Source organism: Pseudoxanthomonas sp. LjRoot206, assembly GCF_056175725.1.
Window position 1 is genome coordinate 1 of record NZ_JBGFFI010000008.1, and the last position, 53,800, is coordinate 53,800.

At 68.2% G+C, this 53,800-nt stretch carries 49 protein-coding genes; 32 read left to right on the forward strand and 17 right to left on the reverse strand.

Translation table 11 applies throughout. From position 1 onward, the window contains the following. From dapE to map, 5 genes are all read right to left on the reverse strand, one after another. A partial coding sequence (gene dapE, locus AC04MD_RS19505; protein WP_475498867.1) for a succinyl-diaminopimelate desuccinylase occupies positions 1–1,137 on the reverse strand: 1,137 nt, incomplete at its 3' end. After that, on the reverse strand, positions 1,134–1,496 hold the full coding sequence (locus AC04MD_RS19510) for a Spx/MgsR family RNA polymerase-binding regulatory protein (RefSeq protein ID WP_475498868.1): 363 nt from the start codon (positions 1,494–1,496) through the stop codon (positions 1,134–1,136). The genes dapE and AC04MD_RS19510, both read right to left, overlap by 4 nt. Before the next feature lie 124 nt (positions 1,497–1,620). After that, positions 1,621–2,472, reverse strand: a complete 852-nt coding sequence (dapD, locus tag AC04MD_RS19515; RefSeq protein WP_475498869.1) for a 2,3,4,5-tetrahydropyridine-2,6-dicarboxylate N-succinyltransferase — start codon at positions 2,470–2,472, stop codon at positions 1,621–1,623. A 21-nt stretch (positions 2,473–2,493) separates the two neighbouring features. After that, on the reverse strand, positions 2,494–5,124 hold the full coding sequence (glnD, locus tag AC04MD_RS19520; RefSeq protein ID WP_475498870.1) for a [protein-PII] uridylyltransferase: 2,631 nt from the start codon (positions 5,122–5,124) through the stop codon (positions 2,494–2,496). Beyond that, positions 5,121–5,897, reverse strand: a complete 777-nt coding sequence (map, locus tag AC04MD_RS19525) for a type I methionyl aminopeptidase (protein WP_475498871.1) — start codon at positions 5,895–5,897, stop codon at positions 5,121–5,123. Before map ends, glnD begins: the two co-directional genes overlap by 4 nt. A 321-nt stretch (positions 5,898–6,218) precedes the next feature. Between map and rpsB the strand changes: the two genes are divergently transcribed. The 3 genes from rpsB (at position 6,219) to AC04MD_RS19540 (ending at position 9,805) form a co-directional block, all read left to right on the forward strand. After that, a complete protein-coding gene (gene rpsB, locus AC04MD_RS19530; protein WP_475498872.1) occupies positions 6,219–7,022 on the forward strand; it encodes a 30S ribosomal protein S2 in 804 nt (267 codons plus the stop codon). 197 nt (positions 7,023–7,219) lie between these two features. Continuing rightward, complete coding sequence (tsf, locus tag AC04MD_RS19535) at positions 7,220–8,098, forward strand: translation elongation factor Ts (protein WP_192269573.1); 879 nt, start codon at positions 7,220–7,222, stop codon at positions 8,096–8,098. 216 nt (positions 8,099–8,314) lie between these two features. Continuing rightward, positions 8,315–9,805 carry an HDOD domain-containing protein gene (locus AC04MD_RS19540; RefSeq protein ID WP_475498873.1) on the forward strand — a complete coding sequence of 497 codons (1,491 nt, stop codon included), beginning with the start codon at positions 8,315–8,317 and terminating at the stop codon, positions 9,803–9,805. A gap of 21 nt (positions 9,806–9,826) precedes the next feature. Here AC04MD_RS19540 and AC04MD_RS19545 read toward each other — a convergent pair whose 3' ends face one another. Next, positions 9,827–10,522: an AIM24 family protein gene (locus AC04MD_RS19545; RefSeq protein WP_475498874.1), complete on the reverse strand. Its 696-nt coding sequence runs from the start codon at positions 10,520–10,522 to the stop codon at positions 9,827–9,829. Positions 10,523–10,587: 65 nt separating this feature from the next. Between AC04MD_RS19545 and AC04MD_RS19550 the strand changes: the two genes are divergently transcribed. The 22 genes from AC04MD_RS19550 (at position 10,588) to AC04MD_RS19655 (ending at position 33,374) form a co-directional block, all read left to right on the forward strand. Next, the gene (locus AC04MD_RS19550; RefSeq protein WP_475498875.1) at positions 10,588–10,947 is read left to right on the forward strand and encodes a cupin domain-containing protein; all 360 of its coding nucleotides are present in this window, start codon (positions 10,588–10,590) and stop codon (positions 10,945–10,947) included. Between the two features lie 53 nt (positions 10,948–11,000). Continuing rightward, the gene (gene pyrH, locus AC04MD_RS19555) at positions 11,001–11,726 is read left to right on the forward strand and encodes a UMP kinase (protein WP_475498876.1); all 726 of its coding nucleotides are present in this window, start codon (positions 11,001–11,003) and stop codon (positions 11,724–11,726) included. A 172-nt stretch (positions 11,727–11,898) separates the two neighbouring features. Then, the gene (locus tag AC04MD_RS19560; RefSeq protein WP_475498877.1) at positions 11,899–12,828 is read left to right on the forward strand and encodes a cation diffusion facilitator family transporter; all 930 of its coding nucleotides are present in this window, start codon (positions 11,899–11,901) and stop codon (positions 12,826–12,828) included. Between the two features lie 77 nt (positions 12,829–12,905). After that, entirely contained in the window at positions 12,906–13,463 is a 558-nt protein-coding gene (gene frr, locus AC04MD_RS19565; protein ID WP_475498878.1) for a ribosome recycling factor, read from the forward strand. A gap of 8 nt (positions 13,464–13,471) precedes the next feature. Beyond that, a complete protein-coding gene (gene uppS, locus AC04MD_RS19570; protein WP_475498879.1) occupies positions 13,472–14,230 on the forward strand; it encodes a polyprenyl diphosphate synthase in 759 nt (252 codons plus the stop codon). Between the two features lie 13 nt (positions 14,231–14,243). Then, on the forward strand, positions 14,244–15,104 hold the full coding sequence (locus AC04MD_RS19575) for a phosphatidate cytidylyltransferase (RefSeq protein WP_475498880.1): 861 nt from the start codon (positions 14,244–14,246) through the stop codon (positions 15,102–15,104). 2 nt (positions 15,105–15,106) lie between these two features. Beyond that, complete coding sequence (gene dxr, locus AC04MD_RS19580) at positions 15,107–16,294, forward strand: 1-deoxy-D-xylulose-5-phosphate reductoisomerase (protein ID WP_475498881.1); 1,188 nt, start codon at positions 15,107–15,109, stop codon at positions 16,292–16,294. A gap of 13 nt (positions 16,295–16,307) precedes the next feature. Beyond that, complete coding sequence (gene rseP, locus AC04MD_RS19585) at positions 16,308–17,681, forward strand: RIP metalloprotease RseP (RefSeq protein WP_475498882.1); 1,374 nt, start codon at positions 16,308–16,310, stop codon at positions 17,679–17,681. Between the two features lie 122 nt (positions 17,682–17,803). Continuing rightward, a complete protein-coding gene (gene bamA, locus AC04MD_RS19590; protein ID WP_475498883.1) occupies positions 17,804–20,281 on the forward strand; it encodes an outer membrane protein assembly factor BamA in 2,478 nt (825 codons plus the stop codon). A gap of 116 nt (positions 20,282–20,397) precedes the next feature. Further along, complete coding sequence (gene lpxD, locus AC04MD_RS19595) at positions 20,398–21,417, forward strand: UDP-3-O-(3-hydroxymyristoyl)glucosamine N-acyltransferase (protein WP_475498884.1); 1,020 nt, start codon at positions 20,398–20,400, stop codon at positions 21,415–21,417. Then, on the forward strand, positions 21,417–21,872 hold the full coding sequence (gene fabZ, locus AC04MD_RS19600; RefSeq protein ID WP_192311511.1) for a 3-hydroxyacyl-ACP dehydratase FabZ: 456 nt from the start codon (positions 21,417–21,419) through the stop codon (positions 21,870–21,872). Before lpxD ends, fabZ begins: the two co-directional genes overlap by 1 nt. 1 nt (position 21,873) lies before the next feature. Then, complete coding sequence (gene lpxA / locus AC04MD_RS19605; RefSeq protein WP_475498885.1) at positions 21,874–22,662, forward strand: acyl-ACP--UDP-N-acetylglucosamine O-acyltransferase; 789 nt, start codon at positions 21,874–21,876, stop codon at positions 22,660–22,662. Then, positions 22,662–23,864, forward strand: coding sequence for a lipid-A-disaccharide synthase (gene lpxB / locus AC04MD_RS19610; RefSeq protein ID WP_475498886.1), 1,203 nt, complete (start codon positions 22,662–22,664; stop codon positions 23,862–23,864). Before lpxA ends, lpxB begins: the two co-directional genes overlap by 1 nt. Before the next feature lie 147 nt (positions 23,865–24,011). Beyond that, positions 24,012–24,617, forward strand: coding sequence for a ribonuclease HII (gene rnhB / locus AC04MD_RS19615; protein WP_475498887.1), 606 nt, complete (start codon positions 24,012–24,014; stop codon positions 24,615–24,617). 151 nt (positions 24,618–24,768) lie between these two features. Beyond that, positions 24,769–25,176, forward strand: coding sequence for a hypothetical protein (locus AC04MD_RS19620; RefSeq protein WP_475498888.1), 408 nt, complete (start codon positions 24,769–24,771; stop codon positions 25,174–25,176). A 199-nt stretch (positions 25,177–25,375) separates the two neighbouring features. Continuing rightward, entirely contained in the window at positions 25,376–28,933 is a 3,558-nt protein-coding gene (gene dnaE / locus AC04MD_RS19625) for a DNA polymerase III subunit alpha (RefSeq protein ID WP_475498889.1), read from the forward strand. Positions 28,934–29,029: 96 nt separating this feature from the next. Then, complete coding sequence (locus tag AC04MD_RS19630; protein WP_475498890.1) at positions 29,030–29,989, forward strand: acetyl-CoA carboxylase carboxyltransferase subunit alpha; 960 nt, start codon at positions 29,030–29,032, stop codon at positions 29,987–29,989. A gap of 46 nt (positions 29,990–30,035) precedes the next feature. After that, the gene (locus AC04MD_RS19635) at positions 30,036–30,746 is read left to right on the forward strand and encodes a transglycosylase domain-containing protein (RefSeq protein WP_475498891.1); all 711 of its coding nucleotides are present in this window, start codon (positions 30,036–30,038) and stop codon (positions 30,744–30,746) included. A 196-nt stretch (positions 30,747–30,942) separates the two neighbouring features. After that, entirely contained in the window at positions 30,943–31,347 is a 405-nt protein-coding gene (locus tag AC04MD_RS19640) for a roadblock/LC7 domain-containing protein (protein ID WP_475498892.1), read from the forward strand. Positions 31,348–31,416: 69 nt separating this feature from the next. Beyond that, positions 31,417–31,776: a roadblock/LC7 domain-containing protein gene (locus tag AC04MD_RS19645; protein WP_475498893.1), complete on the forward strand. Its 360-nt coding sequence runs from the start codon at positions 31,417–31,419 to the stop codon at positions 31,774–31,776. A gap of 106 nt (positions 31,777–31,882) precedes the next feature. After that, positions 31,883–32,821 carry a hypothetical protein gene (locus AC04MD_RS19650; protein ID WP_475498894.1) on the forward strand — a complete coding sequence of 313 codons (939 nt, stop codon included), beginning with the start codon at positions 31,883–31,885 and terminating at the stop codon, positions 32,819–32,821. Continuing rightward, positions 32,814–33,374, forward strand: a complete 561-nt coding sequence (locus AC04MD_RS19655; protein ID WP_475498895.1) for a GTP-binding protein — start codon at positions 32,814–32,816, stop codon at positions 33,372–33,374. Before AC04MD_RS19650 ends, AC04MD_RS19655 begins: the two co-directional genes overlap by 8 nt. A gap of 45 nt (positions 33,375–33,419) precedes the next feature. Here AC04MD_RS19655 and AC04MD_RS19660 read toward each other — a convergent pair whose 3' ends face one another. Beyond that, entirely contained in the window at positions 33,420–36,245 is a 2,826-nt protein-coding gene (locus AC04MD_RS19660; protein WP_475498896.1) for a di-heme oxidoredictase family protein, read from the reverse strand. A gap of 241 nt (positions 36,246–36,486) precedes the next feature. Here AC04MD_RS19660 and AC04MD_RS19665 point away from each other — a divergent pair, with 241 nt between their 5' ends. Beyond that, entirely contained in the window at positions 36,487–37,239 is a 753-nt protein-coding gene (locus tag AC04MD_RS19665) for a tetratricopeptide repeat protein (protein WP_475498897.1), read from the forward strand. A gap of 6 nt (positions 37,240–37,245) precedes the next feature. On the opposite strand, the gene lepB is transcribed toward AC04MD_RS19665, so the two are convergent. The 3 genes from lepB to AC04MD_RS19680 all read right to left on the reverse strand — a co-directional run bounded on the left by lepB (position 37,246) and on the right by AC04MD_RS19680 (position 38,885). Beyond that, complete coding sequence (gene lepB, locus AC04MD_RS19670) at positions 37,246–37,602, reverse strand: signal peptidase I (RefSeq protein WP_475498913.1); 357 nt, start codon at positions 37,600–37,602, stop codon at positions 37,246–37,248. Positions 37,603–37,608: 6 nt separating this feature from the next. After that, entirely contained in the window at positions 37,609–37,797 is a 189-nt protein-coding gene (locus AC04MD_RS19675) for a hypothetical protein (RefSeq protein ID WP_475498898.1), read from the reverse strand. 125 nt (positions 37,798–37,922) lie between these two features. Then, entirely contained in the window at positions 37,923–38,885 is a 963-nt protein-coding gene (locus tag AC04MD_RS19680; RefSeq protein ID WP_475498899.1) for a GAF domain-containing protein, read from the reverse strand. 125 nt (positions 38,886–39,010) lie between these two features. Here AC04MD_RS19680 and tilS point away from each other — a divergent pair, with 125 nt between their 5' ends. The 3 genes from tilS to AC04MD_RS19695 are packed head-to-tail and all read left to right on the forward strand — an operon-like array spanning position 39,011 to position 41,489. Next, positions 39,011–40,312, forward strand: coding sequence for a tRNA lysidine(34) synthetase TilS (tilS, locus tag AC04MD_RS19685; protein ID WP_475498900.1), 1,302 nt, complete (start codon positions 39,011–39,013; stop codon positions 40,310–40,312). A gap of 48 nt (positions 40,313–40,360) precedes the next feature. Next, positions 40,361–40,621, forward strand: coding sequence for an exodeoxyribonuclease VII small subunit (locus AC04MD_RS19690; RefSeq protein WP_475498901.1), 261 nt, complete (start codon positions 40,361–40,363; stop codon positions 40,619–40,621). Beyond that, positions 40,611–41,489, forward strand: coding sequence for a polyprenyl synthetase family protein (locus tag AC04MD_RS19695; RefSeq protein ID WP_475498902.1), 879 nt, complete (start codon positions 40,611–40,613; stop codon positions 41,487–41,489). The genes AC04MD_RS19690 and AC04MD_RS19695 overlap by 11 nt, the downstream gene beginning before the upstream one ends. A gap of 58 nt (positions 41,490–41,547) precedes the next feature. On the opposite strand, the gene AC04MD_RS19700 is transcribed toward AC04MD_RS19695, so the two are convergent. Both AC04MD_RS19700 and pmbA read right to left on the reverse strand, forming a co-directional pair. After that, positions 41,548–41,925: a DUF4870 domain-containing protein gene (locus AC04MD_RS19700; protein WP_475498903.1), complete on the reverse strand. Its 378-nt coding sequence runs from the start codon at positions 41,923–41,925 to the stop codon at positions 41,548–41,550. A gap of 125 nt (positions 41,926–42,050) precedes the next feature. Further along, a complete protein-coding gene (gene pmbA / locus AC04MD_RS19705) occupies positions 42,051–43,409 on the reverse strand; it encodes a metalloprotease PmbA (protein WP_475498904.1) in 1,359 nt (452 codons plus the stop codon). 98 nt (positions 43,410–43,507) lie between these two features. On the opposite strand from pmbA, the gene yjgA reads away from it, so the two are divergent. Then, a complete protein-coding gene (yjgA, locus tag AC04MD_RS19710) occupies positions 43,508–44,062 on the forward strand; it encodes a ribosome biogenesis factor YjgA (RefSeq protein ID WP_475498905.1) in 555 nt (184 codons plus the stop codon). Positions 44,063–44,198: 136 nt separating this feature from the next. Here yjgA and tldD read toward each other — a convergent pair whose 3' ends face one another. The 4 genes from tldD to AC04MD_RS19730 form a co-directional block, all read right to left on the reverse strand. Then, positions 44,199–45,641 (reverse strand): metalloprotease TldD, encoded by a 1,443-nt coding sequence (tldD, locus tag AC04MD_RS19715; RefSeq protein ID WP_475498906.1) that lies wholly within the window; start codon positions 45,639–45,641, stop codon positions 44,199–44,201. Positions 45,642–45,699: 58 nt separating this feature from the next. Further along, positions 45,700–49,536 carry a YhdP family protein gene (locus AC04MD_RS19720; RefSeq protein WP_475498907.1) on the reverse strand — a complete coding sequence of 1,279 codons (3,837 nt, stop codon included), beginning with the start codon at positions 49,534–49,536 and terminating at the stop codon, positions 45,700–45,702. Between the two features lie 105 nt (positions 49,537–49,641). Continuing rightward, a complete protein-coding gene (gene rng / locus AC04MD_RS19725; RefSeq protein ID WP_475498908.1) occupies positions 49,642–51,129 on the reverse strand; it encodes a ribonuclease G in 1,488 nt (495 codons plus the stop codon). 12 nt (positions 51,130–51,141) lie between these two features. After that, the gene (locus tag AC04MD_RS19730) at positions 51,142–51,738 is read right to left on the reverse strand and encodes a Maf family protein (protein ID WP_475498909.1); all 597 of its coding nucleotides are present in this window, start codon (positions 51,736–51,738) and stop codon (positions 51,142–51,144) included. Positions 51,739–51,896: 158 nt separating this feature from the next. Between AC04MD_RS19730 and AC04MD_RS19735 the strand changes: the two genes are divergently transcribed. Together AC04MD_RS19735 and AC04MD_RS19740 are read left to right on the forward strand one after the other, a co-directional pair. After that, positions 51,897–52,643 (forward strand): SIMPL domain-containing protein, encoded by a 747-nt coding sequence (locus AC04MD_RS19735; protein WP_475498910.1) that lies wholly within the window; start codon positions 51,897–51,899, stop codon positions 52,641–52,643. 211 nt (positions 52,644–52,854) lie between these two features. After that, a complete protein-coding gene (locus AC04MD_RS19740; RefSeq protein WP_475498911.1) occupies positions 52,855–53,523 on the forward strand; it encodes an energy transducer TonB in 669 nt (222 codons plus the stop codon). A gap of 64 nt (positions 53,524–53,587) precedes the next feature. Here AC04MD_RS19740 and AC04MD_RS19745 read toward each other — a convergent pair. Next, positions 53,588–53,800: integrase core domain-containing protein (locus AC04MD_RS19745; protein ID WP_475498912.1), on the reverse strand; the 213-nt coding region annotated here is incomplete at its 5' end.

Consider the following 53,800-nt stretch of genomic DNA (forward strand, 5'->3'; position numbering starts at 1 on the left):
AGCGCGGACCGGCAGCATCAGCCGCTCAAGCAGCTTCTGATACAGGCCAGGCAGCGCCTCGAGATCCGTCACGCGGATATTTTCGTCGACCTTGTGGATGCTGGCGTTGACCGGTCCAACCTCGATGCATTCCGCACCCAGCGGTGCGATGAAGCGCGCATCGGACGTACCGCCGGCCGTGCTCTCCTCCGCCGGCGCACCGGCGAATTCACCGAGCACCGCGCGTGCGGTGGCGCGCAGATGGCCTTCGGGCGTGTAGAACGGCTCGCCACCGCGCAGCCACTGGATGCTGTATTCCAGGCCGTGCTTGCGGAAAATACCTTCGATCTCCTGCTCCAGCCGTTCCGCTGTCCAGCTCGGATTGAAGCGCAGGTTGAACACCAGTTGCAGTTCGCCGGGGATGACGTTGCTCGCGCCGGTGCCGGCATTGATGTTGGAGATCTGCAGGCTGGTCGGCGGGAAGGTCTCGTAGCCCTCGTCCCATTGGCGCGCGGCCAGTTCGTCCAGCGCAGGCAGCGCCTTGTGGATGGGGTTGAGCGCCTTGTGCGGATAGGCCACGTGACCCTGCACGCCGTGCACCTGCAAGGTGCCGGTCAGCGTGCCGCGGCGACCCACGCGCAACAGGTCACCCAGTGCTTCCTTCGAGGACGGCTCGCCGGTGATGCACCAGTCGATCTTCTGCCCACGCTCGCGGAACAGTTCGGCGACCTTCTTCACGCCATCGTGCGCAGGCCCTTCCTCGTCCGACGTGACCAGCAGCGCGACCGTGCCAGGATGATCCGGATACGCATCGACGAAGCGCTCCAGCGCGATCGTGCACGCGGCCACGCTGCACTTCATGTCGGCGGTGCCGCGCCCGTACAACACGCCATCGCGCACGGTGGGCACGAACGGATCGCTGGTCCAGGCGGACAGCGGTCCCGGCGGCACCACGTCGGTGTGACCGAGCAACACCAGCACCGGCGAGCCTGACCCATGCGTCGCCCACAGATTGTCGGTGTCGCCGAAGCGCAGGTGTTCGCACTGGAAGCCCCACTGGGCCAGCCGCGTCGCCAGCACCTGCTGGCAGCCCGCATCGTCCGGCGTCACCGAATGACGGCGGATCAGCTCGCTGGAGAGTTCGACGACATCGCTCACGACCCGGCTCCGAACTGCTTCTTGAAGCCATTGTCGCTGAAGCCCTGTGAAAAGCCCGCCACGCCGCCGATGACGACAGGACGGCGGATCAGCTGCGGATACTCCTTCAGCAGCAATTTCCACTCTGCATCGGAGCCCGGCGTCTTGCGGTTCTCCGGCAACTGCCGCCAGGTCGTCGACGACTTGTTGATCAGCGTGTCCCAGCCGCCCGCCTTGTCCGCCCACTCCTTCAGCGTCTCCGGTGTCTGCCGGTTGTCGCGGTAGTCGACGAATTCGTACGCGACACCGAAGCGGTCCAGCCACTTCGTCGCTTTCTTGCAGGTGTCGCAGTTCTTCAGGCCATACAACGTGGTCGTCATGATGCTCCAGAGATTTGTAGGAGCGCGCCATGCGCGCGATGCTTTTCCGACGTGAGCCGGACATGCCGCAGGAGCATCGCGTGCATGGCGCGCTCCTACAAGACGCACGGACTCGACCCGCCGGTCAGTCCGCCAGACCGCGCAGCAGCTCGTTGACGCTGGTCTTGCTGCGGGTCTTCTCGTCGACCTGCTTGACGATCACCGCGCAGTACAGCGAGTGCGAGCCGTCGGCGGCCGGCAGCGAGCCCGACACTACCACGCTGCCCGGCGGCACGTAGCCGTAGGTGATTTCCTTGGTCATGCGGTTGTAGATACGCGTGGACTGGCCGATGAACACGCCCATGCCGATCACGCTGTGGTGGCCAACCACGACGCCTTCGACGACTTCCGAGCGCGCACCGATGAAGCAGTGGTCCTCGATGATGGTCGGGCTGGCCTGCAGCGGTTCCAGCACGCCGCCGATGCCGGCGCCGCCGGACAGGTGGCAATGCTTGCCGATCTGCGCGCACGAACCGACCGTCGCCCAGGTGTCGACCATCGTGCCTTCACCGACATACGCACCGATATTGACGAAGCTCGGCATCAGCACCACGTCCTTGCCGAAGTACGTGCCACGGCGCGCGATGGCGCCCGGGACGACGCGCACGCCGAGCTTGCGGAAATCGTTCTCGTCGAACGCGCCGAAGCGCGCTTCCACCTTGTCCCAGAACGGCGCGGGATAGGCTTCGACCAGTTCCATCTCGTTGACGCGGAAGTACAGCAACACGGCTTTCTTCAGCCACTCGTTGACCTTCCAGCCGCCCTTGCCGTCGGGCTCGGCGACGCGCAGCTTGCCGCTCTCCAGGCCGTCGATGGCCAGTTCGACGGCGGTGCGGGTGGAGCCTTCGATCTCCGCCGGCGTCAGCTCGGCGCGGCGCTCGAACGCGCTCTCGATGGTGGACTTCAGTTCTTCGGTCTTGCTGGCTTTGCGGGTCATCAAACGGTCTGCCGGATCGGATCAGGGGGGAGTGTCGAGGCCGGCGCGCAGCGCATCGCGCAGCGCGTCCTGCTGGGAAGTGTCGGTGAGCGGCTGGTCGTGCTCGTCGGTGATCTGGAACACGTCCTCCGCGCGCTCGCCGAAGGTCGCGATGCGCGCGTCGTGCACGCGCAATCCCTGCCGGCGCAGCACCTGGGCCACGTCCGACAGCAGGCCGGGACGGTCGGGCGCGACCAGGCCGAGGACGGTGCGACGCCCATCAGGCGTCGTGCCGAACTCGATGCGCGGTGCGAACCGGAAATGCTTAAGCTGCCGCGGCACGGCACGGCGCGAGGTGCGCACGCTGTCGAGCGGACGCGCCAGCGCCTCACCCAGCGTGCGCTCGACGTCATCGGGGTCGCGCGGCGCATACGCATCGGCCGGCAGCACTTCGAACGTATCGAAGATCGCGCCTTGCGGCCCCACCAGCACGCGTGCCTGGTGGATGGCGAAGCCCATGCGGTCGAGCGTGGCGAGGATGGCGGCGAACAGGCCGTCACGGTCGGGCGAATGCACGAACACTTCCATGGCGTCCGCATCGTCGGCGATGCGGCGCGCGCGCACCCGCGTCTCGCCGGTGGTCGCGCCGCGGATGGCATGCGTCTGCCAGGCCAGCTGTTCGGGACGGAAACGCAGGAAGCTCTCTTCCGGCATGGTAGTGAACAACGCATCCGCCTGCGCCGCCGACAGCCCCTGCAGTTCCAGCATGGCGCGCACGCTGCCGCGCGCCTCGTCCAGCCGTTCGTCCACCGCCACCGGATTTTCCAGGCCCTCGCGCAGCACGCGGCGCGCGGCGAAATACAGGTCCGCCAGCAACCGGTCCTTCCACGCGTTCCACAGCTTGGGACTGGTGCCGGCGATGTCGGCGCAGGTCAGCAGGTACAGGTAGTCGAGGCGCTCGCGGTCCTCGACCAGCGCGGCGAAAGCATGGATGACGTCGGGATCGGAAATGTCCTGCTTCTGCGCCGTCACCGACATGCGCAGGTGTTGCTCTACCAGCCAGGCCACGAGCGCGGTGTCGGCCTCGCTGAGCGCATGTGCCGCGCAGAACTCGCGCGCATCCACCGCGCCCAGTTCCGAATGGTCACCGCCGCGACCTTTGGCGATGTCGTGGAACAGGCCCGCCAGCAGCAGCAGCTCCGGCTTGCGCAGGCGCGGCCAGACCTCGTGCGCGATGGAGAAGCGCTCGTCCGCACGGCCCGCGGCGAAGGCGGCGATGTTCCGCAGCACCATCAGCGTGTGCTGGTCGACCGTGTAAACATGGAACAGGTCGAACTGCATGCGCCCGGACACGCGCGCGAACGCCGGGATCCACTGCCCCAGCACGCCGAGCCGGGCCATGCGGGTGAGGGTTTCCACCGCGCGCGGACCGCGCAGCAGGGCCATGAAGGCATCGCGCTGCGCACGCGTGGCATCGGGATAGGCGGACAGCTTCGGCAGCGACTCCGCCAGCGCGCGTGCGGTGCGCGAATGCAGGCCGCGTACCTGCGGATGCGCTGCCCATGCAGCGAACAGCGCGAATACCTGGCCGACGTCGTTCGCCGGCCAGCCCTCCCGGCGCGCGGCGAGGTAGCCGCGGCGCAGTGCGAACTGCTCGTCCAGCGGCTCGGGCAGCGCCTCGCCGTCGAACTGTTCCTCGAAGCGTTGCAGCAGGCGGTCGCTGATCCGCCGCACGATGGCGGCGCTGCGGTAGAAACCCTGCATCATCTTCTCGACGCCCAGGCTCTCCGCGTCGTCGACGAAGCCGAGCCGCTGCGCCAGCATCTTCTGGTAGTCGAAACGCAGGCGTTCTTCCGGGCGTCCCGCGACCCGGTGCAGGCCGTAGCGCAGGCGACCCAGTGCGCGGCGCTCGCGCGCCAGTGCGATCGCTTCGTCGGGACCCAGATGGCCCAGCCCTACCAGGGCTTCCAGGTCGCGCACGCCGAACGTACGCAACGCCATCCAGCCCAGCGTATGCAGGTCGCGCAGGCCGCCAGGGCCTTCCTTGATGTTGGGTTCGAGGTTGTCGGACGTGTCGCCGAACCGCGCGTGGCGGATGCGCTGCTCCTCGCGCTTGGCGACGAAGAAATCGCGCGGCGGCCAGACCCGTGCCGGGCCGATGGCGTCGATCAGCAGGCCTTCGTCGACCGGCTCGCCGACGATCAGCCGCTCCTCGATGAGCGCGGTCGTCACACTCTGGTCGGCGGCGGCCGCAGCCGTGCATTCGCCTGCGGAGCGCACACTGTGGCTGATCGGCAGCCCGGCATCCCACAGCAGCGCGAACAGGCGCGCGACCGCACCGTGGTGCGCCTGCTGGACGTCCGCCGCAGCCAGCACCAGCACGTCGACGTCGGAATGCGGGAACAGCTCGCCGCGACCGTAGCCGCCGACCGCGAACAGCGCCATCGGCGCATCTGCCGGAATACACCGCAGCCACGCGTCCTTCAGCAGGTGGTCGACCGCCCGCGCGCGCAGCGCGAGGATGCGGTCCATGCCGTCGTCTTGGTCGAAACGCTTGTCCAGCCGCGCATCGGTATGGCCGAGCGACGCGCGCGCAGCGGCCGACCAGGCCACATCCGGGCCGATGTCCGGAAGCCGCGTCGCCTGTCCGTTCGCGGCTGCAGGGGTGCTCACAGGTCGTTGTCGTCGCCGGGCACGCGGGTCAGGATCTCGACGCCGTCCTCGGTCACGGCCACCGTGTGTTCCCACTGGGCCGACAGCTTGCGGTCCTTGGTCACCACGGTCCAGCCGTCGGGCAGCACCTTCGTGTGCCGCGCGCCCTCGTTGATCATCGGTTCGATGGTGAAGGTCATGCCGGGCTTCAGCACCACGCCTTCGCCGGGGCGGCCGTAGTGCAGCACCTGCGGCTCGTCGTGGTAGACCTTGCCGATGCCGTGGCCGCAGTACTCCCGGACCACGCTGAAACGCTCGCCTTCGGCGTATTGCTGGATCGCGTGACCCACGTCGCCCAAGGTGGCGCCCGGCTTTACCGCCCGGATGCCGCGGAACATGGCCTCGCGGGTCGTATCCACCAGCCGCTTCGCCATCACCGACGGCGTGCCGACCAGGTACATCCGGCTGGTGTCGCCATGCCAGCCGTCCTTGATGACGGTAACGTCGATATTGAGGATGTCGCCGTCCTTCAGCACCTTACCCTCGCTGGGAATGCCGTGGCAGATGACGTTGTTGACCGAGGTGCAGACGGTCGCGGGGAAGCCCTTGTAGCCCACGTTCGCCGGGATCGCCTTCTGCACGTTAACGATGTGATCGTGGCAGATGCGGTCCAGTTCGGCGGTGGTCACGCCCGGCTTCACGTGCGGGGCGACTACCTGCAGCACCTCCGCGGCCAGGCGGCCGGCGATGCGCATCTGGGCGAGGTCTTCTTGGGTCTTGAGCTGGATGGCCATTGGCCGATTATCCCCCATTTGGCGCGGCAGCTGAACGCCCCGGGGCAGTTCCACCCGGCCCGAGCGACCCCACGGTTTGCGGCGGCCCGCCCTGACCGGCTATACTCCCGCGGCTTCGCGCCCGGGCCTGCCCGGCCGGACCGCCCACGTCGGGCGACACCGACGAATCCACACCTGCTGCCCCAACCCGTGCCGGGGTGCCCTTCGCTGAAGGGTTCGGACACGGAAGCCGCAGGGAGGCCCAACCCCGGAACCCCGCCTTCACCGGCGCCGTCCTCCATTGAACCGGACGGTGGGTTCCCCTTCGATGGAGTCACTTCAATGCCCCAAGTCACCATGCGCCAGATGCTGGAAGCCGGCGTCCATTTCGGCCACCAGACCCGCTACTGGAACCCCAAGATGGCACCGTACATCTTCGGTGCCCGCGGCAAGATCCACATCATCAACCTCGAGAAGACCGTTCCGCTGTTCAACGACGCGATGAACTTCATCTCGGGCGTCGCGCAGAAGCGCGGCACCATCCTGTTCCTGGGCACCAAGCGCAGCGCGCGCGAAGCTGTGAAGGAAGAAGCCGAGCGTTGCGGCATGCCGTTCATGACCCAGCGCTGGCTGGGCGGCACGCTGACCAACTTCGCCACCGTGAAGAAGTCGGTCGCCCGCCTGAAGGAACTGGAAGCCGCTGAAACCGACGGCACGTTCGACAAGCTGGTCAAGCACGAAGTGCTGGGCCTGCGCCGCGAGCGCGAGAAGCTGCTGGCCTCGCTGGGCGGCATCAAGGAAATGAACCGCCTGCCGGACGCCCTGTTCGTCATCGACATCGGCCATGAAGACATCGCCATCAAGGAAGCCAAGAAGCTCGGCATCCCGGTGATCGCGGTGGTCGACTCGAACTACGACCCGGCCCTGGTCGACTACGCCATCCCCGGCAACGATGACGCTATTCGCGCCGTGCAGCTGTACGCCCGTGCCGCCGCCGACGCCGTGCTGGAAGGCAAGGCTGCCTCGCCGAACGCCGCCACCGTGCGCGAGGAAGAGTTCGCCGAAGGCGGCGACGACAAGGGTGCGCGTCGCGCCCCGGCCAAGAAGGCCGCCGGCAAGAAGTCCGACGAAGCCGCTGCCGAGTAATCCGGCTGCAATGCCGCCGCGCCATGCTGCGCGGCGGCCCATGTTCTTCCTTCTCCCCCCGGGAGAAGGTGCCCGAAGGGCGGATGAGGGTACGGCAAGCACGCTGGCGTTCAACGCGTCACGACTCCACCGGACCCTCACCCCAACCCCTCTCCCGACGGGAGAGGGGCTTTGCCAATCCAAACAGAGGTAATCCCGTGGAAATCACCGCTTCCCTGGTCAAGGAACTGCGCGAGCGCACCGGCGCCGGCATGATGGAGTGCAAGAAGGCGCTCACCGAGAACAACGCCGACATCGACGCCGCGGCCGAGTGGCTGCGCAAGTCGGGCCTGGCCAAGGCCGACAAGAAGGCTGACCGCGTCACCGCCGAAGGCCGCGTGGCCGTGGCCCAGGACGGCGGCAAGGCCGTGCTGGTCGAGATCAACTCCGAGACCGACTTCGTCGCCAAGGACGCCAACTTCATCGCCTTCACCGACGCCATCGCGCAGGCCGCGCTGACCTCCGGCGCCGCCGACGTGGAAGCGCTGAAGAGCGCCAAGCTGGCCTCGGGCGAGACCGTCGAGGAAGCCCGCGCCGCCGCCATCGCCAAGCTGGGCGAGAACATGCAGATCCGTCGCCTGGTCGCCATCGACAGCGCCAACAACGTCGCGGCCTACGTGCACGGCGGCAAGATCGGCGTGCTGGTCGAGGTCAAGGGCGGCGACGCCGAGCTGGCCCGCGGCCTGGCGATGCACATCGCCGCGATGAACCCCCCGCACAACAAGGCCGCCGACGTGCCGGCCGAGTTCGTGGCGAAGGAGAAGGAAATCGAGCTGGCCAAGATGTCGGACAAGGACAAGGCCAAGCCGGCCGACATCCTGGAGAAGATCATCTCCGGCAAGATCAACAAGATCGTCAACGAAGTGACCCTGTACGGCCAGCCGTACGTGCTGGACAGCGACAAGTCGGTCGAGCAGGTGGTCAAGGCCGCTGGCGCCGACGTGATCGGCTTCCAGCGCCTGGTGGTCGGCGAAGGCATCGAGAAGGTGGTGGAAGACTACGCCGCCGAAGTGATGAAGCAGGCCGGCCTGGCGTAAGCCAAGCGCTCTCCGCTTCACCGGAAAAGCCGCGGGAAACCGCGGCTTTTTCTGTTCCTGCGATGCGCCAGACCTGCGTCGTCGCGTCGCACGACCGCTCGTCGCCCGCGACTAAAGTTTGCCGTTCCTGCGCCGAAATTGTTTACAAAGCTGACATTCCGTCACGCTTTGCTGGCATGCTGCCCGCCACTTTTCTTCTGCGTAGTGCGCACCCGGATGCGTCCCGAACTCGAATCCCAGCTCTCGAACTGCCGCAACCTGCCTAGCCCGCCGGGCGTGGCGTTGCGCATCATCGAACTGGCGCAGGATCCCGAGGTGGTGATGGCGACGGCGGCCGATGCGATCGGCCTGGATGCCGCACTGAGCGCGCGCATGCTGCGCATCGCCAACTCTCCGCTCTACGCCAGCCGTCGCCGGGTGGAGAACCTGTCGCAGGCGCTGACGGTGCTGGGCCTCAACGCGACGTTGACGCTGGCGCTGGGCTTCTCGCTGGCGCGCTGCGGCAGCGGCACGCATCCGGTCGCGCAGGAACGCGTCTGGCGCCGCAGCGTGATCGCCGCACTGGCGTGCCGCCTGCTGGGCCAGCACGCCGGCATGCGCAAGGCCGAGGAACTGATGCTCGCCGGCCTGCTGCAGGACATCGGCGTGCTCGCCCTGCTGGAAGTGCTGGGCGACGACTATGCACGACTCGTCGAGCGGGCCGAAGGCAACACGGCCCTGCTGGCGGCCGAGCGCGAACTGCTCGGCTGCGACCACGCTATCGTCGGCGGCTGGCTGGCGCGGCAGTGGAACCTGCCGGCGCTGCTGCGCGAAGCGATCATGGAGAGCGAAACGCCCGCCTCCGATACGACCTTCAATGCCTGCGTCGCGGTGTCGGGGTACGTCGCCGACATCTGGATCGCAGGTACGGACGAAGCGCGCACCGAAGAGGCACACCGCCAGGCCGCACTGCAGGCGGCCACGCGCCTGGGTCTGGACTATGCCGCGTTCCTCGCACTGACCGAGGACATGATCGCCGCCCTGCCGGAGGTCTGCGCGATGTTCGACGTCCCGCCCGCGCCGCCCGCCCGCATCCAGGCCCTGCTGGACCAGGCGCGCGAGCTGCTGGTGGTACGCAACCTGCGCGAGATCCAGGAAGCCGCGCGTGCGCGCAAGGAAGCCGACGAGCACGAGGACCGTGCCCGCCGCCTGGCCGAGGAAGTCCGCCGCGATCCGCTGACCGGCGCCTACAACCGCAGCCAGCTAGAAGAAGTACTCGAGAAGGAGTTCGACGCCGCCACGCGCCATGGGTGGCCGCTGTCGATCGCCTTCATCGACCTGGACGACTTCAAGCAGGTCAACGACCGCTGGGGCCATCTGGTCGGCGACGAGGTGCTGCGCAACTTCGCCAGGTCGCTGATGCGCCACGTGCGCAGCAGCGACATCGTCGCCCGCTACGGCGGCGAGGAGTTCCTGGTGGTGCTGCCCGGCATCAACGAGGACGCGGCCGCCCACGTGGTACGCCGCATCCTGTCCGAGGTCTCCGGCGCGGCCATGGCGCACGTCAACGGCCAGCCGCTGCACATCACCTTCTCCGCCGGCCTGGCCACGCAGGGCGCGCTGGAACAGTTCCGCCACGTCGACGACCTGCTGCGTGCTGCCGACGAAGCGCTGTACGGCGCCAAGCGCCAAGGCCGCAACCGCGTCTCGGTGGGCGCCGGCGCCTGACGCGCCGACGCGGGGCTGCGGTTACTGCCGCGGCTGCAGCGCCACTTCCTCGTAAGGCTGCACGACCACCCAACCGTCACCCGCGAAGCGCAGTTGGATGCTCTCGCCCGAGCCGCGACCCAGCAGCGTGCCGAACGAAATGTCGGTGATGATTTCCGGTGTCAGGCCGCCCGACCAGGCCACCGTCGCATTGGGATCGGTGAACACCGGCCCGGTCTGCGCATTCACCGGCAGCGTCAGCGGCTCGTAGTGCGAGGTGATGGCCACGATGCCATGTCCGCTCAGGCGCACGTTGAACAGGCCGCCCGACAGCATGCCAGCGACCTTGCGCATCATGGTGATGCGGCTCTCGACGCCCGACTCCACCGCCAGTACGTCGTTGCCGTTGACGAAGATGGATTCGCCGGCCAGCCGCAGCAGGGTGATCCGCTTGCCGGCATCGGCCAGGTAGACGCGCCCCTCGCCCTCGATCTTCATCAGCTGCATGCCCTCGCCGCTGACCGCCTTCTTCAGCAGGTTGCCCAGGCCCTGCTCCAGCACGCCCTGGCGGGTGAATTTCACCGCGCCCTTGCGCGCGACCATGGCGCCGGCCTTGGCCCAGACCAGACCGTTCAGCCGCACCTCGAGCAGATGGGGGCTTTCCAGTTCGAAGGCCTCCGGACTGGCGTCCTTCTCCCGCGACGAGGCGATGAATTCCTGCAGGGTGCGCACGCTCATGGTCGTTCCTTGATGGCTGCCGAAAGGGAAGGTCATGATAACGGCCCCGATCCCAGGTGCCGCCCATGCCCCGCATCGTTGCCGTATCGCACACGCCGGATGAAACCAGCCGCGCCCCGGTCGCCGCCGACCGGCTGGTGGCAGGCCAGCCGCAGCAGGCCGTCGGCAATGCCTACTCGTCGCAGGACGAGCGGTTCCACTGCGGCGTCTGGGAGGGCGACGTGGGCGCCTGGCGCGTGCAGTACACCGAGCACGAGTTCTGCCACCTGCTCAGCGGTCGTGTGCGCCTGCGTGGCGACGGCGGTGAAGAGGTGGTGACACTGGAGGCCGGCCAGAGTTTCGTCGTGCCGGCGGGCTTCTCCGGCGTCTGGGAAGTGCTGGAAACGGCGCGCAAGCTCTACGCGATCTACGAACCCGGCGACTGAGGGACGCTCACTCGGCTAGAATTGCGCCGTTTGCCCCCACGCCGAGATCTCCCATGCCCGCACCGCTCGTCTATCGCCGCATCCTGCTCAAACTGTCCGGCGAAGCGCTGATGGGGTCCGAGGACTACGGCATCGACCCCAAGGTCATCACCCGCATCGCCCGCGAGATCATCGAGGCGCGCGACGCCGGGGCGGAAGTGGGCCTGGTGATCGGCGGCGGCAACATCTTCCGCGGCGCCGGACTGGCGGCCGGCGGCATGGACCGCGTCACCGGCGACCAGATGGGCATGCTGGCCACGGTCATCAACGCCCTGGCCATGCAGGATGCGCTGGAGAAGCTCGGCGCCAAGTGCCGCGTGATGAGCGCCATCAAGATCAACGACGTGTGCGAGGACTACATCCGCCGCCGCGCGATCCGCCACCTGGAAAAGGGCCGCATCGCGATCTTCGCGGCCGGCACCGGCAACCCGTTCTTCACCACCGACTCCGGCGCCGCGCTGCGCGCGATCGAGATCGGCGCGGACCTGCTGCTGAAGGCCACCAAGGTGGACGGCGTCTACGACAAGGACCCCAGCAAGCACGCCGATGCGGTGCGTTACGACCAGCTGACCTACGACGACGTGATCGCCCGCGACCTGCAGGTGATGGACACGGCCGCGTTCGCGCTGTGCCGCGACAGCGACGTGCCGCTGCGCATCTACGACCTGTCGGTGCCCGGCAACCTGATGCGCATCCTGCGCGGCGAACACGTTGGCACGCTGGTGAAGGGCCGCAACTGACGGCGCCGTCCCTCTGGAGCGCTCCAAAGGCGCGATGCTTCTCCGGCAACGCCGAGCAGAGCATCGCGGGCCTGGCCCGCTCCTGCAGAGCGTTCATGGGCGTCGGGGGTTTCGTGCGCCCGCTTTAGCCCTGTAATAGTGTCCGGCCGCGCCCGGCCGGCACCCTTCCGCCATGGGACACGGACACCATCACGGACACGGGGCGCACGCCCATCCACAGGCGTCGGCGACACGCGCCTTCGCGTGGGTCACCCTGATCAATCTCGCTTACACCGCCATCGAAGCGGGTTACGGTTTCCATACCAACTCGCTGGCGCTGCTGTCGGATGCGTTGCACAACCTAGGTGACGTGCTGGGACTGGCGCTGGCCTGGGGCGCCGCCGCCCTCGCCGGCCGCCGGCCACGCGGCCGACATACCTACGGCTGGCGCCGCGCGACCCTGCTTTCGCCGCTCGCCAACGCGGTCCTGCTGGTGGTGTTCTCGGGCGCGCTCGGGTGGGAAGCCTTCCGGCGGTTCAGCGCGCCACCTGAGATTCCCGCCACGCCCGTCATCGTGGTCGCCTCGCTCGGCATCCTGGTCAATCTCGGTGCCGCCTGGCTCGTGAAGGACGGCCACGCGCACGACCTGAACAAGCGCGGCGCCTTCCTGCACCTGATGGCCGATGCCGCGGTCTCGCTCGCAGCCGTGTTGGCGGGTGTCGGCATGGCCACCTTGGGCTGGGCCTGGCTCGATCCGGCCACGGCGCTGCTGATCGCGGTGGTGGTCGCGGTCGGGTCGTGGGGATTGCTGCGTGCCAGCTTCGACGCCGCGATGGACGCTGTACCGGGCCACGTGGATCCGGACGAGGTCCGCACGTTCCTGCAGGAGCAGCCCGGCGTATCGGCCGTGCACCACCTGCATATCTGGTCGCTCGGCGCCAACGAGATCGCGTTGACCGCGCATCTGGTACGGGCGCGGGAGGACGACCACGACGCCTTCATCGATGCCACCGTGCACGCGCTGGACGACCGGTTCGGCATCAACCACGCGACCCTGCAGATCGAACGCGGCGCCGGATGCGGCCACGACCTGCATGATGCGGCACCGCATCATTCGCACTGAACAGCCCGCAGGCGGTCGGCAACGGCCGCGAATCGCCCTATAATCGGTCGTTTACAGGCTTTGCAACGGAAAGGGCGATGCTCAACGACATCAAGAAAGACGCGCAGGCGCGCATGACCAAGAGCATCGAAGCGCTCCGCCACACGCTGGTGAAGGTCCGTACCGGTCGCGCGTCGACGGCCCTGGTCGAGCACCTGAAGGTCAACTACTACGGCTCGGACATGCCGCTGAGCCAGGTCGCCACGGTGACCATCTCCGATTCCCGCTCGCTGACGATCACCCCGTGGGAGAAGCAGATGGTCGGCGCGGTCGAGAAGGCCATCCTGGCCTCCGACCTGGGCCTGACCCCCAACACCGCCGGCACCACCATCCGCCTGAACCTGCCCGCCCTGACCGAGGAGCGCCGCAAGGAGCTGTCCAAGGTGGTCCATGGCGAAGGCGAAGACGCCAAGGTCGCGATCCGCAACATCCGCCGCGATGCCAACCAACAGGTCAAGGACCTGCTGAAGGACAAGCAGATCACCGAGGACGAAGAGCGCAAGACGGAAGACGAGATCCAGAAGCTCACCGACAAGTCCATCAAGGACGTCGATGACGTCGTCAAGGCCAAGGAACAGGAACTGATGGCGGTCTGAGGACTGCCATGTCCCCTGCCGTCCCCGCGTCCGTGCCCCGCCACCTGGCCGTCATCATGGACGGCAACGGGCGCTGGGCGGAACGCCGACGCCGCCCGCGCGTGATCGGCCACCGTGCCGGCGCCCGCGCGGTCAATGTCTGCATCGACTTCTGCCTGGAACGCGGTATCGGCGCGCTGACGCTGTTCGCGTTCTCCAGCGAGAACTGGGGCAGGCCGGAAGAAGAAGTCGGCGCGCTGATGAAGCTGTTCCTCAACGCGCTCGACCGTGAGGTCGACGAACTGCACCGGCGCGAGGTGCGCGTGCGCTTCATCGGCGACCGCGCGCGGTTCTCCGCCGACATCCGCTCGAGGATGGACGCCGCCGAGGCGCTGACCCGCGGCAACCAGCGCCTGCACTTGGTCATCGCCGCAAGCTACGGCGGGCGCCAGGACATCGCGCACGCGGCGCGCGCGCTGGCCGCCGATGTCGCGGCCGGCCGGCTGCGACCGGAGGACATCGACGAAGCCGCGCTCGGCGCGCACGTCGCCCTGGCCGACCTGCCGCCCCCCGACCTCTTCATCCGTACCGGCGGCGACCACCGCATCAGCAACTTCCTGCTGTGGCAGCTGGCCTACACCGAACTCTGGTTCACCGACGTGCTGTGGCCCGACCTGGACGCCGCGCTGCTGCAGCGCGCGCTGGACGAGTTCGCGCAGCGCGAGCGCCGCTTCGGCCTGACCAGCGCCCAGGTCGCCGGCAGCGCCACCGAGCAGAGCCCTGCATGAGAGCGAATCCCGCATGAGCGCGACCCGTACCCGTGTCATCGCCGCACTGGTGATGGCGCCCTTCGCCATCGGCGCGATCCTGCTGCTGCCCACCTCCTGGCTGGCCATGCTGGCCGCATTGGTATTCCTCGTCGGCCTGTGGGAATGGTTCAAGCTCGCCGAGATCGACGACACCCTGCAGCGCACGGTGCTACTGACCGCCAACCTGCTGGTGATGGTCGCCCTGGTGTGGGCGTCGCGCGGGTCGGGCGACGCCACCGACCTGGTGCCGCTGCGCCTGATGGCCCTCGTCGGCGTGGTCTGGTGGCTGCTGGCGCTGCTGTGGCTGCGTTTCTTCACCTTCGCCTCCGACCACGAGACTTGGGCGCGCGTGTTCAAGCTGGCGGCAGGCACGCTCGCCGTGGTGCCGGCCTGGTGCGCACTGGGCCTGATCCACTCGTCGCAGCCGAACGGGCATATCTGGCTGTTCGTCGCGCTGGCCATCGTGTGGGCCGCCGACAGCGGCGCCTACTTCGCGGGCCGTCACTTCGGTGGCCGCTGGTTCGGCGGCCGCAAGCTGGCGCCGCGCATCAGCCCCAACAAGACGCTCGAAGGCCTGCTTGGCGGCCTCGCCGCCGGCATGCTGGTGGCGGCGGTGGGCGCCCTGATTGCGGGTGCGGGCGTCGGCCACCTGGCCGGGGTTCTGGTCGTGGCGATCTTCACCGTGCTGTTCTCGGTGGTCGGCGACCTGTTCGAAAGCCTGCTCAAGCGGCATGTCGGCGCCAAGGATTCGGGCGACCTGATCCCCGGCCATGGCGGCGTGCTGGACCGCATCGACGGCGTGCTGGCCGCCCTGCCCATCTTCGTGCTGGGCAAGGAAGTCTTCGGATTCTGAGCATGACCGCGCATGCCCCCTGCAACGTGGCGGTCCTGGGCGCGACGGGCTCGATCGGCGCGTCCGCGCTCGACGTCATCGCACGCCATCCGGACCGCTACCGCGCCAGCGTGCTGGCCGCGGGCTGCAACGTGGACGCCCTGCTTGCCTTGTGCGTCGCGCACCGGCCCGAGCATGCGGTGATCGCCGAGGAAGGCCTGCACGCGCGCCTGCGCGATGGCTTGGCCGACGCGGGCCTCGCCACGCAGCCGCACGCCGGCATGGCAGCGCTAGATACGCTGGTCGCCGACCCCGACTGCGACGTCGTGGTGGCGGCCATCGTCGGTGCGGCCGGGCTGTCGTCGACGCTGGCCGCGGCCCGCGCCGGCAAGCGCTTGTTGCTGGCCAACAAGGAGTCGCTGGTGCTCGCCGGCGAACTGGTGACCGCCGCTGCCGACGCCGCAGGCGCCGAGATCATCCCGATCGACAGCGAGCACAACGCAATCTTCCAGTGCCTGCGTTCACGACAGGCTCAGGCCGAGGTCAGCCGCATCGTGCTGACGGCGTCGGGCGGTCCGTTCCGCGGACGCCGTCGCGCCGAGCTGGCGCAGGTCACGCGCGAGCAGGCCGTGGCCCACCCGAAGTGGTCGATGGGGCCGAAGATCTCGGTCGATTCGGCCACGTTGATGAACAAGGGCCTCGAGCTGATCGAGGCACACCACCTGTTCGGCGTCGGCCGCGAACGGCTCGACGTGCTGGTGCATCCGCAGAGTCTGGTGCACTCGCTGGTGGAATTCGTCGACGGCTCGACGCTGGCGCAGCTTGGCCTGCCCGACATGCGCACGTCGCTCGCCGTCGGCCTGGGCTGGCCCGAGCGGATTACATCCGGCGTGGGCGGGCTCGACCTGCTGAAGCATCCGCGGCTGGAATTCGAGGCGCCCGATACCGACGCCTTCCCTTGCCTGCGGCTGGCCTGGGAAGCCATGGCGGCGGGCGGCACGGCGCCGGCCGTGCTGAACGCTGCGAACGAAGTCGCAGTTTCAGCCTTTCTTCAGGGCCAAATCGGTTTCCTATCCATCCCCGCGCTGGTCGAGGACGCCCTCGCTGCGCTGCCTGCGGCGCCGGCGGATTCGCTGGAGGTCCTGCTGGCGGCGGATGCGCAGGCCCGCCGACTCACCGAACGCAACCTCGCAGGCCACCTCTCCCCATGAGCGCCGACATCCGATGAGTGAAGTGCTGGGCTCAATCTGGTGGATGATCGTGGCGCTGGGCGTGCTGGTCACGTTCCACGAGTTCGGCCACTACTGGGTGGCGCGCCGCTGCGGCGTGAAGGTGCTGCGCTTCTCGGTGGGCTTCGGCAAGCCGCTGTGGTCGCGCCGCGACCGCCACGGCACCGAGTTCGCGGTCGCCTCGATTCCGCTGGGCGGCTATGTGAAGATGCTGGACGAAGCCGAGGGCGACGTTCCCGCCTCGCAGCTCGACCAGGCCTTCAATCGCAAGTCCGTCTGGCAGCGCATCGCCGTGGTCGCCGCGGGTCCGCTGGCCAATCTCGTCCTCTGCGTGGCGTTGTTATGGGTCATGTTCGTCATCGGTCGCCCGGACTACTCGGCCACCGTGGGTCGGGCCACGGGCCTGGCGGCTCAGGCGGAACTGCAACGCGGCGACCGCATCGCCGCCATCGACGGGGCCCAGGTCCACACGGCGCTCGAAGCGCTGCAGACGCTGACCATCGCGGCCATTGACCGCCGGGACATCGCCCTGGACCTTGTCGGCAGTGACGGCGGCGAGCGCCAACGTACGCTGGCCCTTTCACGGCTGCCTGCGGACTTCAATCAGGAGAACGTCGGGGGCGCTATCGGCTTGGCGTGGGCCCACCAGACCCTTCCCGCGACGATCGGCAAGATCCGCCCCGGCACCGCAGCAAGCGGGCTCCTGGAAGTCGGCGATACGGTCACCGCCATCGACGGCCAGCCTGTCCACAGCTTTGGCGACATCAGTCCGCTCGTACAGGAATGGGGCGATCGGGGAGGCCTGGCGATGGTGGAGGTCGATCGCAAGGGAGAACGCCGCGCCCTTGAGCTGACGCCCCAGCGTCAGCGCGACGAGGCCACGGGTCAGGTGTACTGGGCGCTCGGACTTGAACCGGTGCGCAACGGAGCCCCCGCCGCATTCGACGCGACCCAGCAGCTCGGCCCTATCGCAGCCATTCCGGCCGCCTTCCGGCAAACCGGCAAGATGGTCACCGATTCCCTGGGGATGATACGGCGCATGCTGACCCGGGACGCCTCCAGCAAGAACATCTCGGGCCCCCTGACCATTGCCCAGGTCGCCAATGACAGCGCCAAGCAGGGGGTCGCCTGGTTCCTGTTCTTCTTGGCCTTGATGTCCCTCAGCCTGGCCATCATCAACCTGCTGCCGATCCCCGTCTTGGACGGTGGCCACCTGCTGTATTACCTTATTGAATTGGTCAAGGGCAGCCCCTTGAGCGAGCGCCACATGGTGGCCGGACAATATGTGGGCCTGGCGGCACTGGCGGGCCTGATGGGACTGGCGTTCTACAACGACATCCTGCGTCTCATGACGCGTCTGGTGACCTGATGCCCCTGAACTTCCACGGGCCGGCCCGCTCCAAGGTGGCCGCTCCTCTCCTTGCTGCACCCCGGACCGCTGCCCCGCAGTCCACTCCTGCCCCGCAGGAACCACCCCAACCGGATGTAATGATGACGCGACTGCCTTCCCGCCGCCTGCTTGCCCTCGCCCTGGCTTCGGCCATCGCCATGCCGGCACTGGCCCAGACGACGGAACCCGCTGCCGCGCCCGTGGCCGCCGCGCCGCTGAGCAATGGCTCGTTCACCGCGACCGACATCCGCATCGATGGCCTGCAGCGCATCTCGACCGGCACCGCGCTGACCTACCTGCCGATCGAGCGCGGCGACGTCGTCACGCCGACCAACGTCGGCGAATCGATCCGCAAGCTGTACAAGACCGGCTTCTTCGAAGACGTGAAGCTCGACCGCCAGGGCGACATCCTGGTCGTCACCGTCACCGAGCGTCCGGCCATCAACAAGCTGACGCTGACCGGCAACAAGGACATCAAGACCGAGGACCTGACCTCCGGCCTGAAGGACATCGGCCTGGCGGAGGGCGAGACCTTCGACCGCCTGAGCCTGGACCGCGTGACCCAGGAACTGGTGCGCCAGTACAACAACCGCGGCAAGTACAACGTCGAGATCACGCCGACCGTCAGCCCGCTGGACCGCAACCGCGTGGACGTCACCATCGCGGTCAAGGAAGGCAAGGCCGCCAAGATCAAGCACGTCAATGTCGTCGGCGCCGAGAAGTTCGAGACCGAAGACCTGCTGGAGAACTGGGAGTCCAAGGAATCCAGCTGGCTGTCGTGGTACCGCCGCGACGACCAGTACTCGAAGGAGAAGCTGTCCGGCGACATGGAGCGCCTGAATTCCTGGTACCTGGACCGCGGCTACGTGGACTTCAACATCGACTCCACCCAGGTGTCGATCAGTCCCGACAAGCGCGACATGTTCATCACCGCCGGCATCACCGAAGGCGAGCAGTACAAGATCTCCGACGTGAAAGTCACCGGCGACACGGTGCTGCCGAAGGAAGAGATCGAGAAGCTGGTGATCGTGAAGCCGGAGCAGACGTTCTCGCGCATCCTGCTGGAAATGACCGCGGACTCCATCACCGCCACGCTCGGCAACATCGGCCACGCGTTCGCGCAGGTCAACCCGATCCCGACCGTCGACCGCGAAAACCGCACCGTCGCGATCAATCTGCAGGTCGTGCCGGGCCCGCGCGTCAACGTGCGCCGCATCGTGTTCAAGGGCAATACGCGTACGTCCGACGAAGTCATGCGCCGCGAGATGCGCCAGTTCGAGGGCAGCTGGTTCTCGCAGGTCGCCGTCGACCGCTCGCGCGTGCGCCTGCGCCGCCTGGGCTACTTCGAGACGGTGGACGTGGAGACCACGCCGGTCCCCGGCACCAACGACCAGGTCGACGTGGTCTACACGGTGAAGGAAACCACGTCGGGCAGCTTCGTGTTCGGCCTCGGCTACTCGCAGCTGTCCGGCCTGACCACCTCGATCCAGCTGTCGCAGAACAACTTCCTCGGCGGCGGCAACCGCGTGGCCGTCGAAGCGCAGCGCAGCGACTACCTGCAGCGCTACTCTTTCTCGTACACCAATCCGTTCTTCACCGACGAAGGCATGTCGCTGGGCTACAACCTGTGGTGGCGCGAGTTCGACTACTCGGACTTCAACACCGCGCAGTACTCGACCACCAGCGCTGCGGCCCAGGGCGTGCTGGGCCTGCCGATCACCGAGAACGACACCGTCTCGCTGCTGTTCGGCATCGACAGCAACGAGATCCTGACCTTCGGCGGCTCCACCCCGCAGTCGATCATCGACTACATCGACGCCGTGGGCCAGCGCACCTTCCATGCCTGGCGCGCGGAGCTGGGCTGGGCGCGCGACACGCGCAACGACTATTTCATGCCCACCGGCGGCACCTACCAGCGCGTCTCCGCCGAGGTGGCGCTGCCCGGCTCCACCGTGCAGTACTACAAGCTCAACTACGAGTTCTCCAAGTACTGGTCGCTCAGCCCGTCGTTCGTGCTGAACACCCGCGCGGAAGTCGGTTACGGCGACAGCTACGGCTCGGACCTCTACCGCTATATCTGCCGCGTGGGCGGCTCTGACCCGCAGATCCCGGGCCAGGCGCCCTCCACCCCCTCGGCGGACGGTACCTGCGCCGATGGCGGCACGCTCGACAGGACGCTGGTCGCGAGCGGCCTGCCGTTCTTCGAGAACTTCTACGCCGGCGGTACGCGTTCGGTGCGTGGCTTCCGCGACAACACGCTGGGTCCGCGCTCGGAGGTCATCTCGGGCTACCGCGGCCAGCCGCTGGGCGGTTCACTGAAGACCACCGGCTCGGTCGAGCTGATCTTCCCGAAACTGTTCGACTCCAACGCGGCGCGCGTCTCGGCGTTCTTCGACTTCGGCAACGTGTTCGACGGCGTGGACAACTTCGACGCCGGACAGCTGCGCGCCTCCACCGGTGTCGCCCTGCTGTGGCGTGCGCCGGTCGGCCCGATCTCGATCAGCTACGCCTTCCCGATCAAGAAGGAAGACGGCGACGAACTGGAACGCCTGCAGTTCACGTTCGGCGGCGGGTTCTGACGGCGGCGCCACGCGATCCGCAGACGATGAAGGGGGGCACGAGCCCCCCTTCTGCCGTCTACCATACGCCCCCGTGGAAGCGGTTCTGGGGCGGCAGGGGCTAAACTACGCGGCCTATGACCCCTCCTTCCTTCACCTCCGGCGAGCTGGCCGATCGTTTCGGCCTGGAGCTGCGCGGCGATGCCGGCCTGCGCATCGACGGCGTGGCCACGCTCGCGCGGGCCGAAGCGGGGCAGCTCGCCTTCCTGGCCAACAGCCGCTACCGCGCCCAGCTGGCGGACAGTCGCGCCAGCCTGGTGGTGCTGCGTGCCGACGACGCCGATGAGGCCGCCGGTACCGTACTGGTCGCCAAGGATCCCTATACCGCGTTCGCCAAGATGGCCGCGCTGTTCGAGCGCAAGGCGGCCCGCGAGCCCGGCATCCACCCGAGCGCCGTCATCGATCCTACAGCCCGCGTCGCGGAGGGTGCCCATGTCGGCCCGTTCGTCGTGGTGGGCGCACGCAGCGTCGTCGGTGCAGGCAGCGTCGTCGGTCCTGGCTGCGTCATCGGCGACGACTGCGTGGTCGGCGACGGCTGCGAACTGATCGCGCGCGTCACCCTGGTCACGCGCGTCCGCCTTGGCCAGCGCGTGCTGGTCCATCCGGGCGCGGTGATCGGCGCCGACGGATTCGGTCTGGCGATGGACAGCGGGCACTGGATCAAGGTGCCGCAACTCGGCGGCGTGGTGATCGGCGACGATTGCGAGATCGGCGCCAACACCACCATCGACCGCGGTGCGCTCGACGACACGGTGCTCGAGGAAGATGTACGCCTCGATAACCAGATCCAGATCGGCCACAACGTCCGCATCGGCGCGCACACCGCGATGGCGGGCTGCAGTGCTGCGGCAGGCAGCGCGCGCATCGGCCGCTACTGCCTGATCGGCGGTGCGGCCGGCGTCCTCGGACATCTGGAGATCTGCGACCGCGTGGTGGTCACCGCCATGTCGCTGGTGACCAGTTCCATCACCGAACCCGGCGAATACTCCAGCGGCACGCCGCTCACAGACAACCGTACCTGGCGCAAGAACGCCGCCCGCTTCAAGCAACTGGACGCCCTCGCACGACGGGTGCTGGCAGCCGACAAGGAATCCTGATGACCCTAGACCTGCAACTACCGATCGACGCCACCACCATCCGCAAGCTGCTGCCGCACCGCTACCCGTTCCTGCTGGTGGACCGCGTGGTCGAGTTCGAGAAGGACAAGCGCGTGCTGGCCTACAAGAACATCACCCAGAACGAGCCGTTCTTCACCGGCCATTTCCCGGACCGCCCGATCATGCCGGGCGTGCTGATCATCGAGGCGCTGGCGCAGGCCGGTGGCCTGCTGACCCAGCTGTCGCACCAGGGCGATACCGCCGGCCGCATGTTCTACATGGTGAAGGTGGAAAACGCCCGCTTCACCCGCATGGTCGTCCCCGGCGACCGCCTGGACCTGGACGTCACCCTGAAGCGGCTGATCCGCAACATGGCTTTCTACACCGGCGTAGCCTCGGTCAACGGCGAACAGGTCGCCTGCGCCGACGTGCTGTGCGCCGAGGACACCCGCTGAGATGAGCGCCCCCACCGCCATCCATCCCAGCGCGGTCGTCGATCCTGGCGCGACGCTGGGCGAAGGCGTACGCATCGGCCCGTTCGCCTACGTCGGGCCCGAGGTGGAGATCGGCGACGGCACCGTCATCGGCCCGCACTGCACGGTCACCGGTCCGACCCGCATCGGTCGCGACAACGTGTTCACCGGCCATGCCGCCATCGGCGGCGATCCGCAGGACAAGAAGTTCAAGGGCGAGCGCGTCGAGCTGGTGATCGGCGATCGTAACCAGGTGCGAGAGTTCGTCACCCTGAATCGTGGCACCGGCACCGGTGGCGGCATCACCCGCGTCGGCAACGACAACATGCTGCTCGCCTATACGCACGTGGCGCACGACTGCATCGTGGGCAACCACTGCGTGTTCTCCAACAATTCCACGCTGGCCGGCCACGTGACCGTCGAGGACTGGGTGATCATGAGCGGCTTCGCGGGCGTGCACCAGTTCTGCCGCGTCGGCGCGCATGCCTTCATCGGCATGGGCGTGCTGCTGAGCGGCGACGTGCCCCCATTCACCATGGTCGCCGGTGACGCCGCCGGCCGGCCGCGAGGCATCAACAGCGAAGGCCTGAAACGGCGCGGCTTCGATGCCGACCGCATCGCGGCGATCAAGCGTGCCTACCGCACACTGTACGTGGCCGGCCTGCCGCTGGCAGAAGCCAAGCAGCAATTGGCCGAGCAGGCGCAGGCCAGCGACGACGTGAATGCGCTGCTGCAGTTCATCGAAAGCGGCGACCGGCCGCTGCAGCGCTGATGGACACCGTGCGGGAGACGCACAACGCGACTCCCGCGTCCGCGCCGCTGCGCATCGCGCTGTGCGCGGGCGAAGCCTCCGGTGACGGCCTGGGCGCCGGACTGATCGCCGCGCTGAAGGTTCGCTTCCCCCACGCCGAATTCGCCGGCATCGGCGGCGATGCCATGCGCGCCGCCGGTTGCGATACCTGGTTAGACGCGAACGAACTGGCGGTGATGGGGCTGGCCGAAGTGTTGCGCCACCTGCCGCGGCTGCTGCGCCTGCGCAAGGCGTTCCGCCAGCGCGTGCTGGACTGGAAACCCGACGTCTACGTCGGCATCGATGCACCGGACTTCAATCTCGGCATCGAGCGCTGGCTGAAGGAGCGCGGTGTCCGCACCGTGCATTACGTCAGTCCTTCCGTCTGGGCGTGGCGCGAGAAACGCGCCGAGAAGATCGGCCACAGCGCGGACCGCGTGCTCTGCCTGTTCCCGATGGAGCCGCCGATCTACGCGAAGCACGGCGTGGATGCGCGCTTCGTCGGCCATCCGATGGCGGACGATATCCCGCTGCAGCCGGACCGGGCCGCCGCGCGTACCGCACTCGGCCTGTCCGCCGACGCGCCGGTGCTGGCGGTGCTTCCCGGAAGCCGGCTCGGCGAGATCGGGCGGCTGGCGCCGGCTTTCTTCGACGCGGCGCGTCTGGTCGCTGCGCAGACGCCCGGGCTGCAGATCGTCGTGCCGGCCGCCAATGCCGCGTGCCGGCAGGCGCTGGAAACGCACTTCGCCGCACACGGTGCCGATGCTGCCTGGCGCCTGCTCGACGGCCGCGCGCGAGAAGCGATGATCGCCAGCGATGTCGTCCTGCTCGCCTCCGGCACCGCGACGCTGGAAGCGATGCTGTGCAAGCGGCCGATGGTGGTCGGTTACCGCATCGCACCGCTGACCTACCGCATCGTGAAAGGACTCGGCCTGCTGAAGGTGGAGCGCTACGCGCTTCCGAACGTATTGGCGGGCGAAGACATCGCGCCCGAACTGATGCAGGACGACTGCACGCCGGACAAGTTGTCTTCGGCCGTCCTGCGCTGGTTACGCGAGCCGGAGGCCGTCGACGGCCTTCAGCCCGTCTACCAGCGGCTGCATGCGCAGCTGCGCCAGGACGCCTCGGCGAGCGCGGCCAAGGCGGTGGCGGAGTTGATCGCTCCCTCTGTAGGAGCGACGTAAGTCGCGACCGCACGCCATGACTGCCGCCACTTCATCATCGCCCGCCAAACAACGCTTCTGTGCATGCAATCATGCCTGGATGGGAATCTCCATGGATGTCATTTCCGCGGTCGCGACTGACGTCGCTCCTACAGGATGCATCGCGCGATGACGTCGGCCTCACTGTTCCCGATGCCCGTCGTCCGCCTAGTCGCCGGCGTGGATGAAGCCGGTCGCGGGCCCCTGGCCGGGCCGGTCGCCGTCGCGGCAGTGATACTCGACGACGCACGTCCGATCGAAGGATTGAACGATTCCAAGCAGCTCAGCGAGGCCAAGCGTGAAGCGCTGTTCCCGTTGATCCAGGAGCGCGCCCTCGCGTGGCACGTGACCTTCGTCGAGCCCGACGAGATCGACCGGCTCAACATCCTGCAGGCGACGATGGAAGGCATGCGGCGTGCCGTCGCCGCATTGAAGACGAGGCCCGAGCTGGTCCGCATCGATGGCAACCGCGCGCCGAAGGGCCTGGACTGCATGGCGGAAACGCTGGTCGGCGGCGACGCGATCGAGCCGGCGATCATGGCGGCGTCGATCCTGGCGAAAGTGTCGCGGGACCGCCTGATGGTGCAGCTGCATGCGACGTTCCCGCAGTACGGCTTCGACGTCCACAAGGGCTATCCGACGCCCGCGCACCTGTCCGCACTGGTGCAGCATGGTCCGTGCGCGCACCACCGGCGCAGCTTCGCGCCCGTGCGCCAAGCGCTCGACCGGCGCTGACGACACGCGTCACGCCACGCGTGACCATCGGCATGGTGCCCATGGTCACGATGGCTTCCAGCAGGCGCGCACGCGCTCGCGCATGGGCACCATGGCCCTGCATCCCGCGCTCCACCACGCACGGGAGCCCTCTTCCCCCACGAGGTGCGCCATGACCCTGCTGAATGCCGTTGCTCCTTCCTCCTCCCCGCCCCACCCCGTCGACGATGCGCGCGTGCAGCTGCTGCGCAGCCTGTTGGCGGATCGCGGCTGGTCGCAGGCGTCCGCGCTGCGTACCCGCCTGCAGCAGGCGCTGGCGCTGCTGCGTGCTCCCGGCGCAGCCTCGCTGGACGAGGCCATCTGGCTGCTCGTCGCCGACGAGACCGCGCGTTACCTGGACTTCCGCCGCCTGCGTAACCTCGAAGCGCAGCTGCGCGGATGCCCACCGGACGCACTCGACTACACGCGCGCCGACTGGGAAGCCGCGCGTACGGCCGAAGCGGCGCTGGAATCGCATCTGCGGCATGTGCGCCTCGGCAGCTACGCCCCCGACCCGGTCCCGATGTTCCGCATCCACTGATCCGTCTCCATCGAATCCGGGCGCGACCCCATAGAGAGCCGCACCGACCCCACCCCGAGCCCTCGGGTTTCCCCTAGGCCGCCTTTCCCCGGGCGGCCTCTTTTTTGTCGTTTGCGGCCCGTTCCGCGACGCCGGAAAGTCAAGCCTTGCCCCACCCCACCCCCGCCGGTACGCTGCCCCGACAGCACTCCGAGCCGGCATGTCTTCCCGTTTCGTCCACCTCCACCTGCACACCGAGTTCTCGCTCGCGGATTCGATCATCCGCGTGCCCGAGAAACCGGATCACGCCGACCCGAAGAAGGCCAAACAGGCCAACCTGCTGAGCCGGGCGGTGGAACTGGGCATGCCCGCGCTGGCGGTCACCGACCGCAACAACCTGTTCGCGCTGGTGAAGTTCTACAAGGCGGCCGAAGGCGTGGGCATCAAGCCCATCGCCGGTGCCGACCTGCTGGTCGCGGATGGCAGCGACGCGCCGTGGCCGGTGACGCTGCTGTGCCGCGACCGCGACGGCTATCTGTCGCTGTCGCGCCTGCTGTCGCGTGCGTGGATGGAAGGCCATCGCACCGACGGCGTCGCCATCGACCCGGACTGGCTGCGCGCCGACCACCAGGGCCTGTTCGCGATCATGGGCCGGCAGAGCATGGCCGGCCGGCTGGCGCTGACCGGACGGCACGATCTGGCCGAACAGCATCTCGCCGACTGGCAGCGCGCCTTCGGCGACGACCTGCACCTGGAGCTGACGCGCACGCAGCGCGACGGCGAAGAAGCCTTCAACGCCTTCGCCCTGCATGCCGCCGGTACGCGCGGCCTGCCGGTGATCGCCAGCAACGATGTGCGCTTCCTGTCGCCGGACGATTTCGACGCGCACGAAGCGCGCGTCTGCATCGCGTCCGGCCGCGTGCTGGACGACCCCAAGCGCCCGCGCGACTACAGCGCCGAGCAGTACATGAAGTCGGCCGACCAGATGGCAGAGCTGTTCGCCGACGTGCCCGACGCCATCGACAACACGCTGGCGCTGGCGCAGCGCTGCAACATCGAGATGCGGCTGGGCACCTACTTCCTTCCCGCGTATCCGGTGCCGGACGAGGAGACGCTGGACAGCTGGATCCGCAGCCAGTCGCACGACGGTCTGAAGGCGCGACTGGAGAAGAATCCGCTGGCGCCCGGCCATACGCGCGAGGACTACGAGAAGCGGCTCGACTTCGAGCTCGACACCATCTGCAAGATGGGCTTCCCCGGCTACTTCCTGATCGTGGCCGACTTCATCCAGTGGGGAAAGAACCACGGCATCCCGATCGGCCCCGGCCGCGGCTCGGGCGCGGGTTCGCTGGTGGCGTGGGCGCTGCAGATCACCGATCTGGACCCGCTGCCGTACGGGCTGCTGTTCGAACGCTTCCTCAATCCGGAACGCGTATCGATGCCCGACTTCGACATCGACTTCTGCATGGACCGGCGCGATGAAGTCATCGACTACGTCGCGCGCAAGTACGGCCGCGACCGCGTCAGCCAGATCATCACCTACGGCACGATGGCGGCGAAGGCCGTGGTGCGCGACGCCGGCCGCGTGCTCGGATTCCCGTACGGCCTGGTCGACGGCGTCGCCAAGCTGATCCCGAACATCCTCGGCGTGTCGCTGAAGGACGCGATGGGCGAAGGCAGTAGCGAGGCCGCGTCACAGGAGTTGATCGACCGCTACCGCGACGAGGACGACGTCCGCGACCTGATCGACCTGGCGCGCCAGCTGGAAGACCTCACCCGCAATGCCGGCAAGCACGCCGGCGGCGTGGTGATCGCGCCGTCGCCGCTGTCGGACTTCTGCCCCCTGTTCGCCGAACACGACGAAGGCGGCCGCGGCAAGAATCCGGTCACCCAGTTCGACAAGGACGACGTCGAAGCCGTCGGCCTGGTGAAGTTCGACTTCCTGGGCCTGCGCACGCTGACGATCATCGACTGGGCGGTGAAGGCGATCAACCTGCGCCATGCGCGCGCGGGCGTGCCGCCGGTGGACATCACCACCATTCCGCTCGACGACGCCAGCGTCTACCGCGACGTGTTCGCCAACGGCAATACCGGCTCGGTGTTCCAGTTCGAATCCACCGGCATGCGGCGCGCGCTGAAGGAAGCCAAGCCCGACCGCTTCGAGGACCTGATCGCGCTGAACGCGCTGTACCGCCCGGGTCCGATGGACATGATCCCCTCGTTCGTCGAGCGCAAGCACGGCCGCGAGGAGTTCGAGTATCCCGACCCGCGCACGCGGACCATGCTGGAGGAGACCTACGGCATCATGGTCTACCAGGAGCAGGTCATGCAGATGGCGCAGATCGTCGGCGGTTACTCGCTGGGAGGCGCCGACCTGCTGCGCCGCGCGATGGGCAAGAAGGTGCCGGCCGAAATGGCCAAGCACCGCGAGATCTTCCGCGAAGGCGCCGCCAAGGGCGGCGTGGAAGAGCGCAAGGCCGACGAAATCTTCGACCTGATGGAGAAGTTCGCAGGATACGGCTTCAACAAGTCGCACGCCGCCGCGTACTCGCTGGTCGCCTACCAGACCGCGTGGCTGAAGAAGCACTACCCGTCCGAGTTCATGGCCGCCACGCTGTCGTCGGACATGGACAAGACCGAGAAGGTGGTCGGCTTCCTCGACGAAGCACGCGGACTCGGCCTGAACGTGCTGCCGCCCGACGTGAACCATTCCGATTTCATGTTCGTGGCGACCGACGCGAACACCGTGCGCTACGGCCTGGGCGCGGTGAAGGGTGTCGGCCAGGGCGTGTGCGAGAGCATCGTCGAAGCGCGCCGCGACGGTGGCGGGTTCCGCGACCTGTTCGATTTCTGCAAGCGTGTCGACTCCTCCAAGCTCAACAAGCGCGCGCTGGAAGCCCTGATCAACGCCGGCGCGCTGGATGCGCTCGGCCGCAACCGTGCATCGCTGGCGATGCAGTTGCCGGAAGTGCTGAAGGCGATCGACCAGATCAGCAAGAACCGCAGTGCCGGCATCGTCGACATGTTCGGCTCCAGCAGCGGCGGCGACGACATCCACGTGGAACTGTCGAACACCGACGAATGGCCGCTGATGCAGGTGCTGCACGGCGAGCGCGAGACGCTGGGGCACTACCTCAGCGGCCATCCGATGGACCCCTACCGTGACGACCTGCGTTCGCTGGTCGGCAGCGACCTCAGCGAACTGGACCGCATCTGGTCCAGTTCGTCCGGCGGCGACAAGAAAGGCTGGCGACCCGAGGTCAATGCGATCGTCGCGGGCCAGGTGGTCGCCATCCGTCGCAAGGGCGACAGCCAGGTCTTCGTGCAACTGGAAGACGGCCGCGGCCGCATCGAATGCAGCGCGTTTTCCGATGCGCTGGCCGAGTTCGGCGCCCTGATGACGCGCGACCGCGTGCTGGTGATCAAGGGTGGCCTGCGCGAGGACGAATTCAGCGGCGGCTACAGCCTGCGCATCCGCCAAGTGTGGGACTACACCCAGTTGTGCCAGCAGCATGCGCAACGGCTGCAACTGCGCCTGGACCTGCGCGTGCCGGGCCTGTGGGAGCGCGTCGACGCGCTGCTCGCCCGCCATCGCCCGGGCGGCACGCCGCTGCGCCTGGACCTGCTGATGGCCACGGACAGTGCGGCGATCGCCGGCATGCTGGACCTCAATGGCCAGAAGGCCGTGCGCGTGGATGCGGAACTGCTGGATGCCCTGCGCTCCATGCCCGGCGTGCGCGCGGCCAAGCCCGCGTTCAACCGGCCCTGGGCGAACTGACGCGCCGCGTGCGCGCCATCACGGCCCTACCCCCCCGTACGTGACCGCCGGACCGCTTCGGCTACACTTCCCCCCTTTCCGGCCCATGGCCCGCAGATGAATCCGAACTACCTCGATTTCGAACAGCCCATCGCCGATCTGGAAGCCAAGATCCAGGATCTGCGCGCCGCCAGCACCGGGCCGGCGGTGAATGTCGATGCCGAGGTCCATGCGCTGCAGGACAAGCTGCGCGTGCGTACGGCGCAGATCTTCCGCGACCTGTCGCCGTGGCAGGTCTCGCAGCTGGCGCGCCACCCGGCGCGGCCGTATACGCTGGACTACATCAAGGTGTTCTGCGACGAGTTCCAGGAACTGGCCGGCGACCGCGCGTTCGCCGACGACGCCGCCATCGTCGGCGGCCTGGGCCGCATCGACGGCCGCAGCGTGATGATCATCGGCCACCAGAAGGGCCGCGACACCAAGAGCAAGATCGCGCGCAACTTCGGCATGCCGCGCCCCGAGGGATACCGCAAGGCGCTGCGGCTGATGAAGATGGCCGAGCGCTTCAAGCTGCCGCTGCTGACCTTCATCGATACGCCGGGCGCGTATCCGGGCGTGGGCGCGGAAGAGCGCGGCCAGTCGGAAGCGATCGCGCGCAACCTGATGGAAATGGCCGAGCTCAAGATCCCGATCATCTGCACGGTGATCGGCGAAGGCGGCAGCGGCGGCGCGCTGGCGATCGGTGTCGGCGACCGCACGCTGATGCTGGAGTACGGCACCTACTCGGTGATCTCGCCGGAAGGCTGCGCCTCGATCCTGTGGAAGGACGCCGCCAAGGCCAAGGACGCCGCCGAACAGCTCGGCCTGACCGCCAAGCGCCTGAGCGCGTTGGGCCTGGTCGACAAGGTCGTGCGCGAACCGATCGGTGGCGCGCACCGCAATCCGCGCCAGATGGCCGTGCGCCTGAAGGCCGTGTTGCTCAACGAACTGGACGCGCTGGAACAGCTCCCGATCGAGCAACTGCTGCAAAAGCGCTACGAGCGCCTGCGCGGCTACGGCGCGTACGAAGCCGCCTGAGTCGCCACCGGGGATGGCCTGGATCAGAGCCTTCCTCGGAACCCTGATGGTCATCGTCGCACTCGTCGTGGGCCTGTGCTTCGGCCTGCATGCCTACGGCGCGTCCGGACTCCCCGACGACCTCGAACCGACCCGCTATCGCGCCACGCCCGCGCTGCGCGCGCTCTACCTGGATGTCGAGGCCGGCGGCATCGACGAGGTGCCGCGTCTGAATCCGGTCAGTGTCTGGGGCTATTGGTCTTGGCACCTCTCGGGCCGGCAACGCGAACCCCTCGGCTCCCGGCTGCGACTGCTCGGCCACGCAGGACGCGCCCTGGTGGTCCGACAGACACCGCCGGCAAACGCCGCGCGCTGGCACCTCACCAACCTGGCCGCCGCCGTCCATGTCAGCCGCCACTGGGGCCTGGAAAGGATGGTCGATACGGTGCTGGCGGAAGGCGGGTTCGGCCGCGACGCCAGGGGCATCGAACAGGCCGCGCAGGCCTGGTATGGGCGGCCGCTGGCCAACCTCGTGTCCGAGGAACACCTGCTGCTTATCGCGCTGATGAAGGGACCTTCTTACTACGACCCCTGCCGCAACCCGGAACGGTTCGCGCAGCGCTATCGCGACGTCGCTGCGCGAGCCAAAGGATTGGATCCCGACACCGCACTCCAACGCGCGCTTGTGCGGCTGCAGGCGGATCCCCCGTCCTGCGGCAGGACACGTGCGGCCGGTAGTCGAGGAACAGGCGAGGCGAGTGCCGGCAGCGCAAGGTGACCTTACTCGTCCCGAAATGCGGATTTCACTCGAATATGTGACGCAGAGCGTCATTCCTGTTCGCGCGACATCACTGTTGCTTCGACGTGGCATATAGCCCATCCGAGCCTCCCATTTGGCACGGTTCCTGCTGGAGCAGGTGCCAACAGGAGAGTTCGCCTTGCATACCGCCACCGTAGAGAAGGTTCTCAGCGTCATGGGTGACAGAAGCCGCGAGGTGCCGCAGATCGACAAGGCGCTGCTTCAACAGGAGTTCCTGCGGGCCAAGGAGCGCACGCCCGGCATCTCGATGCTGCTGCTGACCACGGCCGACGGCCGTGCCCTGGCCGAGCTCGACGAACGCGGCAGCGATCCGCGCCGGCTGGCCGCCATGACCAACTCCTTCCTCACCCTGGGCGAAACCGTGGCCAAGGAACTGGGGCTGGCATCGGCGGACTACGCCACCATCGCCACCCGCCAGGGAAACATGGTGCTGATCCGCATGGACCACGCCAAACCCATGACGCTGGCTGCGCTGGGCACCTTCGACACCAACGTCGCGGTGCTGCTGTTCGCTGCGCGCGAGTGCGCCACGCGCATCGCCGCACTGCTGCCGAAGTAGGCCGTCTTCACCCGCATATCCCTCCGGTACGCCGGAGCATCCACTCACCACCCCTAAGGAAATAAGAAGATGTCGAAGTTGAATCTAGACGGTCTGAGCCAGATCACCGGTTTCGTCGGCGTCGCCCTCGTGGACAGCGACAGCGGCATGGCGATGGCGACGCTCGGTGGCGGCAACCTCAACCTGGAAGTCGCCGCCGCCGGCAACAGCGACGTGGTGCGCAGCAAGCGCCGCGTCGCCGAACAGCTGGCCCTGGACGACACCATCGAAGACATCCTGATCTCGCTGAGCAAGCAGTACCACATCATCCGTCCGCTGGAGAGCAATCCCACGCTGTTCCTCTACGTCGTCCTGGACCGCGCACGCGCGAACCTGGCCATGGCGCGCCACGAATTGAAGAGCTTCGAGAAGACGCTGGACTTCAGCTGATCCACTCTTGTCCCCCGGCCACCACGGCGACCGGGGGACTCTCGCACCGCCTCCCTGCCATCTTCCCCCCATGCCGTCCCCACTTCCTACTGACGTCACCGTTGCGATGGCCGGCCTGGAACTGCTGCCCGCCACGCGCCTGAAAGTCGCCTGTTCGCTGCTTGCGGCGGACCGGTTGACCGTCCGCTTGATCGAATGGGGAGCCGAGCCCGCGTCGCTGCTGGTGGCGGACGAGACCAGCGATGCCGGCCGCCACGCGATCCAGTCGGCACGGAAGACCCGCCTTCCCGCAATCCGCCTCATCGGCGCGCAAAGTACCTCGGGCACAATGCACGTATTGCCCAGGCTGGCAACCGTGCGCGAGTTCGTCGATGCGCTCAAGTTCGGCCTGCAAGACCCCCCGCCATCCTCGACCGAAACGGAGCCGGACTGGGACGCTCCCTTGCGCCAGCCCTTGCTCGAACACCTGCGCCTGGATCGTCGGCGCGACTCACGGGTGTTGCTGGAGCAGGGCTTGTTCCGGGTCGTCAGCGATACCCGCAGCGGCAAGTTGCACATGCTCCGCCGAATGCCCCTGGACGAACTGCTCGAGCGCGCACTCCGGCAGGATTGGCGGGTGACGGAGATCTCCGACGGTGAGTGGCAATCGATCTATCGGCCCGACGTCACTCGTACCCATGCGATCGAGACGCTGTGGTGGCGCCTCCTTCCCCATCTTTCCCGTGATGACCTGCCGCGTGTCTCGGACACGGTGCGGTTGCGGACGTGGCCGGATCTCGACGCAGGCGCCACGCCTGCTTCATGGCCGTTGGTGCTGGCCTACTTTTCCAGCCGGTCCTGGCGCGCCGATGTGCTGGCCGCGACCAGCGATGTACCGGAGGACGACGTGCAGCAGGTGATGGCGCTGGTGCGCCTGAGCGGCCTGGAAGCCTCGCTTTCCGATCCCGCCGCCAATGTACGCACGTCGGCCGCACGCCACGCAGGTACCCTGTTTAGGATGGCCAAGCGCTTCGGCCTGAGACTGTTTGGAAAGGCTCATGGATAACTACGGAAACAAGCTCGTGTTCGTTGGTGGCATGGGCGCCGGCAAGACCACCGCGATCCGTGCGATCTCCGACACGGAACCGGTGAGTACCGACATGCCGCTCAGCAGCGATGCCACCGAGGAAAAGTCTTTCACCACCGTGGCGCTGGACTACAGCAGCGTCGACCTGGACGAGGGCGAGTTGCTGCACGTTTATGGTGTTCCTGGCCAGAGGTATCTGAATTTCATGTGGCCGATGGTCTGCACGGGTGCGATCGGCATCATCGTGCTGGCCAATGCTTGCCAGGACGATGCGGTCGACAGCACGGCCGAGCTCTTGAAGGACTTCGGCGTGCTCGCTCCCGATGCGAGCTTTGTGGTCGGCGTGACCAAGAGCGATCTGGCGCCCGACTTCCAGCTCACCTCATTCCGCGACGCGCTCAACGCGAGCGGCTACCACGTGCCGGTCATGAAGGTGGATGCCCGCGTGACCATTCAGATCGAGTTCCTGATCAAGACGCTGCTGTCCTATCAGCATGCGGGATCCCAACTGGGCCAAACGCACGCCCCTTGACGACGACGGTAGCCGGATCCGCCGCGATCGAGGACGCGCCGACACTCACAGCGACCTGAGGAAATCCACCAGCGCGCGCCGGTCCTCGGCGCTCATCGCCTCGAACCGCTGCTTCGCTGCGGTGCCCTGCCCGCCATGCCACAGCACTGCCTCTTCCAGCGTGGCCGCGCGGCCATCGTGCAGGTAGCGCACATTGGGATCGATCGATGCGGCCAGGCCGAGGCCCCACAGCGGCGGCGTGCGCCATTCGCGCGCGGTGGCACGACCTTCGACGTAGGTGTCGGCCAGGTCCGGCCCCATGTCGTGCAGCAGCAGGTCGCTGTACGGACGGATGGTCTGGTAGCGCAGCTCGACGAAGCGGTGGTGGCCCGTGCGCAGTTCGGGCACATGGCATGTGCTGCAGCGCGCCGCCTCGAACAACTGCGCGCCGCGCTTGACGCGCAACTGGCGCGCCCGCGCCTGCGCATCCTGTTCGAGCGGATTGTCGAAGTCGCGTCGCGGCGGCACGCCCAGCAGGCTCAGGTAGAGCGTGGTCTGGTGGATGTCGGCGGCGGTCAGCTTCGCACTGCCAGTGTCGACCTGGGCGCAGGCCGTACCCTGGCTGCCGCGCGCGCATTCCAGCGATGGCATCAGCGGCGAGGTCACGCCCATGTCGGTGTTGAACGCCAGCGAGGCCTGCTGTTCCAGCGTCGCGGCCGCCGCCTTCCAGCCGAACCGACCGACGCGGCTGGCACCGGCATCGCGCGCATCGGCGACGATCTGCAGCCGCCCGGCCACGCCATCCGGATCCCCCTGCTGTGCCAGCGCCAGGCGCTCCAGTTGCTGCTCGGGCACCGCTTCCAGCAGGCCCAGGCCGATCAGCGACGGCGCCACGCGCACGGACAATGCCGTCGGCAATGCCAGCGGCTGGCCGGCACGATCGCGCAGTGCGTAGTTCGGACGGCGCAAGGTGTAGCCGGTGCCGTCCGCGTAGCGGCCCGGCAGTTCGGTATAGCCGGTGAGGACCAGTTCGGCCTCGCGTCCGTCGATGTTCGCACCGGCTTCGCGATAGGTGCCCTGTTGCAGGCGCAGGCCGAAGCGCGCATCCGCCGCCTGCGCGCCCGCACCGGCCACGCCGACGAACACGCCCAGGCGATTGAGCGGCGCACCGACCACGGGGGAGCTGCGTCCGTTGCCTGTATGGCAGTCGACGCAGCGGGTCTGCGAGAAGCGCGGCGCCGCCTTGCCCGCATGCGCGGTGAAGACGGTATTGCTCTCCTCCGAATGGCGGCCGCTGGCGAAGGACGTATGGATCAGCCGGCGGCCTTCCGCCCAGGGCTGCATGTTGTAGCCGGCGATGTTGTGCGAGGCCTGTTGCAGCATGCGGAATGGTTCGCTGGACGTGTCCTCGTGCAGCGTCATCCACGGGCCCGCGGACAGCGCCTCACCCGGCATCGCCAGCGAGTCCAGCGGGCGCTGCACGCCATAGCCGGGACCGCGGTACCACGAGACGATGCCGTGCGACCCCGCGCGATAGACCAGCGCTTCGGCGTAGTAGTTGAAGCGGCCGATGACGTCAGGATTGCCGGCCAGGAAAATGCCCAGCTCGAACTCCACCAGGTCGCCCTTGCGCAGCGGGCGATGGGCTTCGTTGGCGGCGGTGCGGATTTCCTTCACCAGCACGAAGGCATTGCCCGGCGCACCGGCCGGCGGCGTGTAGTTGCCGTTGGGGTCCTGGCCCAGCTGCGCGTAGTTGGCGACCGGCGTCTGCGCCGCCACGCCGCCCGGCAGCACCTTCATGCCGCCGTTGTCGGCGTACAACGCCACCGAGGTCGGCTCCAGCGGATCCTCGCTGCGCCGGCCGATGTAGCCGTGACGGAAGTTGGTGCCGTACCAGTAATGCTGCGGCTTCACCACGACGGTCAGGATGCGCTGCTCGCCGGAGGTGCCGGCCACCGCATCGTCGTAGATCAGGATCTCGTGTGTGCGCCGCTCGAAGTAGTGCGGCGGAAACACCTGGTAGCTGTCGTCGACGATGGGCTCGCGCGCATGGCGGTCGCGCACGCGGCCGCCGACGTGGGTCACCAGCGTGCCGTCGTCCTGCGTGTACTGGATCGGTGCGGCATCGTCCGGCCACAGCAGCGGCTGATAGGTCGCCGACGGTGGCACCGGCGGTGGCGGCGGCAGCAGCGGCTGCGAACCATTCTGCCGGACCGGTTGCGGCTCGCCCGCACCCAGCTGGAACTGCTGCGCCGGCACCGCGGCGCAAGCGATCTGTTCGACCGAAGCGCCCGCTGCCGTCGCCGCACCGACGATGCCCAGGCACCTGCCGCTGTTGACGTTGACGATGCGGTAGCGGTCGCTGGTGTCGATGCGCTGCAGGCGGAACCGCTGCGCGCCGCTGCCGTTGTCTTCCCACTGCTGCACGATCACGTGGTCGGCATTGGACGCAGCGGGGATGTCGGCCGACTTCTGCGTGGCCAGGTTGCGCAGCCGGTACTGCCCCGTCGTGGTCTCGATCACGTCGAAGAACTGCCGGTGCAGCGTGGCGTCGCAGGCCGATTGCACCAGCGGAGTGCCGTTGGCGGTGCTGCCATCGCGGATCTCGAGGCACAGGCCGCTCAGTGCGCTGGCGATGCGGTAGCGACCCGGCGGCACCGGGTCTACGTTGATGTTCTGCGGTGGCGCACCCTGCGGTTCGCTGGCCGCTGCCGTCGCGCCGCCGGCCATCGCCGGCGTGGAGGCGGACGCGGGACGCACCTGGCCCCAGAACGGTGCATCGCCCGACTCGTCCGAATCTCCGGACGGGGCAGAGCAGGCGGCCAGCGACATCGCGGCCAGCAAGGACAGCACCGGCACGCGAAGGCGCCGGACGAACGCGGGGGAATACATCGGGCACCGACTCCGTGGGGACGCGTGGGGAACGCCGGGCAGCACTCCCGCTTCTTTCCCCGAAGCGGGAGCGCGCCATCCGATGGCAGGACACGGCATCGTCGCAGAGCCGCCGCCCGTACGGCTGTGACCGTCGCCGCACATCGCAGCGGGGCGCACGCGCGTACCGCGCGCGTCCCCGCGCTGGCGCCGATCATGCGGATCGACGATGCTTGGCGCTCCGCCGGCACCCTACCTCCCCATGAGCCCACTCCTGCTGCTGACCTACGCCGTACAGATCGCATGCTGCGTGCACGTGGTGCGTACGGGGCGTCCGCTCTACTGGGTCTTCATCCTGCTGGTGTTTCCGTTCCTCTCGGCCATCGTCTACTTCATCGCTGAGGTTCTGCCCGAACTGCGTCACCACCCGTCGGCACGCCGCACGGTGCGCAACGTGCGTAATCGCATCGACCCGGACCGCGACCGCCGCGATGCGGCCAAGCTGCTGAAGGCCGCGGATACGCCGGAGAACCGCCGGCGCCTGGCCGAGGAAAGCCTGCGCAGCGGCGACTACGCGCATGCGTCGGAGCTTTACGAGCAGGCGTTGAAAGGCCTGTATGCGACCGACCCCGACCTGATGTTGGGGCTGGCAAAGGCGCAGTTCGGGCTGGGCGACTCCGCTCAGGCGCGCGCGACGCTGGATGCGCTGATCGCCGCGAATCCGGGCTTCCGCTCCGCCGACGGCCACCTGCTGTACGCACGCGCGGTCGAGGATACCGCCGACGCGGCGGCGGCCATCCACGAATACGAAGCCGTGGTGCAGGGCTATCCGGGCGAAGAGGCACGCGCCCGTTTCGGTCTGCTGTTGAAGCGCCAGGGCGAGCATGCCCGCGCACGCAGTGTGTTCCAGGAAATCCTCGACCGCTCCGACGCCGCGCCGCGCTACTACCAGCGCGAGCAACGCGACTGGATCGACGTGGCGAAGCGGGAACTGGCGGCGTTGCCGCAGGCCTAGGCCGGGTCAGAACAGCCGGCCGACGACCTTGCCGGTGATGTCCTCGCGCTTCGTCATCGGCTGGAACCGGCTGTCCATGCTGTTGTCGCGGTTGTCGCCCATCATGAAGTAATGCCCTGCCGGCACCCGGGTCGGTGGGAAGGCCAGCGAATACTCCATGCTGACGTTCCCGGCGGCGACGTAGGGCTCATCCAGCGCGACACCGTCGATATGCACCCTGCCATCGACGATGCTCAGCGTTTCGCCCGGCAGGCCGACGATACGCTGCAACCACACCTGGCCTTCATGCTCGGGCACGAACAGCGTGACCACGTCGCCGCGCAGCGGCGCATGCTTCGTGTAATAGCCCGCACGGGTCAGCAGGACCTGCTACGGCACGATGCCGGGCAGCATGCTGGACGAGGGCACGCGATACAGGCCGTGCCCCAGGATGCGTTGTCGGGGATCCAGCGAGCGGGCGCCGAAGGGATTGAATGCGTACATCGCCAGTGAAACTGCGGGGATGAGCACCAGCGACACCACCAACACACGCACGATGCAACGACGCAGGCGAGACATGCTGCTCCCATGACGGACCGGTCAGACGGCGAGCATGCCGCAGTTCGCGGCACTGCGCACGCGCGCCTGCTGCCCGCCATCGCTGATCGCCATGGAGGCTCTCCCGTGGCCGCGGGAGCGACGCCTCAAGCCGCAGCGCGGTCGCTCGCCGCGGCGTCCTTCTGCAGGCTCAGGTCGTCCTCGGCCCGCAGGTAGACCAGGTGCATGGCCTCGCCCGGTGTCGCGGTCGCGGTGCCGACCAGCAAGGACAGACCTTCGCGCCGACCCGCCTTCTGCGCGGCCTGTCGCAACGCCTGCACGCGGGCATCCAGTCCATCACCATGCAGCAGCGCGACGTACTCGGGGCTGTCGGTGACACGGTCGACATGATCGCCCTGCCCGGACGCCAAGCAGGCTTCGAACTCGGGCGCCAGTCCCTGCAGCTTCCGCTCCAGCGCGCGGTCGCCGAGCCGGCGTGCCGCTTCGGCCATCCCTTGCAGCTCGATGATCGCCACGGCGTAGGCGGAACCAGTCGCCGTCGCCGTGCCCGAAACATCGGGGACGGCGGCGGAATCGTGCTTCAGCGCGGCCAAGACCTGCGCTTCGTGTTGCGCGCGGTGCGCATCCAGCAGTGCCATCGTCACCCGCGCCAGCGAGCGCAACGACGCCTTCTGCTGCCCACTGAGCCGGCGCGGCTGCGTGTCGACGACGCACACCGTGCCGAGGGCTTCGCCCTGTCCGGTCACGAGCGGCATGCCGGCGTAGAAGCGCGCCTTGACCTCGCCGGTGACGATCGGAAAACCATTGAAGCGCGCGTCCTCGCTGAGGTCCTGGATTTCCAGCAGCTCGTCCGGCTGGCGGATCGCGTGGTCGCAGACGGCGGTATCGCGCGTGGTCTCATGCCCATCCAGTCCGACGCGCGCCTTGAACCACTGGCGGTCGCGGTCGATCAGCGACACCACGGCGATCGGCGTGCCGCATAGCGTGGCGGCGACATTCACCAAGTCGTCGTAGACCGTGGCCGGCAGGCTGTCGACCATGTGGTAGCGATCGAGTGCGTGCTGGCGCCGGGTTTCCTGCACAGCGGGGGTGGCGGTCGAAGCCGTCATGCGTTCTCCTTCGTATCGGTAGCTCCGGTATCGTCGCCGGATACCGGTTCAGACACCGTCAACGCGTCGTGGCTCGCAGGGTGTGACCGGCTGCACATCGCGCGCATCGCCGCTAGCATGGGCGCATGCCTCATCCGGATATCCCCGCCCTGGATTTCTCCGCCTCCCCCGTTACGGGACGCGTGTGGGTGGCGTTGAGCGGCGGTATGGATTCCACGGTGCTATTGCACCGGCTCGCACACGACCCCGTCATCCGCGTCCACGGCTTGTGCGCGGTCCACGTGCATCATGGTCTGCAGGTGGACGCGGATGCGTGGGCCAGCCATTGCGAAGCGCTGTGCGCGACGCTTGAGGTGCCCTTGCAGGTGCGACGCGTACGGGTGGACACCACGCGCGGGGAGGGCCTCGAAGCGGCCGCGCGGCACGCGCGGCGACAGGCCTTCATCGACGTGATGCAGGCAGGCGACATCATCGCCCTCGCCCATCACCGCGATGACCAGGCGGAAACGTTCCTGCTGCGCGCACTGCGCGCCTCGGGTCCGGATGGACTGGCCGCGATGCGGCCGTGGCGATCGTTCGGTCCCGGATGGCTGTGGCGCCCCTTGCTGGACACCGCACGCGCTGCCGTGCGGGACTACGCGGAGGCGCACGCGCTGCAGTGGGTGGAAGACCCAAGCAACGGGCGCACGGAGGCCGACCGCAACTTCCTGCGACTCGACGTGCTGCCGTTGCTGCGACAGCGCTGGCCGCACACGGATGCGGCGTTCGCGCGCAGTGCCTCGCTGAGCGACGAAGCCAGCGGCCTGCTGGCGCGACAGGACCATCAACTGCTGGCCAGTGCTGCGACCGCCGATCCCGCTGCCCTCCAGGTCGCGCCGTTGCGCGATGCGGGCGCTGCTCGGTGTGCACGTGCGCTGCGCAGCTGGATCAGGACGCTGTCGTTGCCCCCGTTGCCCGCAGAGGGCGTGGTGCAGATCGACACGCAGCTGCTGGACGCGCGCAGCGACGCGCAGGCCGAATTCGCGTGGCAAGGTGCGGTCATCCGGCGCTGGCGCGGACTGCTGCACGCCGAGCGGCTTCGTCCGGCCTTGCCGGAGAGCTGGCAGACGGACTGGGACGGCGCCGCGCCGTGCCTGCTGCCCGATGGCGGCACGCTGGAGTTGCAGGGCGACGGCGCACGTTTCGATCCGCCATTGCGCCTCGCTGCGCGCCACGGCGGCGAGCGTGTCGTCCTGCCTGGGCGCGACCACCGCCACGCGCTGAAGGACGTACTGCAGTCGCTGGGCGTGCCCCCATGGGAACGTCGACAGCTGCCGCTGCTCTGGCAAGGCGACACGCTGTGGGCGGCAGGCGACCTGGTCCTGTCGGCCGCTGCCGATGCCTGGTTGCGCCAACGGGACGCCCGCCTGATTTGGCGCCGCGGCTGAACACGCACCGCGTTTGACCTGGCCGCGGGCGATCCCCACACTTGCCGCATGGCAAAGAAGACCCCCGCAGACGCCTCACCCGTCGCCCATTTCGAACAGTCGCTGGACGAGCTCGAGCACCTGGTCGAGAAGATGGAACACGGCGACCTGAGCCTGGAAGCCTCCCTCGCCGCGTACGAACGCGGCGTCGGCCTGTACCGGCAATGCCAGACGGCGTTGGAACAGGCCGAACTGCGCGTCCGCCTGCTCAGCGATCCGGAACAGCCCGGGAACGGCGAAGCCTTCGCACCCGCACCCGATGGCCGCTGATCCGCGTTTCGCCGCCTGGGCGGCGGCGCTGGAAGATCGCCTGGATTGCGCCCTGCCGCCGGCAGAGGACGCACCGCAGCGCCTGCATGCCGCCATGCGCCACGCCGTGCTCGGCGGCGGCAAGCGCATGCGTGCCCTGCTGGTGTACGCCAGCGGTGCGCTGCTGGACGCGGACGAAGCCTCTCTGCATGCGCCCGCCCTCGCGGTCGAACTGGTCCATGCCTATTCGCTGGTGCACGACGACCTGCCGGCGATGGACGACGACGATCTCCGCCGGGGCAAGCCGACCGTGCACATCGCCTTCGACGAAGCCACCGCCATCCTCGCAGGAGATGCGCTGCAGACGCTCGCGTTCGAACAGCTGGCCACGGCCGAGGTCGACGCGACGTTGCGCGTGGACTGGCTGGCCGCACTGGCGCAGGCCTCCGGCGCCGCCGGCATGTGCGGCGGCCAGGCCCTCGACATCGATGCCACCGGGTCGCAGCAGTCGCTGGACGATCTTCAGCGGATGCATGCGCTGAAGACCGGCGCCCTGATCCGCGCGGCGGTGCGCATGGGCGCGCTGGCCGGCGGCGCGGATATCGCCACGCAGGCGCGGCTGGACGATTTCGCCACCGCGCTGGGCCTGGCCTTCCAGGTGCGCGACGACATCCTCGATATCGAGGGCAGTTCGGACCAGTTGGGCAAGACCGCCGGCAAGGACGTGGCGCAGGCCAAGTCGACGTATCCGGCACTGCTGGGCATGGAGGGTGCGAAAGCGAAGCTCGCGGAACTGGATGTGCGCATGCGCGAGGCGCTGGCACCCTACGACAGTCGCGCCGACGCGCTGCGCGCGCTCGGCGACCTGGCGATCCATCGCAGCCACTGAACGACGGCAAGAAAAAAGCCCGGCGATGCCGGGCTTTTTCCTTCCACGCGACGATCGCTTACTTGATCAGGCGCAGGGCGAACGGATAGCGGTAGGACTCGCCGTTGTTGGCCTTGATGCCGGCGATGATGCACAGCACGAGGTTGGCGATGCCGACCAGCGGCATCAGCAGCAGGCCGATCAGCACGAAGGCGAGGATCCAGGAGATGACGATCGCGATGAATACCGTGATCTGGAAGTTCAGCGCTTCCTTGGACTGGTCGACGACGAAACCCTTGGAGGCATCGTCCTTGCTGACCAGCCAGATGATCAGCGCACCGATCGGACCGGTGATGATGCCCAGCAGGTGCGCCAGCAGCGACATCGTGCGCTGATCCTGAGGTGCGTCGCCCGCGGTCGGCGGCGGCGGTGCGGTGACGTTATCGAATTCGCTCATGCAGGGTTCCCCGAGAATGGTTGGTAGGGCTGTCGAGTACCACGGCTCCGCCGCAGACTCCGCGCGCCAAGCATAACGGGAATCGATGTCGCGACGGGTCACATGACCGCGACGCATGACGGCTGCTACTCGCCCGCGACCGTCATCCGCCCGACCAGGATGGACCCGACCCCGACATGGGAGCGGCGATCGACATCGCGGCCCACGGCTTCGATACCCGAGAAAATGGCCTTGAGGTTACCGGCGACGGTGATGCCGTCCACCGGGTAGGCCAGCACGCCGTCCTCGACCCAGAACCCGGCCGCACCCCGCGAATAGTCGCCGGTCACGCCGTTCACGCCCTGCCCCATCAGCTCGGTGACCAGCAGGCCGGTGCGCATGCCCGCCAGCAACTCCTCCAGACCACCCGCATTGGCCTTGACCTGCAGGTTGTGGACGCCGCCTGCATTGCCGGTGCTCTGCAGGCCGAGCTTGCGCGCCGAATAGCTGCCCAGCACGTAACGTTCCAGCACGCCGTCGCGGATCAGGTGGGAGCGTTTCGTCGCCACGCCCTCGGCATCGAAGGCGGCCGAGCGCAAGCCGTGCGGCAGCAACGGCAGCTCCTCGATGGCGAACCAGTCCGGGAAGATGCGCTGGCCGACGTGGTCGAGCAGGAAGCTGGCCTTCCGGTACAGCGCGCCGCCGGAGACTGCCCCGAGCAGATGGCCGACCAGCGAGCGCGCGATTTCCGCCGAGAACAGCACGCGGTACTCGCCCGTCGCCAGCGAGCGCGGCTGCAGGCGCGACACCGTGCGCTCGGCGGCCTTGCGGCCGATCGATGCCGGATCGTCCAGTTCCAGGTGCGACAACGCCGTGCTGTACCAGCCATCGCGCTGCATGCCGTCGCCCTGGCCGGCGATGAGCGCGCAGCCGATGGTGTGCTGGGTCTCGCGCTCGCGGCCGATGAACCCGTGCGAGTTGGCGTACACCGACAGGCTTTCGCCACTGCCGACGGAGGCGCCGTCGGAGTTCTCGATGCGCGCATCGGCATCGCGTCCCGCCGCTTCACAGGCCAGCGCCAGGTCGACCGCGTGGTCCATCTCCAGCGCCCACGGATGCCATACGTCGAGATCGGGGAAATCGGACGCCATCAGCGCCGCGTCGGCCAGGCCGGAGGCGTCGTCGTCCTCGGTGTAGCGCGCGATGGCGCAGGCCTGCACCACCGTGGCCTCCAGGCTCTCTTCGCGCAGGTCGGCGGTGCTCGCGCTGCCCTTGCGCTGGCCGAAGTAGACGGTGACGCCGATCCCGCGATCGCGGGTGGACTCCACCGTCTCCACGTCGCCCAGACGCACGTTGACGTTGAGGCCGGTTTCCTCGCTGCAGCTTACTTCGGCCTGGGTGGCGCCATGGACGCGCGCGCGCTCCAGCAGGCGCCGGGACAGCGCCTCCAGGCGGTCGAGCCGGGCGAGGCTGTCGTCGGAAGAAGTCAGGGCGGTGGCGTTCAATGCTTTATCCTTGTGTCCTGTGATCCGCGCCCAGGCGCAGGATCGGTATTAGTCCAGGCCCCCGCGCGACGCAGCGGGAGCGAGAAAGAGGCTTCACCATGCGCGGACGCGACCCCGAAACCGGCGAATTCTTCAGTCCCAGCCGTACCCAGCAACGGGGCGAAGCGCTGGAGATCCGCAGCCTGGCCGAGAAACTGGTCGCGCTGCCGGCCGCACAGCTGGCGCGCCTGCCGATTCCCGAGGACCTGATGCCGCATATCGTCGAAACGCAGCGCATCACCTCGCACATCGCGCACAAACGCCAGCTGCAGTTCCTCGCCAAGCAGATGCGGCGCGAGGAAGACGAGGTGCTGGAAGCGATCCGCGATGCGATGGACGAAGGCGGCGAAGCGGCGCGCCGCGAGACCGCCCTGCTGCACCAGGCCGAACAGTGGCGCGACCGCCTGCTGGCCGATGGCGACCAGGCGCTGGCCGACCTGCTGGACGCGTTTCCCACCGCCGACCGCCAGAAGCTCCGCCAACTGGTGCGCAACGCGATCGACGAAAAAGCGAAGAACAAGCCGCCGCGTGCCTTCCGCGACCTGTTCCGGGAGCTGCGCGAGCTGCTGCTCTCGTCCGATGCCAGGGACGCTGACGAAGACGACGCACACTAGCCCCTCTCCCACCGGGAGAGGGGTTGGGGTGAGGGTGCGGCGGAGTCCATGATGCGCCTGCCGCGTGGACTCCGCCGCACCCTCATCCGCCCTGCGGGCACCTTCTCCCGGAGTGAGAAGGAGAGCACTGGGCGGCTCACGCCTTCGTGCCGCCCACCGTCAGGCCTTCGATCAGCAACGACGGCTGGCCCACGCCGACCGGCACGCTCTGGCCGTCCTTGCCGCACACGCCGACACCCTGGTCGAGCGCCAGGTCGTGGCCGACCATCTTCACCTTCTGCATGGTCTCCGGGCCGTTGCCGATCAGCGTGGCGCCCCTGACCGGCGCGGTGATGCGACCGTCCTCGATCAGGTAAGCCTCGGTGGCGGAGAACACGTACTTGCCGCTGGTGATGTCGACCTGCCCGCCGCCGAAGTTCACCGCGTACAGGCCTTTCTTCACCGAGCGGATCATGTCTTGCGGGTCGTGCTGGCCGGAGAGCATGTAGGTGTTGGTCATGCGCGGCATCGGCAGGTGGGCGAACGATTCGCGGCGACCGTTGCCGGTGGGCGCCACGCCCATCAGACGCGCGTTGTGGGTGTCCTGCATGTAACCGACCAGCACGCCATCCTCGATCAGCGTGGTGCAGTTGGTCGGCGTGCCTTCGTCGTCGATGTTGAGCGAGCCGCGGCGACCCGGCAGCGTGCCGTCGTCGACGATGGTGACGCCCTTCGACGCGACCTGCTGGCCGATGCGACCCGCATACACGCTGGTGCCCTTGCGGTTGAAGTCGCCTTCCAGCCCGTGGCCGACGGCCTCGTGCAGCAGCACGCCCGGCCAGCCGCTGCCGAGCACCACCGGCATCACGCCGGCCGGCGCATCGATCGCCTCCAGGTTCACCAGCGCCTGGCGCAAGGCTTCGCGTGCGAGGTCTTCCGGCTTGCCGTCGGCGAACAGCTCGGCATAGCCGTAGCGTCCACCCATGCCGGCATACCCCGATTCGCGGCGGCCGTTCTGCTCGACGATCACCTGCACGTTCAAGCGCACCAGCGGGCGCACGTCGGAGGCGAGCACGCCGTCGCTGCGCGCGACCAGCACGGTGTCGATACCGCCGGACAGGCTGACGGTGACCTGCTGCACGCGCGCATCGGCCGCACGCAGGAAGCGGTCGACCGCACGCAGCGCGTCGACCTTGGCGTCGTTGCCCATCGCGTCGATGGGATCGTCGCCGGCATACAGGGCGCGACCGCCGCTGCGCACCAGCGCGCGCGGCGCATGCGCCGCGCCGTCGCGGGCGATCGCACGTGCGGATTTCGCCGCACCCAGCAGCGCTTGTGCATTGATGTCGTCGGAGTAGGCGAACCCGGTCTTCTCGCCGGAGATCGCGCGCACGCCTACGCCTTGCTCGATCGAGTGCGCACCGTCCTTGACGATGCCGTCCTCGACCGTCCAGCTCTCGCGGCGGGCGTGCTGGAAGTACAGGTCGCCGAAATCGATGCCCGGACCCAGCAGCGTGCCGAAGGCGCGGTCGAGACCGGACGGATCGAGGCCGGCAGGCAGGAGGAGGCGGGTTTCGGCGAGCGAGATGGGCAGGGTCATGTCATTACCATGGGGGCGGAACCGGGTCGCGGCAAGCGCCGCCCCGGGCCCGCGCGCGTCAGGGGGCGCCGGCGCGGCCGGTGTGGTCTTCGTCGTTGCGTGCACGCGACTGCTCGCGCCCCACCACTTCGACCTTGGGCGATTTCCAGGGGCCGGTAACGCGGTAGGTCTTGGCGCCCATTTCCGCCAGCGGCTTCTTCAGCACGGCATTGGCCACCGCGCCCACCGCGGCGCCGATGGGACCGCCGGCGACCGCGCCGACGGCCGTGAGCACGTTGGCGGATTTCGGCTTGACGTCGACGGTCTGGTCGAACTGCTCGCTGCGCAGGTCGGTGTCGCCGCGGATCGCGATCTCGGCCGCGGGGCCATCGATCAGCAGGTTGTCGCTGCGTGCCAGTCCGGCGCCGACGCGGATATCGCCGTCGATGCGGTTGAACGCGAAGCCCTTCGAGAAGAAATCGCTGAAATCGAGCATCAGCCGGCGCCGCACCTCGGCCACGCTGAGCAGGCCGAGTACGCGCCCTGCACCCGGCTCGACCTCGAGCAGATGGCCGTCGCGTACGGCGAGTTTCATGCTGCCCTCCAGCGCGGCCAAGCGGAAGGCCGCCGGGCTGCCTGCCCAGCCTGCATCGGCGGAAACCTGGCCGTGGCCGCCGCCGACGCGGTCGCCCAGTCCCAGATCGTCGAACAGCACGCCGAAGTTCTCGCTCTTCACCTCGGCCGCGAAACGCGTGCGCGCCGCAGTGCCGGTGCCGGTCCATTGGCCGTGTACATCGATCTGCTGGCCGGGCGAACGCAGCTGCAACTGGTCCACATACAGGCCGTCGGACTGCTGCCGCGTGCGCAGCTTGGCCGTGCCCAGCCGCGCATCGCCGAAGCGCAGGTCCTCGACGTCCAGCGACAGCGGCGGCACCGCCGCCGGATCGATGTCGTCGGTGGCGCTCCGCGCGCCCGCATCGCCGGCCGCGACGCCACCTGACGGCGCCTTGCGCCAATGCACGCGCGCCAGCTTGCCGGCGATCGGCGCGCCCTTCGCATCGGGCACGAGCAGGGCCCCGGACAATGCCTCGCCGTCCAGCGACACCGCCAGCGCCTGCTGTGCGGGCGCAAGTTGCAGGCGCGTATCGGGAAACACGGAGCCGATCATCAGCAGCCGCTCGGCCGTGACGTCGATATGGCGCAGCGACAGGCCGTCGCCTTCACCGCCACCACCGCGCGCGACGGCAATCCATTCCATCGCATCCAGTGCACCGGTACGGCCGGTGGCGACCAGGCCCGACGGCGGCGGCGCGCTCTTCACTTCGTCGCTGCCCAGCACCACGCGCACGCCGGTCTCGCCGTTGGCATTGCGCGCGCGCAGCGCCAGCAGATCGCCGAACGCGACGTCGATCTCGCCGCTCCCCATCGGCAACGGTGCACGCACCGTGGTCGCCAGCGGTGTCGCCGCGGCCTTGCGCATCGGCGCCGGCAGGCTCATTGCGGTGCCCACCAGGTCCGACGTCAGGCTGAGCTGCGTGGGCGGTGCCACCGCGCCGGCCGGCGTGCGCGGAATCGTGACGCCCACGGTCCAGGACGAACGACCGTCCATATAGGGTTTCAACCACGCCATCTCGGGCGCACGGTCGAGCAGGCGGTCCGCGTCCACGACCGCGGCCAGGTCGGCTTCGAAGGCCTGGTTGCGATCGCGCACGCCGCTGCCGGCGCGCAGCCCCAGCACGCCCGGCTGGCCGTCGTGCACGACCTGGAGCGGCGCGGATGCGAAACCGCCATCGTCGTACTTCGCCTTGCCGCGCACGTTGTCGAACACCAGGTCCCAGCGCGTCTCGGACAGCTGCGTGCCTTTCAGATCCACGGTGCCGGACAGTTTCTTGCGCGCCTGCTCGTCGGCATGCAACGGCTGCAGCAGGTCGAAGGTCGCCGCGACCGGCCCCTTGGCCTGCAGGTGGTCCAGCGTGTCGCCGTAGGTCTTGTGCAGCGGGCTCTGCCGCAACAGTGCGAGCAGGCGGCCGGCATCGGTGTCGGTGCGCGCGGTGATCTTCAGGTCGCCGTCGCCGAAGTCGGCGATGCCGGCCTGGAATGCGGGAATCGCCACCCCGGCGAGCGCACCACGCCCCTTCAGCCCGAAACCGTTGCCGATGAAGGCGATGTCGGCGTCGACCTGTTCCAACTGCGGCCATTCCGGCTGGAACTTGAACTGTCCGTGTTCGATGCGCGCCACCGCTTCGAAGCGACCGTTGTGGTCGGTGAACGGCCAGTCGTCCAGATCGCCGCTGACGATCGCGCGCCCGTTGCGCACGGTGCCGCCGATCAGTGCGCCGTTGAGCCAGTCGACCGCCGCCTTCGGCATCTTGTGGTGGATCCAGAAGCCTTTCGCCACCGGCACCGGCGCGTCCGCCAGATCCGCCGCCAGGTCGATCCACGGCCGCGTACCGTCGCCCTGGAACCACATGCCACCACGCACGTCGGCGGCGTATCCCTTGCCTTGCACATGCAGCGCGCTGGTACCTACCCGCCAGCCAGCGCCCTCACGCCAACCCAGCACGTCGCCCTGCAGGCGCACGTCATGCACCACGGCGAAGCCGCTGGGCCAGTCGAAGCGCATTGCGGACGCGGGATCCAGCTTCAGCCGGAAGCCATCGGCATCGCCATCGAAGTCACCGGCCAGACCACTGAGCCCGGGCGCATCGCCCACGGCCCGGAACGAGATGTCGCGCAGCTGTCCTTCCGCGTGCAGCCCACCGTCCTTGCGCCCGGCCAGCTCCAGCCGCGCCAGGCGCGCGCCCGGCCGTGCCTGCACCAGCCAGCGCCGCAGGCCGGCATCGACCTTGTCGCTGAGGCCCAGCACGGCGAACAGCGGCGCCGCATCCACCTGATCGGCCAGCAGGGCGTAGCGCTCGCCACCCGCGATCACCAGGCCATCGAGCGTCGGCACGGCCGGCGCCGTGCCGACGCGCAGGTGGGGCGCATCGAGCCGCCAGCCGCCCGACACCAGTCGCCAGCGCAGGCGGCCTTCCATCTGTTCGAACGCGATGCGCGTCGGCGCCGCGGACTCCGGCAACGGCGCTCCCTGGAGCCCGACGTGGCGCAGCCGAGCATCGGCGGTCACCAGCACCACCCGGTGCTGGCGCAGTTCCGTCCATGCCTGCACGCGCCCGTTGCCGCGCTCGGCCACCACGCCGGCATAGCGCAGCAGCGGCGACCACACGCCGATGTCGTCCGCCGATACGTCGAGGTAGGCGCGTCCGTCGCCGGCCTTGCGGTCGAAGTCGACCGCCACGTTCAGCGGCGCGGCGTCCTTGCGGATCCACGCACGCGTGCCCGCACGGACACGGTCGCCATCGACGCGCAGGCGCAGGTCGATCTCGGGCAGTCGGATATCCCAGCCCAGCGACGGCGCGACGATCGCCAGCTTGCCATCGATCACCTGCAGTTCGCCCAGGCCCTCCAGGCTCCGCAGCGGATCTTCCGTGGACTGCTGCTGCCCGGGCAGGCCGCGCACCGCCCACTTGCCGTCGTCGCCGCGCTGCAGCGTCAGCGACAGGCCACGCAATCGCAACTCGGTGAACGAGCGGCCGGGCAGCAGGCCACCATACATCGACACCAGCACCTCGGCCTGGCCGATGCGCACGCCATTGTCGCCCTCGCCCAGGCGCAGGCCATCGAGTTGCAGCAGCGGCCCGCGACGCGTCCATTGCGTCTTCACCGCATCGAAGGCGACCGGCCGGCCCGCGCGCTCGCTGAGCCACGCCGCGACGCGGTCCGGATGCCGCTCGGCCAGCGGCAGCACCTGGCTGGCGATGCCGAGCACCACGGCCATGCACACCAGCACCACCGCGATGCCATAGACGGCACCCCGGCGGGCCAGGCGCAGGCGGCGGCGCAGCGGCGTGGGCATCAGCTCGCTGCGCTCGCCGGGATCGGGGATTGGGGATGGGGGATTCGGAAAAGCAGGCCGCGGCGGAGCCTACGAATCCCGAATCCCCAATCTCCTATCCCGGCCTCAAAGCAGCACGACATCGAACTGCTCCTGCAGGTATTGCTCGTCCGCCTGGAAACGGATCGACTTGCCCAGGAACTCCTCCAGCTCGGCCACTGCCGTCGACTCCTCGTCGGTGATGCGCGCGACCACTTTCGGCGAGGCGATCACCAGCAGGCGCGCGGCTTCGAACTGGCGCACGGCGCGGGTGATCTCGCGGAAGATCTCGTAGGTCACGGTTTCGGTGGTCTTGATGCTGCCGCGGCCGCTGCATTCCGGGCACGGCTCGGACAACTGGCGGGCCAGGCTTTCCACCGTGCGCTTGCGGGTCATCTCCACCAGGCCGAGCGGCGAGAACTCGTACACCGTGGTCTTGGCGTGGTCCTTCGCCAGCGATTTCTCCAGCGTGCGCAGCACCTGGCGGCGATGCTCGGGATCATCCATGTCGATGAAGTCGATGATGATGATGCCGCCGAGGTTGCGCAGCCGCAGTTGGCGCGCCACTGCCTGCGCCGCTTCCAGGTTGGTGCGGTAGACCGTCTCTTCGAGGTTGCGCTGGCCCAGGAACGAGCCGGTATTCACGTCGACCGTGGTCATCGCCTCGGTCTGGTCGATCACCAGGTAGCCGCCGGACTTCAGCGGCACCTGCTTGTCCAGCGCGCGGCCGATCTCGTCCTCGACGCCGTACAGGTCGAAGATCGGCCGCTCGCCGCCGTACAGCTCGATGCGTTCGGCCAGCACCGGCATGTACTTGGCGACGAAGGCCTGCAGGCGTTCGTGGGTTTCCTTGGAGTCGACCTTGACCTTCTCCACGTCCTTGCGGATCAGGTCGCGCACCGCACGCAGCGGCAGGCTGAGGTCTTCGTACAGGATGCTGCACGAGGGCGATTCGCGGCCACGCCGCTCGACCACGTTCCACACGCGCGACAGGTAGGCGATGTCCTCGGCCAGCGCCTCGGCCGGCTGGCCTTCGGCGTTGGTGCGGATGATGTAGCCGTGGCCGCCATGCAGGCCGGCCAGTTCGGTGACGACCTGCTTGAGGCGATGGCGCTCGGCCTCATCCTCGATGCGCGCCGACACGCCGATCACCTTCGACTGCGGCAACAGCACCAGGTAGCGCGATGGAATGCTGATCTGCGTGGTCAGGCGCGCGCCCTTGCTGCCGATCGGGTCCTTCACCACCTGCACCACGATGTCCTGGCCGTCGCGCAGCAGGTCCATGATGGGAGCGGCCGGCGGCGCGGGCAGCGGCGCCTCTTCGCCCTCGACCACCGCGCCCGGCGACGAGCGCACGATGTCGTTCGCATGCAGGAACGCGGCGCGGTCGAGACCGACCTCGACGAAGGCGGCCTGCATGCCGGGCATCACCCGCTGCACCTTGCCCTTGTAGATGTTGCCCACCACGCCGCGACGCCAGCCGCGCTCGATGTGCAGTTCCTGCAGCATGCCGTTTTCGATCACCGCGACGCGCGTTTCGCGCGGAGTGACGTTGACCAGGATTTCTTCCGACATGGGGTCCTTCCCTCAGGCTGACGCGGTGGCGGCGGATGCCGATGGATGGATGCCGAAGTCGCGCAGCAGCTTCGAGGTTTCGTGCAGCGGCAGGCCCATCACCGCCGAGTAGCTGCCGGCCAGGCGGGTGACGAACTGTTCGGCGCGTCCCTGGATGCCATAGGCGCCCGCCTTGCCCATCGCCTCGCCGCTGGCGACGTAGGCGGCGATCTCGTCCTCGTCCAGGTCGGCGAAGCTGACGTCGGTGACCACCAGCGCCTGTGCTTCGCGCGAGGCACTGACCACCGAGACGGCGGAGACGGCCTGGTGCGTGCGCCCGGACAGGCGGCGCAGCATGGCGGCGGCATCGGCGGCATCCACGGGCTTGCCGAAGACCTCGTCCTCCAGGATCACCTCGGTGTCGGCCCCCAGCACCACGGCGCCCGGGGTGGCGACGACCTTCAGCAGGCCGGCACCCGCCTTCTCGCGGGCGACGCGGCGGACGTAGTCGGTGGCGGGCTCGTCGGGCTGGCGGTGCTCGGGGATGTCGAGATCGATACGCCCGAAGGTCAGGCCCAGGCGGGTCAGCAGTTCGGCGCGGCGCGGGGATTGGGAAGCCAGATAGAGCATCGCGGAAGAATAACCCGCGGCGCCTGACTGAATGATCGCTGATGCCGGCCGGGTCCACCCAACCCTGCGCCAGATCACGGCGCGTTCATGTCATCGTGAACACCCTGCGCGTCGTCGACGACCGGGTGCCGCATCACCCAACACGAAAAGGAGATCCCATGCGCCTGCCCCTGCTCCGCCCCTTGCTGCTCGCCCTGACCCTGTCCCTCGGAACCACTGCCGCCATGACCTCCTCCGCCCAGACCCTCGCCAGCGTTGGTGCCGCCCTGCCGGAAGGCACTCTGCTCAACGTGTCGGCGCAGGCCGAGGCTTCGCGCGTGCCGGACATCGCCTCGATCTCCGCCGGCGTCGTCACCCAGGCGGTCGACGGCAACACCGCGATGCGCCAGAACAGCGAGCAGATGGCCAAGGTCGTGGCCGCCATCAAGGCGGCCGGCATCGCCGACAAGGACGTGCAGACCAGCGGGATCAGCCTCAATCCTCAGTACCGCTACGCCGAGAACGAAGCCCCCAAGATCACGGGCTACCAGGCCAACAACACCGTCAGCATCAAGGTCCGCGACATCGCCAAGCTGGGCAAGGTGCTGGATGCGCTGGCGGGCGTGGGCGCCAACCAGATCAACGGCCCCAGCTTCGAGATCGACAACCCGGAGCCGGTCTATGACGAAGCCCGCTTGGCCGCGCTGAAGAAGGCCCAGGCCCGTGCCGAGACCTATGCCAAGTCACTGGGCCTGAAGGTGCGCCGCATCGTCAGCATCTCCGAGGGCAACGGTGGCTTCCGCCCGATGCCGATGATGGCGATGGCCAAGATGGAAGCCCGCGACGCCTCGGGCGCCCCGCCGGTCTCGCCGGGCGAAACCACCGTCTCGATCAACCTGGACGTGGTGTTCGAACTGGGCAAGTAAGGTCCACGCCGACGTCATGAAGACGGCGCCCTCCGGGGCGCCGTTTTTCGTTCCGAGGCGGGATCCCAGGACTACGCCGAAGGTCGAAGCCCACCCCCTCTTGCGCGCGCCATCCGCCGGAGTACAGTCTGGAACTGCGGCGCGGGGACGTTGCAACCCCACTTCCTGCGGCCGAGCGTTGTTCCGTTCACAGCCCCCAAGGAGGTGGATCATGGTTCGCGCACTACCCCACGGTTCCGATACCCGCATCGACATCGGCCGCATCGCCGCCATCGCGGCCGCCATCGCAGTCCACGCCGCCGCCCTGCTCATGCTGCTGATGCCGATGGCGGCACCACCTCTCGCCCTGCCTGCAAAGCAGAAGACCATCATCGAGTGGTACGAGAAGGAAAAGATCGAACCCAAGCCCGTCGAAGCCGAAATCGTAGAAAAGCTGAAGCCCAAGCCGGTCGAGCCGAGCCCGGTGGTGCGACCCGTCGAGGACAAGCAGATCGTCGACGTTCCGATCATCGTGGACATGGGCAGCGAACGCGCGGTCGATACCCCTGCGCCCGTGATCGACGATGGCGGCCTGGACGGCACGACGCTGGGCACCGGACCGCTGCCATCGGCAACGCTCGAATACGTCCGCGCGACATCCCCGCGCTATCCGATCAATGAACTGCGCAGCGGCATCGAAGGAACGGTCGTCCTGCGGGTACTGGTGGACATCGACGGCAAGCCCGCCGACGTGACGATCGAAACCAGCAGCGGCAACCGCAATCTGGACAGGGCCGCCCTTCAGCACGTGCTGAAGACATGGCGCTTCAAGCCGGCCATGCAGAACGGACAGGTCGTGCAGGCCTATGGCCTGGTGCCGGTCGCTTTCAGCCTGCAGTAACCGCCGCGACGCGCGAAACGCAGAAGCCCGCGGCAGTTCCTACGAAAAAGTGGACACCAATTCTCTAGCGGCACTGCTCGAACTCCACCGGTGATCGATAGCCAAGCGCCGAGTGCAGGCGCTGGTGGTTGTAGAACTGGATGTAGTCGTTGACGGCCATGCGCAGCGAACGATCACTGTCGAAGCGGTGGCGGTGATACATGTCCGACTTCATCGACTTGTTCCATGACTCCATGTGTGCGTTGTCGTTCATGCGGCGCGGCCGGTTGACCGACTG

Excerpts from the sequence above, each read along its gene's own strand:
- AC04MD_RS19510 (WP_475498868.1), bottom strand. The coding sequence starts at position 1,496 with ATGACGACCACGTTGTATGGCCTGAAGAACTGCGACACCTGCAAGAAA.
- dapD (WP_475498869.1), bottom strand. The coding sequence starts at position 2,472 with ATGACCCGCAAAGCCAGCAAGACCGAAGAACTGAAGTCCACCATCGAG.
- map (WP_475498871.1), bottom strand. The coding sequence starts at position 5,897 with ATGGCCATCCAGCTCAAGACCCAAGAAGACCTCGCCCAGATGCGCATC.
- rpsB (WP_475498872.1), top strand. The coding sequence starts at position 6,219 with ATGCCCCAAGTCACCATGCGCCAGATGCTGGAAGCCGGCGTCCATTTC.
- AC04MD_RS19540 (WP_475498873.1), top strand. The coding sequence starts at position 8,315 with ATGCGTCCCGAACTCGAATCCCAGCTCTCGAACTGCCGCAACCTGCCT.
- AC04MD_RS19545 (WP_475498874.1), bottom strand. The coding sequence starts at position 10,522 with ATGAGCGTGCGCACCCTGCAGGAATTCATCGCCTCGTCGCGGGAGAAG.
- AC04MD_RS19550 (WP_475498875.1), top strand. The coding sequence starts at position 10,588 with ATGCCCCGCATCGTTGCCGTATCGCACACGCCGGATGAAACCAGCCGC.
- pyrH (WP_475498876.1), top strand. The coding sequence starts at position 11,001 with ATGCCCGCACCGCTCGTCTATCGCCGCATCCTGCTCAAACTGTCCGGC.
- AC04MD_RS19560 (WP_475498877.1), top strand. The coding sequence starts at position 11,899 with ATGGGACACGGACACCATCACGGACACGGGGCGCACGCCCATCCACAG.
- frr (WP_475498878.1), top strand. The coding sequence starts at position 12,906 with ATGCTCAACGACATCAAGAAAGACGCGCAGGCGCGCATGACCAAGAGC.
- uppS (WP_475498879.1), top strand. The coding sequence starts at position 13,472 with ATGTCCCCTGCCGTCCCCGCGTCCGTGCCCCGCCACCTGGCCGTCATC.
- AC04MD_RS19575 (WP_475498880.1), top strand. The coding sequence starts at position 14,244 with ATGAGCGCGACCCGTACCCGTGTCATCGCCGCACTGGTGATGGCGCCC.
- dxr (WP_475498881.1), top strand. The coding sequence starts at position 15,107 with ATGACCGCGCATGCCCCCTGCAACGTGGCGGTCCTGGGCGCGACGGGC.
- rseP (WP_475498882.1), top strand. The coding sequence starts at position 16,308 with ATGAGTGAAGTGCTGGGCTCAATCTGGTGGATGATCGTGGCGCTGGGC.
- bamA (WP_475498883.1), top strand. The coding sequence starts at position 17,804 with ATGACGCGACTGCCTTCCCGCCGCCTGCTTGCCCTCGCCCTGGCTTCG.
- lpxD (WP_475498884.1), top strand. The coding sequence starts at position 20,398 with ATGACCCCTCCTTCCTTCACCTCCGGCGAGCTGGCCGATCGTTTCGGC.
- fabZ (WP_192311511.1), top strand. The coding sequence starts at position 21,417 with ATGACCCTAGACCTGCAACTACCGATCGACGCCACCACCATCCGCAAG.
- lpxA (WP_475498885.1), top strand. The coding sequence starts at position 21,874 with ATGAGCGCCCCCACCGCCATCCATCCCAGCGCGGTCGTCGATCCTGGC.
- lpxB (WP_475498886.1), top strand. The coding sequence starts at position 22,662 with ATGGACACCGTGCGGGAGACGCACAACGCGACTCCCGCGTCCGCGCCG.
- rnhB (WP_475498887.1), top strand. The coding sequence starts at position 24,012 with ATGACGTCGGCCTCACTGTTCCCGATGCCCGTCGTCCGCCTAGTCGCC.
- AC04MD_RS19620 (WP_475498888.1), top strand. The coding sequence starts at position 24,769 with ATGACCCTGCTGAATGCCGTTGCTCCTTCCTCCTCCCCGCCCCACCCC.
- dnaE (WP_475498889.1), top strand. The coding sequence starts at position 25,376 with ATGTCTTCCCGTTTCGTCCACCTCCACCTGCACACCGAGTTCTCGCTC.
- AC04MD_RS19630 (WP_475498890.1), top strand. The coding sequence starts at position 29,030 with ATGAATCCGAACTACCTCGATTTCGAACAGCCCATCGCCGATCTGGAA.
- AC04MD_RS19635 (WP_475498891.1), top strand. The coding sequence starts at position 30,036 with ATGGTCATCGTCGCACTCGTCGTGGGCCTGTGCTTCGGCCTGCATGCC.
- AC04MD_RS19640 (WP_475498892.1), top strand. The coding sequence starts at position 30,943 with ATGGGTGACAGAAGCCGCGAGGTGCCGCAGATCGACAAGGCGCTGCTT.
- AC04MD_RS19645 (WP_475498893.1), top strand. The coding sequence starts at position 31,417 with ATGTCGAAGTTGAATCTAGACGGTCTGAGCCAGATCACCGGTTTCGTC.
- AC04MD_RS19650 (WP_475498894.1), top strand. The coding sequence starts at position 31,883 with ATGGCCGGCCTGGAACTGCTGCCCGCCACGCGCCTGAAAGTCGCCTGT.
- AC04MD_RS19655 (WP_475498895.1), top strand. The coding sequence starts at position 32,814 with ATGGATAACTACGGAAACAAGCTCGTGTTCGTTGGTGGCATGGGCGCC.
- AC04MD_RS19660 (WP_475498896.1), bottom strand. The coding sequence starts at position 36,245 with ATGTATTCCCCCGCGTTCGTCCGGCGCCTTCGCGTGCCGGTGCTGTCC.
- AC04MD_RS19665 (WP_475498897.1), top strand. The coding sequence starts at position 36,487 with ATGAGCCCACTCCTGCTGCTGACCTACGCCGTACAGATCGCATGCTGC.
- AC04MD_RS19675 (WP_475498898.1), bottom strand. The coding sequence starts at position 37,797 with ATGTCTCGCCTGCGTCGTTGCATCGTGCGTGTGTTGGTGGTGTCGCTG.
- AC04MD_RS19680 (WP_475498899.1), bottom strand. The coding sequence starts at position 38,885 with ATGACGGCTTCGACCGCCACCCCCGCTGTGCAGGAAACCCGGCGCCAG.
- tilS (WP_475498900.1), top strand. The coding sequence starts at position 39,011 with ATGCCTCATCCGGATATCCCCGCCCTGGATTTCTCCGCCTCCCCCGTT.
- AC04MD_RS19690 (WP_475498901.1), top strand. The coding sequence starts at position 40,361 with ATGGCAAAGAAGACCCCCGCAGACGCCTCACCCGTCGCCCATTTCGAA.
- AC04MD_RS19695 (WP_475498902.1), top strand. The coding sequence starts at position 40,611 with ATGGCCGCTGATCCGCGTTTCGCCGCCTGGGCGGCGGCGCTGGAAGAT.
- AC04MD_RS19700 (WP_475498903.1), bottom strand. The coding sequence starts at position 41,925 with ATGAGCGAATTCGATAACGTCACCGCACCGCCGCCGCCGACCGCGGGC.
- yjgA (WP_475498905.1), top strand. The coding sequence starts at position 43,508 with ATGCGCGGACGCGACCCCGAAACCGGCGAATTCTTCAGTCCCAGCCGT.
- tldD (WP_475498906.1), bottom strand. The coding sequence starts at position 45,641 with ATGACCCTGCCCATCTCGCTCGCCGAAACCCGCCTCCTCCTGCCTGCC.
- AC04MD_RS19720 (WP_475498907.1), bottom strand. The coding sequence starts at position 49,536 with ATGCCCACGCCGCTGCGCCGCCGCCTGCGCCTGGCCCGCCGGGGTGCC.
- rng (WP_475498908.1), bottom strand. The coding sequence starts at position 51,129 with ATGTCGGAAGAAATCCTGGTCAACGTCACTCCGCGCGAAACGCGCGTC.
- AC04MD_RS19730 (WP_475498909.1), bottom strand. The coding sequence starts at position 51,738 with ATGCTCTATCTGGCTTCCCAATCCCCGCGCCGCGCCGAACTGCTGACC.
- AC04MD_RS19735 (WP_475498910.1), top strand. The coding sequence starts at position 51,897 with ATGCGCCTGCCCCTGCTCCGCCCCTTGCTGCTCGCCCTGACCCTGTCC.
- AC04MD_RS19740 (WP_475498911.1), top strand. The coding sequence starts at position 52,855 with ATGGTTCGCGCACTACCCCACGGTTCCGATACCCGCATCGACATCGGC.